Raw genomic sequence first — 53886 nt, forward strand, 5'->3', positions numbered from 1 at the left:
TCCGGAGCGACGCGATATGCTTTTTTCATATAACTGATTCTACAAAATTACGCTGATAATTTCATGGAATCAGTGTCTTAAATTTGGGGTACCTGGCAAACTTTCCTTTGTAAAAAACATGCTCTCTCTTTTTTCCTTCCGTTTTGAAGCCCAATTTTTTGTATAAATTTACCGCTCTTTTGTTGTAATCATAAACAGACAATTCTACCCGATGAAGTTTTAATTTGTTAAAAGAGTAATTGAGCAAAGTTGTGATTGCATCCCTGCCGTATCCTTTGTCCCAATAATTTTTATCCCCGATAAAAATACCGAGAACGGCGTTTTTGTCTTGCTTCTTAATATGATGCAAACCCACGCTGCCGACGTGTACTTTGTCTATCGTGTCTATTGCGAATATTTTGTCATTTTTTCTTTTTGGAAGATTCTTGATCCACTCTCTTTCTTCTTTTAATGTCAGGCTTTTCCTCGTTGTATATTTATTGACGCTTGTATCGGACATCCATACGAAAAATCTATGAGCATCACTCATTTTTATTGGCCTTAAAATAATTTTATCGCCGCTCAAAATCATAAAATATTAACTGTAGGCAAGTTAGTAATTCTTAATATTATTTTGTTATAATACAGCGATGAAAGCAACCATGAACAGCGAACAACACGGATTGTTTAAAATAACTCAAAATATTTTTTTAGTTAACGAGGAGGGAGGGCTTCTTTTGCTGCAGCATAACAGCGGCAAATGGCTTCTTGTCGGAGGACGACTAAATGTTTCAGAACGATGGGATAACGGGCTTAGAAGGGAAGTAAAGGAAGAAACGGGCATATCGGATTTTTCCATAGACGGCATATTGCAGGTTGATAATTGGGAGCACAAAGGGCTTCATCAATACGGCGTTTTCTTTGTCGGGAAAACAAAAAAAGAAAATAAAATCAGTCTTAGTGACGAACACATAAACTATAAATGGGTAAAAAACATGGAAGAAATAAAAGAGCTTGATTTTTGGTCAACGGAGTTGAAGGAAAGAATACTCGGCGGATTTAAAAAAATACAAAACTTGCCAGGTCGTTTTTTGTAAATATATTTATCTTTGTATGCTCAGATCGGAACGCATTGCCAAAAAAATAAACGAAAAAATTGAGAGCTGGTTAAAAGACCAAGCTAAATTAGTCGTGGCTGTTGACGGTTACGCCGGATCGGGCAAGACCACGGTCGCCGACTTCATTGCCAAAGAGAATCCGGACGCGCTGGCGGTCCATCTGGACGATTTCATCAATCATTGGAAAGACAGAAAGAAAATGATCGAACAAACTGAAGATAAATCGCGAGTTTTTGAATATGACTGGTTTCGCTATGGCGATTTGGAAAAGCTAGTCAGTGAGTTTAAAAACAAAAGCAAAGGCTCAGTCAAATTAAAAACTTACGACTATGACAAAAATGACTTCGGTCCACTGAAAACATTTGATCTGTCAAAGAAAATTTTAGTAATAGACGGTATCTTTCTTTTCCACCCCGGGCACAAAATAAGCAAGGAGTGGGACAAAAGAATTTACCTTGATGTTGATTTTGCCAAAGCGGATAAGAAACGGATCGCCCGAGAAAAGAAAAAATGGGGCAGTGCTTATATTCCGGAAAGTCACCCCGATAATTGGACTAGGTATTACAAAGAAGCTTACCGAAGATACGCGGAAGAATGCAGGCCTAAAAACAACGCCGATCTGGTCTTTAAAGTTTAATTTTGGCAATTTTCCTCTATAATGGCTAAACGAACTTCATCCCAAGCGCGGAGTCACTAAAAAAGCTAGTATTTGTGTTGGTTGTTTTTTTATACCTATCGTGGAGTTAGAACTTTTTTAAAGGAAATAGTGAGTTGAAGTGTAGGAATAAAATCTGTTACAAAATTAAAAACAAGTAAATGGAAAAAATTCACAAGACTGAAGAGGAATGGAAAAAAATACTTACTCCGGAGCAGTATAAAATACTACGACAGGGCGAAACCGAACCTGCTTTTACTTGTCCAGTACAGGAGTTGAAAATTGATGGTTCGTATAACTGTGTTGCTTGCGATTTAGCACTTTTTCGTTCTGAAGCCAAATTTGAATCCGGTACCGGATGACCAAGTTATTACAAACCGATTAATCTGGAAAATATTATTGAACGTCCTGATAATTCTTTTGGTATGCGCCGCACAGAAGTACTTTGTGGCAGATGCGAGTCTCATCTTGGCCATGTTTTTGATGATGGTCCCCCACCAACGGGAAAACGTTATTGCATAAATTCAGTGGCGCTAAAATTCAAACCAGATAGAGATGATGGAGAAAATTAATTTACAAAAAATTGAAAACGTAGCATTCGGAGGCGGATGCTTTTGGTGTACAGAAGCCGTGTTTTTGATGCTCAAAGGTGTTATTACTGTGACCTCCGGCTATGCTGGAGGCAAACTGCCTAATCCTACTTATGAGCAGGTTTCTACCGGGACTACGGGCCATGCAGAAGTAATTTTAGTTGAATATAATCCAGAAATGATATCTTTTGAAAAATTGCTGGAAGTGTTTTTTGACAGTCATGACCCAACAACTCTGAACCGCCAAGGCAACGACGTTGGGACCCAATATCGTTCAATTTTGCTTTACACAATGCCTGAACAACAACAATTGGCGGAAGGCTACATTAAAAAACTTGGAAATTCAAAGAAGTACAACAAACCAATAATCACTGAACTTGTTCCCTTGGAGAAATTTTACCCCGCGGAAGAGGAACACGAGAGATTTTATGCAAGACATCCCGAAGAAGGATATTCAACGGCTATAATCAAACCAAAAACTGAAAAGATAAAAGAGAAATATTCTAAACTAATAAAAACCCCAAAACATTAGTGAGTACCAGGATAGGGCAGTCGACAATTACTTTGCCCATATTTTGCATATTTTGCGCAGAATTGAGCATTATTGAGTAGATTTCGAGCAAACTTGCATAGATTTTGTAGATATCCGGGGATGTTTAGCAAAAATTAAATTCAAATAAATATTATGAGATTACAATTAGAAAAGTTTGGAAAAACACTGATATCGCGAGAGCTGGGCAGCGAAGCATATAGAGCCTTTCAGCCAACCTTGCGCGATTTTGCGCCAACCGAGGAATTGGAAATAGATTTCTCCGGTATCTTGACCATCTCGCCTTCTTGGGTTGATGAATTTTTAAGCCCGCTTTTAAATGTTCTCGGCGAGAGATTGGCGCTTCTTCCGAGTGACAATCTCTCCGTGCAGGCAACGCTCAAGATCCTTCAAGAGGCGAATAAAAAAGTATTTAAGATCAAGGGCAAATAGATCTTTTTGAAACAGCCGCCGCCCGTCCGCCAACCGGTGGACTCGCGCATAGCAAAAAAGTTTTCTCTGCTTTTCTGATTTTGCGCGCGCCGGATTTTTTCTTCTAAAAGGAAAAGAAAACTTTTTTGCTGGCTTCTGCTCTGACCGAGCAGGGCGGCAAGGCTGGCCTATATTTTTGCTCGGTCGCGGCGGAATTACCCCACACCCCCTTCCGCCTCGCCCTCGCTTGGGCTGGCGAATTTTTTTGCGGAGCTCCAGTGCGCGGGCAAGTTGGCGGAACTCACTAAATTAGTATATGACAATTTGGAATATAACACAATGGAATATTACCATATAGATAACTATGGTTAAAGCAATTTTATCAAAAGACCATAAATACACTGTTGAGCAGTTGAAAAAAGCTCGCCAAGAGGCCGGTTTAGATCAGGCGGAAGTAGCCAAACTGCTCGGGAAAACCCAATCTCATGTCTCAAAGGTAGAAGCCGGACAGAGGCGTATTGATATTGTTGCACTCAAGGAGTTTGCCTGGATTTATAAAAAGCCACTGGATTATTTTTTGAAATAACATGTCTGGCCTTTCTGATTACATAAAAAATAGATTCGGGGTTGATGAAGACATCTTCCTCGAAGCAATAAATATAAGCCCTAGTGCCAGGGGGTATATTATGGGTGCAATAAGTGAGTTATTTTTGGCTGAGTATTTAAAAAAGAAAGGTTTTGAGGTTCTTAGGATTAAAGAAAAACCGAAAGGCGGCAACAATGCAAAAAGTTCTGAAGCTCGAGGCGATTTTTACATTCGACCAATAAATTCCGAAGAAGATAAATGGTTGGTTATAGAGAGTAAAGGACTAAAAAGCAACTCAGAATTTCGGGGAGATAAATTGAATAGTCCGGACAAGCTATTTAGATTCCTTAAAGCTGTTGTGTCTTTAGCGAAAAACAAGTCAAAAACTTATGAGAATGGTTTGCGCTCGTATAAGCGAATAAAAGCGTTATGGGAAGCAAAAAACAAAAGAAAGTCATTTCCACAATTTAATTGGAATAAAGAATTTCCCGGTCCCATTGCGTGCGACTTGAGTAAAATTTGGAAATCTGAAGACGATTTGAAAAAATGGGTGTACGCTTTGCCAAAAGAACTATTTACTGAAACAGCCTATAGAAAAGTTGCGGGCGCGATAGCAATCCTTGAGACTCACCAACCGAGTACTAGAGTTGCGCCCATAACTGGTTTAAAACAAGCTGCTCCTCTTGTAAGTGACTTTAACATTATGGCCGTTGATCTCTTTTTAAGAACCGGAAAACATGAGTTTGTTTTTATGAATTCGTCGGAGATTAGTCATTCGCCGACTTCTCCCGAACACTTATACCAAAATTATGTTATTGATATTTTAGTCAAAGGGAGAAAAGAGGAGCTTCGGATAAATCGCCCTTGGTATACCGATATCGAGGCGTGCATCAAAACAACCAAACCACAATATCGGATTATTGATAAAAGCCAGCTTGATAACAGAGAAGTAGAGGAAATGTGAGTTATCCACATTGAGATAATACACCGCTGTGTAGTATAATTTACACAACGGTGTATTATTTTACTTAATTTTATGCAAAAGCAAATGCTTTTTCCAGAGTTGGAACAAATATCAAAAGACGACCTTAAAAAGGCCGAGAATCTTTTTAAGGTTTTTGGCGATATTCATAACCACATTTATGCTAACGATGGTCTCTCCTCTCAAGAAGCCTTTGCCGAAGTTCTAAAATTGCTTTTTATAAAAGTTGAAGATGAGCGAGGCGATGAAAAAAAATCAAAATTTTATATTTCGGAAGTTGAGAAAGATGAAATTAGTGATGGACGAGACGACACATTTCGTAAAAGGATTGTAGAGCTTTTTGATAAAGCAAAAAAGGACTACGACGATGTTTTTGATGAATCAGAAAAAATCAATCTCAAAACTGCGACCCTGGCATTTGTTGTTAGCAAACTTCAAAACCTCAATCTTTCTCGTTCGGAGAGAGATGTTAAAGGAACGGCCTTTCAAAAATTTGTTTATTCTCATCAGCGTGGAGAACGCGGCCAGTTTTTTACACCTGATCCAATAATCCGGCTCTGTGTAGAATTTTTATCTCCACAAAAAAATGAGAAGGTCCTCGATCCTGCGTGCGGTACCGGCGGTTTCTTAGTAGAGGCCATGAAGTATGTTTGGCAAAACAATTTCGCAAATATTAAGGACAGCGAACAAAGAAAAAAGAAAGAAATGGAATATGCCGAAAATCATCTTTTTGGTATAGAAATCAATCCTCTTGTCGCAAAGGTAGCAAAAATGCGAATGATTTTAGAAGACGATGGCTATTCTGGAATCGTCAATACTAATTCTCTTTCAAATATCCATGCTATACAGAAGGAATTTTCAAAATCCACGAAATTAAACAAGATTGAAGGTTCTTTTGATTTAATTTTGACTAATCCACCATTTGGTTCTCAAGGTAAAGTTACAAACGAAAATGTTTTGCGAGATTTTTCACTTGGATATAAATGGTCAAAGGATAGTCGTGGAAAACTCGTTGCTACCAATCAATTACAGAATGGGCAAGTGCCGGAGATACTGTTTATCGAGCGTTGTCTTGGGTTATTAAAAGACGGAGGAAAACTAGCGATAGTTCTTCCAAATGGCGATTTTGAAAATTCCAGCCTCGATTATGTCAGAGAGTTTATAAATTCTAAGGCTAAAATTTTAGCAGTTGTTGCTTTGCCACCCGAAACTTTTATACCCCATGGGACGGGCGTTAAGGCCTCGCTGTTGTTCTGTCAAAAACTTTCTCCGGTAGAACTGGAGGCGCAAAAGAAAAAGGACTATTCGATTTTCTTTGCCAAGATCACAAAAGTTGGTTATGAAGGAAATAAGAATGGCACAATTATTTATAAAAAGGATTCGCAAGGAAGGGTTGTGGAAAATCAGGATGGCGATCCTATCATTGATGAAGATATATCAGAAATAATCTCGGCATATTCTCAGTTTAGAGAGAGCAAAAAAATAAAAGCAAATAATAATATATTTACACTACAATATAGTGAGCTGAATAACCGATTTGATGTTGAGTACTACAATCCCGAATATCGTAAAATTCGAACTCTACTTTCGAAAGGAGGCGCTAAAAAACTTGGAGAGCTAGTTGAAGTAGTAACTAGAAAAAGCAAGAGACTCAAAACTCCGGAGGCGGTGATTCGCTATGTCGAATTATCTGATGCAAGTTCTATAAATGGCGAGCTTGTTTCTTATTCAGAGATGCAGGTGCACGAAGCTCCTAGTCGCGCTTCTTATGAAATTGAGGAAGGAGATATTATTACTGCAGTTGCCGGTAACTCTATCGGAACAAAAAACCATGCCACAGCAATTGTAAGGCGAGATTTTAGTGGAGCAATATGTACGAACGGTTTTAGAGTTTTGAAAGCAAACAGCATTAATCCATATTATCTTTTCGCAATTCTACGATCTGATATTTTTCTATCACAAATATTTAGATTACGGACTGGGGCGGCAATACCTTCGGTTTCTGATGAAGATTTAAAAAACATCCTAATTCCTATACCTCCAGAGACCGAACAGAAAAAAATAGAAAAAACAATCCGAGAAGGTTTAGAGTTGAGAGAGAAATCACGTCAGCTTTTAGACGGTATCTCTCTGGAGGCATATATTTTGAAGTAAATTTACATGACAAGATTTTTCACATGCAAAAAATTAAAAGAAAAATTAGAATTATCCTTTATAAACTTTTCGGTAATTTACTCTTTGAATTAAAAACAAGAAAAAGAAGAAAGATACATCAGAAAATTAAACGAGAGCATTCCAAGCTTGAATCAGCTTTTAGGAAGCTAGAACAGAATTTGCAGGGAATAAATTACCCGAACAACGATTTTAATAAAATAATGTCGATGGTGCTCTCAGATTTAGAGTTATTTGAGCACATTGTCCGACGATTTAGACATGATAGACAGATTTTGAGCTACATTTCCCGGGATGATCAATTTTTGCACTTTTTAGGCCCAAATAAGAGATCGTACCCGTCTCATCCATACGAGCGCGATAATAATGCGGCAATAAAAATTGATGTTCAATCACTGTTTATGTTTGGAATGATTATGATAAGTCGGAGCCTGTTACTGTTAAAAATGTATCTGCCAGATAGAGGCAGTAAAAATGGAGAAGGGATGTATCATAAAATTGGGAATTTTTATTTTGAACTTAGCCAATCTAATCGGTTGTCGAATTTGTCACAAAAATTTAAGGATAATTTTCTAACCAAAATTAAGTGGCTATATTCTGCCTTGAGGTTTTACAGAAATGAATTTATTGAGCATTTGGATAAGGGATATCAGCAAGGCATGAATTTTGGTGTTTATGGTAACGATTTTGCGCTTTCGTCATATAAATGGAACTATGGTGATAGCGATGACGAAAAAGTAGAAAAATTTAGGGCTAAACTTGAAAATGCAGGGGTTCAGATTTCTGGCAGAAGTAGTGGAGGTCGGAGTTTGATAAATAGATATTATATACAAAGAGTATTTGATAACATTGAATACGTGCCAGACAATTTATTAAAAGAAGCGCTAGACCTTATTGAAGAGGTGGGAGTTCATTCTCCACAACCGGAAAAAGTTATATCGGAAATAGAAGGATATATGGTGGGCGTATTAAATTTTATGTCCGATGAGTTGAAGAGTAGCGAATTGATCAAATATAAAAATAGCTCCGCAAAAAAATTCGCCAGCCCAAGCGAGGGCGAGGCGGAAGGGGGTGTGGGGTAATTCCGCCGCGACCGAGCAAAAATATAGGCCAGCCCTATTCTATATGGCCGATTTTGTGGTAAAATAAGTAAAAAGATTTTTAATTGCAGAGCTGCGGTTGTTTATAATGAAAAATATTTTTAAGTTAATTTTTTCTGTTGCTGTTTGCGAACTCGCCGGATTTATAGGTTCTCTTTTTACCATGCCGGCGATAATGTCGGGCTGGTACGCCGGACTGGCCAAACCGGAACTCGCGCCCCCGAATTGGATATTCGCTCCGGTCTGGACGGTCTTGTTTGCCTTGATGGGCGTGGCCGTATTTTTAGTGTGGAAAAAAGGACTTGGAAACAAGGGAGTAAAGACCGCGTTGATAATTTTTGACACGCAGCTTGTTCTGAATGTTATTTGGTCGGTGATTTTCTTCGGGCTCAAAAGTCCCGGCTGGGCATTTGTGGAAATTGTTTTCCTCTGGTTGGCTATTCTTGCCGCGATCATTGCGTTCGCGCGCGTCTCCAGGCCGGCCGCCTGGCTTCTGGTTCCATACATTATCTGGGTGACTTTCGCCGGATATCTCAACTACTCAATCTGGCAGTTAAACGCATCTGGTTCAGGACAAGTTGCCTGCACGCAGGAGGCCAAACTTTGTCCGGATGGATCATATGTCGGGCGAGTCGGACCTAAGTGCGAATTTGCTCCGTGTCCCGGAGGAAATAACGACCTTTGGAAAACGACTACGGACGAAAAGACCGGCACAACATTCCAGTATCCGGAGACTTTGCTCACCACATACATCCAGACCGTAGATTGGCCGCCGCAGGTTCAGGTGTTGAATGAGACATATACTTGCACCGAAGCCGGAGAAGAAACCGCCCGTGCTGGTAAAACCGAAAGGCGAATGGTTGATAACCGCGAATACTGCCGCACGAGCGTCGTGGAAGGCGCGGCCGGCAGTATCTACACGCAATATGCTTATGCGTTTCTGAAAGATAATAAAACCGTCATTTTCACTTTTACCACTCGCGCGACGCAATGCGGCAATTATGACGAAACTGAGCGAGAATCGTGCGAAGGTGAAAGAGAAACTTTTGATATTGATAGCGTCGTTGACCGCATGGCGCGAAGCGTTAAATTCTAAAAAATAAAATATGGAAAATTACAAACATACGCAAATTGGTTACCTGATGCTGGTTATCACGCTGGCCGTGTTGGCGCTTTTCGCGTGGCTTCAAATTACGGCCAGAGCAGAGCCGCCCTCATACAATTCCGGCGCGAATTTTGCCATAACCGCCATAATGGCGTTAATTCTGTTTATTCTCGCGTCGTTTTCGACGCTGACCGTCGCCATTGACGGGCAGCTTTTGAAAGTCCGTTTTGGCTGGGGTATTTTCCGCAAAAAGTTTCCTTTAACCGAGATCGCCGCGGTCAGGAAAGTAAAAAATCATTGGTATTATGGCTGGGGCGTCCGATTGCGGTTTTGGCCGCGTATGTGGATTTTTAATGTCTCCGGCTTTGACGCCATCGAACTTACCATGAAAAACGGAAAAATCTATCGCATCGGCACCGACGAGCCGGAAAAACTGGAAATGGCTATCCGGCAAGCGGCACATCTATAAATAGTTCCCACAAAAATTAGCCAACTTGGCGGTTTTTTGGTAAAATAAAAACATGAAAGGAAAGGACTGGTTAAAGTTGGCTATTGCTGTCGGTGTTTTTGGGCTTGCCGGCTATCTTGTTTACTCAAACCGGCGGCTTAGTCCGGATGATTTCGGACAAACGGCTTGCACGCAGGAGGTCAAGCTTTGCCCGGGCGGATCATACGTCGGACGCGGCGGGCCGGATTGCGAATTCGCGGCTTGTCCGGCAGCAAAATCATCTTCAAGCGAGGCGGCCGTCAAATCTAAAGAACCAAGCGCAATAAAGACCGTGGAGCAGATCGGAAAGAAAACCGAAAAACAAACAGCGCCCCAGACCCAAAGCAAGAATTATTCCTCGTCAATTTCTCAAGCGGCATCCTCATCGCTGGCGCCGAACCCAGAGCCGGTAAAAAATAATTCAGACAGGCTTGTGTTGCATAACATCGGCATAGAGCTTGAGCCGTATGCGGCCGGAAATCGCGCCGGCGATATTGTGTTTACGAAGTCAATCGGCGAACATTTTTACAAAAAGGCCTTTATGGAATTCGGGACAGAGTTGACCGGACCGGGCGGCACGGACATTATGCCGCATCCAACTTATATTCTGCCTCTAGGAACAAAATTATTTTCCCCGGTAAAAGGAGTCGTGGAAAACATCAGATACCAGCCGGATCACAACGATTATGAAGTAGTCATCGTACCCGACGGATACTCAAACTGGCGGTTAAGTTTTGACCATGTGACTAATTTAAAAGTCGCCAAAGGAGACAGGCTTGAGGTTAAAGGTGTCGTCGCCGAGGTGGCGCCAAGCTCTAGTTCGGCCGTTCCTGCCGGATTCGGGCTGGTGGAACTGCAGGTGTGGGGAGAAAGGTCTTTCTTTCAATCCGAAATGATGGCGACTTGCCCTTTTCTTCTTTTGGATGAAAGCGTAAGGCAATCCATTTATGACAAAATCACCCGGCTGGCCAACGACTGGGAAAATTATCTGGGCCAGGACGTTTACCGGCAGGAAAAGTGGGTTGCTCCCGGCTGTCTTTATGAAACGGCCGGCGCCTGACGGTAATAATTCAACTCTTAATACTCTTTTAATGCAAGTCCCGGTTATAATTCAGGGAAAAGTCGCGATGACAGCCTTTATCAAATAAAATTTTATTATTTTAATTATTTTAAATTATGAAAATGAAAATGAATCCGGTGGTGCATTTTGAAATGCCCTACGAAGACCGGGAACGCGTGGCGAAATTTTATCAAAAAGCGTTTGGTTGGGAAACGCAAATGATGGGGGAAGATATGGGTAATTACGTCCTGGCCATGACAACCGAAACCGACGAGAAGCGCATGGTTAAAAAACCGGGCGCCATAAACGGCGGATTTTACCCGAGGGCTTATGACCCCAAAGAGCGTTATTCCCCCCGCATTGTAATCGCCGTGGATGATATTATGGAAGCGATAAAAAATGTGAAAAAAGAGGGAGGAATGGTGGAGGATGAGCCGATGGACATCCCCGGCGTCGGCCGTTTTGTTATCTTCGCGGACACGGAAGGTAATTACGTGGGAATGATCCAATCGGTTAACATGTAAAGACGTGAAAATAATCCCGCCGCGGCGGAGTTGTTTTGCTAAAACATGAATAAAAAACTTTTTATTTTAATTTTCGTTGCGGTTGCCATCGCCGGTTATTTGGGCTACTCAATTTTAACCTCCAATAAAAACCAGGAAACCATCGCGGTTAAGCTGTATTATTACAACCCCGCGCTGGATAAAGACGCGGCTGGGAATATTATGTGCGGCAGAAACGGTTTGGCGGCGGTTCGGCGAGATATCCCCAAAAATAAAATGCCGATTCAAGACACGATCCGGCTTTTGCTTAAAGGAGAGCTTACCGCGGAAGAACACGCTCAGGGAATAGGCACCGAATATCCGCTGGAAGGTTTTTCTTTGAAAGAAGCTTTTCTGAAGGACGGAATTTTGACACTTGAATTTGAAGACAGTAAAAACAAAACCGTCGGCGGATCGTGCCGCGTCGGTATTTTGTGGTTCCAGATTGAAGCGACGGCGAAGCAATTTCCGGAAGCGCGCGAAGTCCGTTTCCTGCCGGAAGAAATTTTCCAGCCTTAAAAAGTTAATAGTTTTTTAATTGCGGATATTTAAAGATAATTAAATAAAATATAAAATGAAAAAATTTTTGATTATAATTTTTGTTTTGATTTTGGCGGGAGCGGGTTTTTACTTTTTAAAAGACAAAATTGGCGGAGGAAACATCGGCGGCAAAGAAGCTTTTTGTACTCCGGAACAGAGAAATGTTGACGCTTGCGCTAAGATTTACAAACCGGTTTGCGCCACGGTCAACATCCAGTGCATTAAAGCTCCATGCGAGCCGATAAAGCAAACTTTCGGTAACTCCTGCGAGGCTTGCCGCAATTCTCTGGTTAATTCATACATTGAGGGCGAGTGTGAGGGGAATTAGACATCGCCTAAAAACGTGGACAAATTGGGAAATAAGTTGCTATAATTTAATAAATCGAATGTGCGCTACAAAATTGAGCGCGTTTACATTATTAATTAATCTATAAATAAATTATCATGAAAAATATTTTAGTGGGCGTCATAATCATTGCCGCCGTGGCGGCGGGCGTGTATTTTTACAATCAGAGGAATCAAAATCAAGAAGGCGTGTTTCCTACGGAAAATCCCTTCAGTTCATCCGCTATTTCAACGTCCCCGATTTCTGGTAAAGGCGAGGTTGTCTTCGTTGTGGCGGATAAATCCGTTGACCTTCAAGGCGTAAGCGAGGTGGAACTTACTGCCAGCCGCATGGAACTGTACAGCGCCGGAAGCGGCTGGGTTGCGGTTTCAGGCCAGGCAAAAACCTATAACCTGCTCCAACTTAAATCATCGGACCAGCTTTCACTGGCGGGGAGGGCTGATATTGACTCCGGAACCTACAACCAAGTCAGGTTAACTATTGATAAAGTCGTGGTGCAAACCAAGAATGGGGCAAGACTGACCGCCAATGTTCCTTCCAATACTTTTGCCGTAGCTAACACCGTCGTTGTAAACAGCGGAGAAACAGCCACGGTCAAATTGGATTTCAACGTTGCTGAATCTCTGCACACCACGGTCAGCAATGAGTATGTGTTCGCGCCGGTGGTTGAGGTTGAAGCGAGAAGCAATGCCGATGTCGCGGTTGGCTCCAACAATATCGTGTCAATTAGCGGCGGTTCAGTTTCCAGCGACATAAAAGCCGGCATGGATCTTAACGGAGAAGTTAAAATAAATTTCAAACTTGACGCGGGCGCGGTAATTAAACTGGAAGGCGGGGTGCTTGAGCTCAACCTGTAGTTTTAACTGAAGAACAAAATCGTAAAAAGTTTCAAACATTGACAAGACCTAGTTTATTCGCTAGGCTTGTTGAAGTTTTTTTAATGTACTTTTATTTATAAAAACTCTAAAAAGGAGGTGGTTATGACACAATAAGGAAGTTGTTTTTTATTATTACTTTATTACTTTATTTTTGTTTTTAACTTTTGGAGGTTAAAAATGAAGAGGGGTGTTTTTGGAATTATTAGTATTGTTTGTATTTTTTCTGCTTTATGGATGTTTGCTGGATGCGCTTCATCTCCAACACATTCATCCGTGTCTGTTGCCAAGACTGATTTGGCCGGGTATAGGGACTGGACAACCACTGTTTCCAGAGTCGTAATGGATAAATCCAGCCCGTTTTACGGATTCCAGAGAGTACTCGTAAACGACATCGCGCTTCCTGTTTACAAAAGCGGGGGAAGTTACCCCGAAGGAAGCGTTTTAATTCTTGAATTTAACGAACCAATGGCGGAAGGTAACGATACCGCGATGGGAAAAACAAACTGGCTGGCGGTGATGACTCGCGATTCGGCGGCAACGCAGACAGGCGGCTGGATATTTTCGGCCGTTGACGGGAAAACAATGACCGTTAAGGCCGATGTTGACCCTGTGGCAGGTTGTTATAACTGTCATACTGCCCGAAAGGATAATAATTATATTTTTTCACGGTACAGCTATTAAGTTTAATTTTAAAACGTTTATTGTGTTAGACATGAGGCAATCGTCTTTAGTTCAGACGGTTGCCTCTTTTTTATTTCGGAAGGTTGTATATAATGAAGCATGAGTCAAAAGGCGAACGGTTAACTTATCAGGTAAAATTTATTTTAAAAACATGAAAGGATTTCACACAAACATAGAAAAAGACACTTTGGATAACAATAATTATCGCAAGGTGCTTTACACTTCTAAGCATAGCCAGCTGGTGCTAATGAGCCTTAAGCCAACGGAAGAGATAGGGATGGAGGTTCATCCGGACAACGACCAGTTTTTCCGCTTTGAAAAAGGTGTGGGCAAGTGCGTTATAGACGGACATGAATACGAGGTGAAAGACGGCTCGGCCATAGTTGTGCCAGCTGGAGCGCGGCACAATGTTATAAATGTTTCCGATTCGCAGGAATTAAAACTTTATACCATCTATTCTCCTGCCCACCACAGGGATGGCGTGGTAAGGGTGACGAAATCTGAAGCCGAAGCCGATAGTCCGGAATTTGACGGCAAAACAACGGAGTAAAAAAGCCAAGCAAAAACCGACCTGCTAGGTTGAAGAAGTTAAAACCTGGCAGGTCGGTTTTTCAGTTTGAAATATTTTTTCATTTATGCGAAAATAATGCCTATGAAAAAGAATCCAAATGGAAACTTAAACGAACGCCCGGTCGTTTTTTTTATTTTTGGAGCGACGGGGGACTTGGCCGCCAAGAAAATAATTCCAGCGCTGTTTAATCTTTATGGGAAGAAAGCGCTGCCGAAAAATTTTAAAATCGTCGGCTTCGCGCGCAAAGATTACAACGGCGGAAAATTCGCCGAGTACTCGGCGGAGATAGTGAAAAAGCGCTTCGGCGAAAATGTTCCGGAGAAAGAGCTTAAAAGTTTCCGCAAGTTGTTTGAGTATCATCAAGGCCAGCTTCCGGACATGGCGGCTTACGCCAGCCTGGCGGAGAAAGTAAAAAAGATGGATGGAAAAAGCGGCGATACTTGCGACAAAATTTTCTATCTTTCCATCGCGCCGGAATTTTACGGAACCGTTTTGGAAAACATCGCCGCGTCCGGACTTGATTCTTCCAAAACCAGAGGCGGCGGCCGCGCGAGGATAATAATAGAAAAACCTTTCGGCGACAATCTTAAGTCGGCCCAAAAAATTGAAGCTTTAATCGGGAGGCTCTTCAACGAAGATCAGATTTACCGCATTGACCATTATTTGGGCAAAGAAATGCTGCAAAACATCCTGGCTTTCCGTTTCGCCAATAATTTACTGGAAAGTTCCTGGAGCAATAAAACCATAGAGAGCATCAACATCAGTCTGCTGGAAGAGTTGGGCGTGGAGCACCGCGGCGCGTTTTACGACGCGGTGGGGGCGTTCCGCGACGTCGGGCAAAACCACTTGCTGCAGGCGCTGGCGCTGATAACAATGGAACGGCCGAAGAAATACGACGCCGATTCCATTATAAAAAACCGGGCCGAGTTGTTGGAGCAACTGATTCCGCCGTCGGGAAAGGCGGTAACCTCATCCGCTTTCCGCGCCCAGTACAAAGGCTACGGCAAAATTGAAGGGGTGAAGCCGAGTTCGCGGACGGAAACATATTTTAAAGTGAAAGCCGCCCTTTCTTCTCCGAGGTGGAAAGGCGTGCCGATAATTCTGGAGGGAGGGAAGAGAATGGGCGAAAGGCTCAAAGAGATAGTCGTTTCCTTCAAACCGGCGTCGCCGCTTTCCGGCCTTGGCTCGTCTCGCGGCCTGCCTCGCAAGGCGGGCGAAGCGGCGGGCGGAATCGCTTGCCAAAGCGAGCTTGTCTTCCGGTGGGAGCCGGAGGAAAGGATAAAAATAAAATTCTGCTCCAAAAAGCCTGGCGCCAAAGCGGAAGTGGAGGGCAGGGAATTTGATTTCTTCTACCGCGATTCTTCAGAAAGGGTGCAGTACGTTGAGGAGTATGAGAAGCTGATTTCCGATTGTTTGGCCGGGGACAGGACGCATTTTATAAGCGCCAGAGAAATATACGCGATGTGGAAGTTTGCCGACGCGGTGGTCAGAGGCTGGGAGAAGAATCTGGCGCCGCTCCATTCTTACGAGCCGGGCAGTAAAAATTTTTCCTGACTAAAAATTAATAAAAAAGCCCCGCGCCGAGATCGCCTCGGTCGCGGGAAAAGCTTAGTTTTTTATTTTCTGACTCTTATTTTCAAAACAACTTTCAGTGAAGGAATTTTGTAATCATGTTCTTCGTTGAAAGGCTCTTTGTTAACGTAAAATCTTACTCGGGCCTTTCCTTTCTTAATGCCTTCAATAAAAAAGCAGGCCACGCCTTTTTCATCAGTGAAAACAATTCTCTCCGAACTTTTATCGCCGGAATCGTTTAAAAAAACTACTTTTTTCCGGTTGCCCTTTTTTATTTTCCCCGTCACTGGTATATTAACCAATCCTTCTCCTTCTTGGCATTTAACTGTTATCAGCACAGTAGCCGTTTCTCCGACATTTATCTCAATATTATTGATAAGAATGTCCAGAGATGAAACTTCACTGCATCTTTGTTGCGGAGGGGTAGGTTCCGGGCTTGGCTTAGGAGTCGGGGTTGGTGTTATTGCCGGTGTGGGAGTAGGGGGTGGCTTGGTCGGAGAAGGGGATGGACTCGGTGTCGGCGTTGCTGCGTGAGTCGGCGTCGGTGAGGGTTGTGGAGTTGGGGTCAAAGTCAATGTTGGGGTTGGCGACGGTGTCGGTATCGGCGGAGGTGGGACGTTGCCCAAGTCATCCGTCCAGACTCTTAATATTTCTTCCGGCGTCAGGACTTTGTCGTAAACCCTGACATTGTCAATTTTACCGTCAAATGGAAAATTATTTTTTCCGAATACATTCCCAATAGTCAGTTTATCACCGGTTGACCTTATCGTTTCCGACGGTTCTGCTTGGACTGAAACTACAAATGGTTGAATATCTTTCGTCCCCTTGTAAAAAATTATATTGTCTGTTCCCGGCAAGGCGGCGCCATTGTAAGTCAGGGCAACGAAAACCCACTCGTTGGGGTTTTCAAAATTACCGCTCTGCCGGTCCGTTTCATGTCCGTTGTAATGAAACACGAAATCTTTGTATTTGAAAGCTATATTCCACCCTTCGTCACCGGAGCCTTTATAAACAGGAAAGGATCCGTTGCCATCGTTTTGATCGGTCAGGTGCCAAAACGTGACCGTCATTTGTTTCAACCCGTCCGCCAACGCGCTTGATTCCGCTTCACATCTTCCACCGGTTCCGGCCATTTCGGTGGAGGCGGTGTTATCAAAACAGCGATCTCCGGGTTGTCCGGATATACCTTCACCGTCAGGTGAACGCAGGTCGGCATTGTTGCCATTCGCGTCCTTCATTGTAAAGTTTCCCTTTTGCGAGCCGGCATTGTGGATGGTGGAGCCCCCATCCTCATTAAAAGTTAGGTGAACCAGGGCTGGCGGTAAATCGTCCGGCAAAACAAACTTGATATAAGACATAGACAATAAAGCAAAAACAATAACCCCTATCCAAACAAAATCAAACCTTAATATCTTCACGTTCTTCCTCCTTCTTTTTCCTTTTTTGTCAAAAATAAGTGTCTTTATTTTTATTGAAAAGTGCTCAGTTTTATCTAATTATTTTTACCATTTTTGTTGTTTGTTGTCAATTTTTGCCACGGTCAGTTCCAGAATTAATTGCAACACCTGATTAGAAGTTAAACTAATTAGGCCATGAAGAAAAAATACAAAGGCGGCAAGCCCCGCAATGGCTCCGGTAAATACAATGCCGATGTAGCCCACCGAAAGGCGCTGGCAAGAATTGCCAATGGAGGCAATATTCCTAAAACCGCCAAGTGCAAGCGTTTGAAATCATATATCGAGGCCAAGCTCAAAGACGAGCGGTGGTCGCCCGAGCAAGTGAGTATTCGCCTGCCTCATGAATTTCCGAAAGATGAGTCGATCTGTAGGGTACCCCTTTCTTAGGACACCTTCTCCATATGTTTGATTGTATCAATTTTATTGGCGGCGGCAAACTGAACCGGCGCCATTTTTAACGCAACTGGGAATAAAAGGATTCCTGATAACCGTTCTCCCAAGGACAGCCCGGTTTGGAACGAGAGATTAAGGAACCGACATTTTCCAGAATGGTTCTGAAACCCTTTTCGAAAAATTGCGGAGGGTACAGGATTTGAACCTGTGAGGGGATTTCTCCCCAACCGCATTTCGAGTGCGGCGCGTTAGACCACTCTGCCAACCCTCCAAGTCTATTTTTAGCACAAAATAAGGGCATTTACAATTGAGCCGTTTTAGGTTAAATTTATATTGTTTAAGGGCGGTTAGCTCAGTTGGTTAGAGCGTTACATTGACATTGTAAAGGTCAGAGGTTCGACTCCTCTACCGCCCACAAGCTCGTTTCGAGCTTACGGCCCTATCGTCTAACGGTTAGGACATCGGCTTTTCAAGCCGGTAATCGGGGTTCGATTCCCCGTAGGGTCAAAAAAATAGGAAGAAAAATGCGGAGCATTTTGCGACCATATTTTTGTAGATACTATGGGGAATCGAAAGCCGGAGTTCCGCTTTGCGGAACGAGGCGGGGTCGCGAAAATTTGCGAAGCAAATTATTTGTGACCGATTCCCCGTAGGGTCAAAAACATGGACAACATATATCTCGTACAAAGAACATTCCAATATGATTATATATATTTTGATGCCGTTTTTTTAATAATCTGGATTGCTGTTTTGATTTATAAAAAAGAACATAGGGCGTTGCTGTTTGCTGTTGCTGTATCACCGTTGATTTATTTTATAGACGCTTATGTTTGGTGGAACAGTAAAATAGGGGATACTTATGTAAGGGAATATTGGATTAATGGCGTGCAAGTTCCTCACCCAGTTGGAAATTATTTTGTTACTAAATTCGGGGCAGATTTTATGATGACAATTTCCTATTCTTTATTTACATTCGCTTGGATTTGGATATTTTTTAAATATTTTAGAAGTAATAAGACTATAATTCCCATTAAGTACGCGATTCTGTGGTTGTCTTTCTGGATATTTACTCCGGCATTATCAATTATGGCAAAAATAAATGATTCCACCGTTTACGCCGTTAGGCATATGCAATCGCAATATTTTATTTGGATTCTAGCCACCATTATATCCTATTTTGTTTTAGCGTTTGTTTATAAAAAAGAAAAAGTAATAGTTTTAAAACTATTTTGCGCGGGTTTTGTCGCTGTTATTATTATGGAATTTCCTCTTTTCGTTTTTAATATAAGACAGATGGGCTTTAAAATATTAATCTTTGACGGTTTTTTTATGATAAATCAAGCTATCCCGGCGCTTTATATATTCTATGATAAGGTTTTAATGAAGCGGTTCAACTTTCCAAAAAATATTTTTCCTATATAATTTTCTTATGCCAAAAATCGTTCACAACATAGAAGGCTGTATCGGGTGCGGTTCTTGCGCGGCGGTTTGCCCGAAATTTTGGGACATGGATTACGAAAAAGCCAAAGCTGTTTTAAAGGGCGGCAAAATAAATGACGCTGGTAATGAGTCCGAACTGGAAATAACTGATAACGAAGAAGATATTAAATGCAACCAAGAGGCGGCGGATGTTTGCCCGACGCAAGTAATTAAAATTATAAAATAAGAATGACATACGATTTAATTATCATCGGCGGTGCGACCACCGGCCTGACGGCCGGCATTTACGCCGCGAGGAAAAAGTTGAATGCCCTAATTGTCACCGAAGAAGTCGGCGGCCAGACGTTGCTGACGGACAACATAGAAAATTATCCCGGGTTTGAATCCGTCTCCGGACACGAACTGATAAATAAAATAAAAAATCAGGTTAAGAAATACGGTTTGCCGATAATGGAAGGCAAAGAGGTTGAGTCGGTTGAAAAAAGCGGAGATTTATTTGCCGTAAAAATAAAGGGCGGGGAAGCACTATCCGCTAAAACAATCATTATCGCCACGGGGAAAAATCCCCGGCGCCTCAATGTGCCGGGCGAAAATGAATTTGAGAATAAGGGTGTAGTTTATTGCTCCACCTGCGACGCTCCGCTTTTCGGCGGCAAGGACGTAGTGGTGGCGGGCGGAGGAAACTCCGGCCTCAATTCTGCTTTTGACTTGCTGAAGTACGCCAACAAAATTTACGTTATGGAAAGCTCGGACAAGTTTCTGGGCGACGAGTTCCTGCAGGAAAAATTAAGACAAAGCGACAAGGTGGAATTTATAACCAACGCCGACATCAAAGAAATAAAAGGCGGCGGTTTTATGGAAAAGGTAGTTTATTTTGATAAAAAAGAAAATAAAGAAAAAGAGCTGACGGCGCAGGGAATTTTCGTAAATATCGGCTGGATTCCTGCGACTAATTTTATAAAAGGTTTTGTTGAATTAAATAATTGGGGTGAAGTAGTTATTGATCCCAAAACCAATCAAACTTCAGTAAAAGGTGTTTTTGCCGCCGGCGACGCGACGGACGTAAAATACAAACAGTGCGTCATCGCCGCCGGAGAAGCCGCAAAAGCGGCCTTGTCGGCGTACGAGTATCTGAAAAACATCAAAAACTAAAAATAAAAACAACCGTTTGTGGAGTTGACAATTTATATGTTTTAATGCTAATTTTTATTTGATTCTATTGTTCTTTAATAGTTTTATAAGAGTTAAAAACGTTAACTAAAAATTCATTTGAGGAAAGAAAGGAGAATGCTTTGTGAACGATAAATTATCTTTGTGTCACAGAATTGCCAAAAAATTATTTATCTACATCAACAATCACAATGGAGAAAAAAAAGATAGAGTTCTAAGGGACGAGCAAATGGCTGTTTTTGGAGAAATGGCAGAATTTTTTAACCGCGGAGAGCATGAAGGTTATATCAAGCTTCCTACGGGAGTTGGTAAAACTGTTTTATTCATTGAGTTTCTTAAGGCAACGGGATTAAAGTCCATAATAGTAGTGCCAACCAATGTAATAACGGATCAAACAAAGAATCGGATAGAAGAATTTGCAGATAGTCTCGATTACGGAATTATAAACGCTTATGAAAAGGATTATGGCAAAACAATATCTATCACCACTTACAAGTCGCTTATACTCCAAGTAAGTAGCGGAAAAATAAGTCCTAAAGATTATGAATGCGTCATTCTGGATGAAGCGCATAAAGCTCTTGGAAAAAAAGTGACAGAGATAATCAAACTTTTTCCTGAAGCCGTTAAAATTGGCTTTACCGCTACTCCACGTTATTCTGACGACAAGCATTTAGCTCACTTATTAACTAATGAAATAACGAGCATGTCAGTTCGTTCAGCGATTGAGGGTGGCTTGTTGTCAGGTTGTTCTGTTGTTTTTGCAATGACAGAAGTCAATATCTCACAGGTAAGCGTGCAAAATGGAAACTATTGCGAAGGAGAACTTGTAAAAGCCATAAATATTGAAAGCAGGAACTTTGGCGCTGTCGATATTTATAAGAAAATGTTTTCAGGCAAGAGTTCTATTGTGTATTGCGCAAGCATAAAACATGCTGAACAGGTTGCTTCATTATTTCAGAGTAATGAAATACCAGCCAGGGCGATAAGTTCTAAAAACAATAACAAAGAAAGGGAAAGCATGCTGAGAGATTTTTCTTCGGGAAAGATCAAGGTCTTATGTAATGCCGACCTCTTGATTCATGGTTTTGATGAGAAAAAGGCAAGTGTTTGCATAAATCTTTGTCCTACTCTTTCGCTTGTTGTTGCGGAACAGAGAGCTGGGCGAGTCTTGAGACTGGATAATGAGAATCCGGATAAAGAGGCTTTTGTTGTTGATTTCTTGGATGTTACCAGAGCAAGCGCTTACCAACCAATCAGCTTTGCCGAGATATTAAACGGAGCAGATGTCAGGGGGCGAACCAACAGTCGCGACAATCGCCATAATAATCAGTTTGTTGGCGGCAACGGCCATGATTTTAGCATTGGTAAAATAAAAGTAATCGCCAATGCTGAAATAATAATGAGAGTTATAAACGAGAGAAGGTTGCTAAGAAAGGCGACTAACAATTGGCTCAACTACGCTCAGTTTAAAGACTCGATAACCCGCGCTTTCGCTGAAATGATGGGCAGCAATTGGTCGGTCGAAATAATGGGTGGCTTTATCGAAAAAATTAAAGAAGCCGAACCAGGCTGGTTTAGTGAAAGCAAAGAAGGCGAAAGTCTTAATTATTTTTGCGATCCTGCGCTTGTAAATTCCCTAAAAGCAGAATTTAAAAAAATAACTTCAGTGTGGATTAACCAAATCGACTTGGCGGAAAGATTAAAAATCAGTGAAATTGCTTTATTGGAGTTCGCACGTGTTATTAATGGTAATCTCGAAGAGGGTATTATCATTGATAAGATTGTAAACATTGACGGTAGGGAAGAAAAGATTCATTACATCCCGAGAAACATTCTCATGAAAAGGGTAAATGGAGTTAGGTTGGTGTATTTTTCGCCTAAGATGGTAAATTTGCTTGAGATAGAATTAAGAAAGAGCTCAGGTTCAGGACAAAGTAAACACGACGACAGTTCTTACCTAACAGAAGAAGAGTTAATAAATTTTCTTCTTACTAGTTTTGGTATGAGTGGTGACACAGAGGCCCAAGTCAAAATAAAGTCTTTTATTAGAAATTTTTTAAAAAAAGACCGCATTAGAGTAAAAAATCCTTTTTGGTTCCGCAATAAGGTTGTTATCAGGGAATCTTATTCACCGGAATTCATTGAATTAATTAAGGGAGAAGTTAAAAATAAAGTTTACAATGACGAAAACGCAACCGGCGTTCACCAAAAGAATATCTTACTTTATATGTGCAGAGAAAGGGGTATAAGTGTTCCTAGCTTCACTTTTACCATTACAGGACCGGACAATAGTCCTACTCATAGTTGTTTGTGTTTTCTGAATGACGGCGGGAAAGTTATTAAAACAACCGGAACAGCCAAAACAAAAGCAGAGTCGAAAAAAATAGCAATAACAGAAATGTGTTCGTTATTGCGGTCTTAAATGAAATTTTGTTTGATTTGAAATGTTAACAAAAAAAAGGGGGGCAAAAGAACATTGCCCTCCTTAATTTTTTGAATAAGCTTGTTTATTTATTCCTTCTCAAAAAAGCCGGAATCATGTCCCAAGAGTCGTTGTCCTTGTCTTTATCTTCCTTTTTTGGCGTGAACATTTCTTTTTCTTCTTTGGGTTTGTCACGGAAATCTTTGAAGATTTTCGGTTCTTTGTTTTCGGTTGCCGGAGCGGTTTCCGTCTGGAAAGAAAACGGCTTCTTGATATTATTGGTTTTCGGCTCGGTGGGGAAGCCGGTGGCGATGACCGTTACCTTAACTTCGCCTTTCTTCAGCCTCTCGTCGTTTATCGTTCCGAAGATTACCTTGGCGTCGGGGTCTATTGATTCGGTGATGACGCCGGCAGCGTTTTGAATTTCCACCATCGTGAGGTCTGGTCCGCCGGAGATGGCAAAGAGCACGCCCTTGGCTCCGTCTATTGTGATGTCCAACAAGGGGGAGTTTATAGCCATTCTGGCGGCTTCTTCGGCCCTTTTTTCCCCCTGGCCGGTGCCTATGCCCATCAAAGCCGAGCCGGCGTTTTGCATTACGGTTCTGACGTCGGCGAAGTCAACGTTGATGATGCCGGGCATCGTGATAAGGTCGGAAATTCCTTCCACGGCCTGTTTGAGGACGTCGTCGCACATCTGGAAAGCGGAAAGAAAAGTCGTGTCCTTGCCGACGATGCTCAAAAGCCGGTCGTTGGGTATGGCGATCATGGCGTCAACGGAGTCCTTCAGATTTTCCACTCCCAATTCCGCCAGCCTTGTTCTCTGCATTCCTTCAAAACCGAAAGGTTTGGTAACAACGCCGATGGTGAGTATCCCTTGCTCTTTGGCGATTTTGGCCACGACCGGTCCGGCGCCCGTTCCCGTGGCTCCGCCGAGCCCGCAGGCCACGAATACCATGTCGGCGCCTTTGATTGTTTCCTGCAGAGCTTCTTTTGTTTCTTCCGCGGCGCGTTTGCCGAGTTCGGGGTTCATGCCGCCGCCCAGTCCGCGGGTGACGTTTTTGCCGATATGGATTTTTTTGGAGGCCAGGCTGTGGTGGAGCTTCTGGGCGTCGGTGTCAACGGTGATGAAGTCAATGTTTCTGACTTTGGAGCGCACCATATGATTGACGGAATTAGTGCCGGAGTTGCCGACGCCTATCACTTTTATTCTGGCGAAAGATTCTATTTCCGGGTTGATTTTGGACATGTTGCTTTACAGTCTATGCTCTTACGTAAAAAAGGTCAACACCCTGTGAAATGATTTTAAATTGAAAATTTAAAATCAAATTTCGGCATTAAAGCCAAAATTTATTTCACGGGGCTAAGGGAGAAGACCATGCAGCCATTTTTTTACGGTGCCGAATATTTTTTTGGCCGGTTCGCCTTCCTTTTCCCCGTCCGCGTCAAAAACATTTTCGCCCGCGCCGCAGACGCAAAGTCCGAGCGCTACGGACCAGCCAGGGTCGTTAAGCAGCTGGTCGCGCAGGTTGTTGGTGGGGGCGGTGATGTTTAAAGAATTGGCGGAATAAGGAAGCAACGAGCCAACTTTTGCCGGTAGACGAAGAGATGCCCTGGCTATATCCTGAAGATTAAACAGATTGGAACCGCTTCCGGTCATTATGATTCCGGCAGGAAGAACTTGGTGGCGGTTTATTTTTTTAAGATGGCTTTCTATCATTTCAAAAATGTCGTTCAGCCGGGCTTCTATTATGTCGGCCAGTTTTTTCTTCAGCCCGGGGGAGTCGGAGCCGTAGTTCATTTTCATTTTTTCCGCTTCGTCCAGCGGCACCTGCAGTCCGAGGGCGATGTCGTTGGTTATGTGCGAAGAACCGATGGGGAAGACCTCCAACGATATCGGCAGGCCGTCCTCAAAGACGACCACGGAAACGGTGCTGGCGCCGATGTTTACCAGAACGCAGCCGGTTTCTTTCTGCTGTCTTGTCAGCACCGAGCAACTGGTGGCCAGGGGCGAAGCGATTATGTCGTCTATTACCAGCCCGGCCGCCTCCACTGTTTTTTCCAGGTTGGAAAAATGCAGATTGAGGCAGGTGACGAAAAGCGTTTCCACCTCAAGTTTAGTGCCTTTCATTTCGGTCGGGCGGCCGTGGACCAGGGCGTTGTCAACTTTAAACTGCAAAGGAATGGAGTGGATTATTTTTTTGTTGGCGACGTTGGCGAGATTGGATTCGCTTTGGGCGACGAGGCGTTTGATGTCGTGCTCGGTTATTTCGCCGTCGGCGGTGGAAGTGCGGATTGTTCCCTTGGCCCGGGCGGAGCCGAGGCTTATCCCGCCCACGGAAACCACGGCGCTTCTTATGGAGGAGCCGGAAATTTTTTCCAGATTTTTGATGGTGGAAGAAATCGTCCGCGAAGCGCTCTCTAGATTGGTGATGTAGCCCTTGCGCACCCCTTCCGACTCTTTCTGCGCCGCCGCGACAATATGCAAAGAACCGTCCTTTTTTTGTTCGACGGAGATGGCTCTTACGCTTGAGCTTCCGATATCAAGACCGGTGATTATTTTTCTGGCCATGTCAAATTTGCCATTATCCTTTGATTATACAATATTATAAACCATCGCTTCCCGAATAGGAATTGTGAATAATAGCTTATTTTACGACATTTGCATGGAATGTCCGGCTTATTTGCTCAAAGATTATTTTCAACCTAATATTTTTAATTGTTTTAACTCCTCCTTTTTCAGGTGAAGCTGTCGCTATTCCTTTTTGTCGCTATTCCTTTTTGTTGCAGCTCTGATTCATAAATTGGAACTATAAAGTCTGCGGCTGCTTTTAGTTTTGAAGAAGATTGTCTGCCTCTTTTTTCTGGCGGGTATCCTTTGATAAACTCAATTACCCCAGCCTGCTTGCCTTTATGTTTAATTCTTTGGATTGATGGAATGCTGTCCGCATCCCCAGAAATTATCAGTGCGACATCATATATATCAGCAAGAGTAACCATGTCAACCGCCAAGGAAGTATCAATACCTTTCTCGTATAAATTTTTATTTAGTATGTCTACTTTTAAATGACCACAAGCAATAATATCTATAAAATCAGTTCCAGAGCTAACACCAAAATGAAAATCACGCAACCCATCAACATATTTTTTCTTTTGGTTATACCACGTGCTAATCTCGCTGAAACAAAGACGCCATGCTTCGCTAGCTAATTCTATTGGCGATGCTTCTGTTGAAGATAAATTGCTCCCCGCCAATGCCAAATATTTACGCTGCAGATCTTTGTCAGATTTAAACCAGTCCAAAAGCTGATTCTTAGATTCTGGTTCATCCAGTTTCCAAATATCAATTGAACCGACCGCGTACCAAAGCACCCTAATCAAACGAGCTTGTCCATAACCTCCGCCCATTACAGAGGAGCTCCAGGAATCTATAGCCTGTTTTAAAATATAGTTTAAAAAAGTTCCGTACTCTTTAACACGCAAATTAAGATACTTTAGAGAGCCTGTAAGGTTTGAACCGTCAACGAATATAATAAACCTAGTCATTGAATTATATCAAATAAATAACAGCCTTAATATTAAATGGCAACTTTATAATTTTTTAAATTATGTTCCCAAATCCTGATAACTTTCCAACCTAATTTTTTATAATAATTGTTTACTTCCTTGTCTCTTTGTTTATTTCTTTCAATTTTTAGCAACCAGTAATTTTTTCTTGTTAACGGCAAACGACAATGTTTTCTGCAGCCATGCCAGGAACATTCATCACTTCGTCGTTAAACTTTCGGATTATGCCGTCCTCGTTTCTAAAACCGCCCTTCTCGGCTTGCAAGCCAAGTTAATTTAAAAAGATCTTCTCCGGTTGTATGAAATTCAAATAATGCATCCGCACCTTCTTTTTCAACACTAATCATATTTTCGTCTTTTAAACAATCAACTGTAATCAATCCGTTTTTATCACAAATGTCGATTATTTCTTGGAGTGTATAATCTTTATCTTTCGTAAAAATATCCATAACTACAAATAGCAAACAAACATCATTATTTTGTCGTGCTTTTTCAAATTGCATACAGCACAAAGTAATCTGATATTTTTTTCTGTCAAACTTGTTCCCCCTTTTGCGTATGGCAAATCGTGGTCATAGTGTAGGTTTTCTGCTGAACCACATATAACGCATTTTCCTCTATCTCTTTCCCAAACTTTCACCTTTACCGATGTTGGTATAAGTCGGTTAAACGGTAAATCCTCAACACGATTAAAAATTTTGGTCAAAACCGGTTTCAAATAAAACTTGAAAACGTTTCTTTTACCGTCCGACACTTGCTTAACATCAATCAATTGAAAAAATCCTTTTATTGACCAAACGCCAACGTCAATTTTTTCATAAACTTTCACAAGTTCTGGGTCTTTTTTTAAACCGCTTTTGAAATCCATTGCCGCTTTGTAAAATTTTCCATTCTCTGTCCAAGTTCCATTTGGCGTTTCAAGTGGTTGGTCTTTTTCTTTTGGGTCAATTCCACCTTCGGCTCTGGCATCGTGCCCTTCGTAAATTAAATTTCCGTTTTCATCAAATCCATCATTATAAACCGCATCTTTCCTTTGCGACATCAACAAAATTGAATGTTTTCTTTTACCATCGGAAAAAACCATGCCGCGTTGCAGCGGCATTTTTTCCATTGCCACCATTTCGTGATATGAAATTATTTTATCGCTGTCTTGCATATTTATATTTTGATTAAATCGCCGTAATTTTTTTCTTCTTCGCCGAAAAAATCCCTGTAAGTTTTTACAGCGTTTTTATCTATTTCAGAAAACCCGACGCATTTCATTCCCAAGTTTTCAAGCCCGAGACGACCTCCGCCAATCCCGGCGCAAAAATCCATAAATTTAATTTTGTCACTAATCATACTTTGTATTATATAAGAAATGACACAATATAAAATATTTTCATCTAGCAATTGCGGGTAATTGTTTCAATCGGCAGACATTATTTTCTCCCAGTTTTTGGGGTGGAGTCCTCTCATCAGCGCCGCCTCGCTGTCGTCCATTTCTTCGCCGTGCTTGAAGCCCTTGAGATGCAGGAGAGAATGGATAAAAAGATAGTCGCCGTAATTTTTGCGGCGGTAGTTTTCGTTTATTAAAATTTCTCCGGAATTTTCAGAGAGAGGGAAGGAGAGGACATTGGCGGAATAATCTTTATGCCGGTAAATTTTGTTGAGTTTTGTCATTTCCTCCGGCGCGGCAAAGGCAAAACTCAAATCATAGTCTTTCCCCAAGACCTGATTTTTAAGTTTTAGCCAGCTTTGCTTCATGGTTTTAGAAAAGGCACAAGAAACAAATTTTGAAAATCCTGGGCGGGGGCGGCCGGCCGAGTCTGCGAGCCTGCCTGCCGGCAGGCAGGGCTGGGGCTAGAGGATTTTCCAAAATTTGGTTTCTGAAGCCTTTACTCTATAATACCTAGTTTCCTCAAGAGCTCGCCTTTTTTCTTTGAGGCTTCTCTTTTGAGCGCGTCTTCTTTTTTCTTCAGCTCCGATTTCGGCCTGTTTCTGAAGCGCATGCTTTTTATCCGGCTGATGTTGCCGGACTGCTTCACCCTCTGGCTGAATCTTCTAAGAAGGCTCAACGCTGTTTCGTTTTCTTTTCTTTTTACTTCAAGCATTTTTTATTTTTTTCCTCCTATTTTTTTCTTGATAATTTCCACGACCTTTTCAATGGGGACTGATTCCTGCGAACTCGTCGCCATGTCCCGTACAATAATGGAATTCTCCAGGCTTTCCTTTTGCCCCAATATAAGAACATGCGGCACATTCATCCTTGACGCAAGGGAGAGCTGGCTGTTCAGGTTATCTTTGCTTACGGATTGGGCGATGTAGATGCCGGCGGTTCTGAACATTTCTATCACCTTGAGGCTCTTCTGTTTGGCCGAGTGGCTCAACTGGATGAAGAAAACTTTGGGCACCCTCTTGTATTTTGGGGCGATCTTGTTTTCTTTCATCAGCGCCACGACCCTGTCCGCTCCGATGGCTCCACCCACGCCGGCGATATCTCTCCGACCGATTATCTTCGCCAGGCCGTCGTATCTTCCTCCGGAGGCGATGGTCAGTGGGTTGGCTCCCTCTTCTTTCGGCGCTTCTGGTATTATCTCAAAAACCGTTCGGGAATAATAATCCAGGCCGCGCACAAGATGAGTATCCAGAATGTAATTTATGCCGTTGGTGTCCAGAAATTCCAGGACTTCTTTAAAATGCTGCTTGCACGGAGCGCACAGCGAGTCCACGGTTTGCGGGGCGCCTTTTTTTATTTCCACGCATTTCGGTTCCTTGCAATCCAGCAGGCGCAGAGGGTTTTCTTTCAACCTTCTTTTGCAGTCTTTGCATAAGTTGGCGGCGTGCTTGCGGTAATAATTAACCAGTTTTTTGCGGTATTCGCCGCGGCACTCCTTGTCGCCTATGGAGTTTATAAGCACCGTCGTCTGGGGCAGACCGAGCTCTTTTAACGTGAGCGTGAGTATCTGGATTATCACGGCTTCGCCCACCGGCTTTGGTTCGCCTATCATTTCCAGATTAAACTGCTGGAATTCGCGGAAGCGGCCTTTTTGCGGGCTTTCGTGGCGGAAGAACGAACCCTTGCACCAGAGCATCACCGGCTGGGGCAATGTTTGCATGCCGTGTTCCAGATAAGATCTCATTATGCCGGCGGTCGCTTCCGGCCTCATCACCAGTTTTTCGCCCCCGTCGGTTTTAATATAGTACATCTGCTTTTCCACAATGTCGGAAGTGGTTCCCAGTGTGGCGGTAAAAAGGTCAACGTTTTCCAGAATGGGGGTTTGAATAGGCTTGAAGCCATAATAAGAGGCAATCTCTTCGCCTTTGTCAAAAATGTTCTGGTAAAGCACATAGTCTTCCGCCAGAATATCGTGCATCCCTTTCGGGCTTTGGATATTTTGTTTATTGTCAGACATATTAATTAGCTTGTAGGCATTAGCTTGTAGGAGTTGTTTTTAGGGTTTTAGCCTAAAAAGCTAATTCCTAAGGCCTAATTCCTGCTTTAATACCCCGGAAACAAGCCTATCTTATTAAGCGGCCAGAGGCGGACAAACGATCTGCCGATAATGAATTTCTCCGCCACGGGACCCCAGTATCTGGAATCGGAACTCTTGTCGGAATTGTCGCCGGTGACGAAATATTCTTTGTCTTTGATTTGGATTTCCTTACCGTCTATCATGGTTGCCGTTTCGTTGGGCAACGCGGCTATTCTTTTGATGAAAAACTTGGACGGGTCGTTAGGGTAGCGGAAGACTATGACCTCGTTCTTCTTCGGGTCTCGCAGGTGATAGGTAAACTCATCCACGATGAGATAATCGCCGTCGTTGTAAGTCGGCTCCATGGAGGCGCCGCTGACCAGAAACGGCTGGGCGACCCACAGCCTTATCGGCAAAACTATCGCCGCCACTATGAAGATGAATTTTAAAAAATCAAAAATAGATTCCTTCCGGTTTTTAACCGCGTCTTTGGAAGTAGTCTGTTCAAAAGAATTTTCGTTCATTATTGGCTAATAATACCTTATAATTTTGTTTATTGCAAGAATGTTATTAAAGTGATAATATCAAGGCGTGGTAAAAATATTCCGCTATAATTTAATATTCAGACCTGAACCAGAAGGAGGTTTTACTGTAACCGTCCCAAGCTTGCCGGGTTGTGTTTCTTATGGAGGAAATATTAAAGAAGCAAAAGAAATGGCGCGTGATGCTATAAGAGGGTATCTTTATAGTCTTGAGAAACACAAGGAATCAATTCCTTCCGATATTGATAATTTTGTTACTACTATAGACATAGAATCCAAAAAACAGCCGTCTAAAAAGTTGACTTATGTCTAAACTGCCGGTCTTAACTTCCAAGAAGTTGATTAAAATAATTGAGAAACTCGGTTTTCAGTTAGACCATAAAACCGGCAGTCATTTTATTTTTTACAATCAGGAAAATAAAAAACGAGTTACTGTTCCTTATCATTCCAAAGACTTACCCAAGGGAACAATTTTAAGTATTTTAAAACAAGCTGGAATAACAAAAGACGACGTAGAAAAAATTTCTTAGTGTCAAACTATTTAAAATAATCCCGTGCTGCCGAAACCGCCTTCGCCTCTTTTGCTTTCGTTGAGATTTTCCGCTTCCTCAATTTCCGGCCGTTCCACTTTCTGAATAAGCATCTGGGCTATTTTTTGCCCTTTTTTTATTTCAAAATCTTTTTGGCTAAGATTAACAAGAACGATAACTATTTCACCCCGATAGCCGGAATCTATCACTCCGGCCATTGTTTTAATACCGTCTTTGGCGGCCAGCCCGCTTTTATCCCAGACAAGGGCGGCATAGCCTTCCGGCATTTCCATTTTTACTCCCGTTCTTACATTTTTTCTTTCCCCGGCTTTAATAAGCGCTTCTTCCGTCGAAAAAACATCCATCCCCGCGTCGCCCGGATGGGCGTAAGAGGGAATTACCGCCTCCGCCGAAATTCTCTGGAATTTAATTAGCATTATGTTTAAATTTTTAAACCAAAAGCGGTATCATTTTTTTTACGATGTTTTTGTTTATTTCTTCCACCGCGAGGGGTTTGCCATTTTTGGAGCAATTTATTTTTATCCAATTATTGCTTTTCTTTATGAGTCCTACGGCGTTTTTCTTGGCGTTGGAGAGATGTTTAATGTCGTTTTCGTGAATGTCTTTTTTTCCTTTTAGGTAAACTTTCTTTTTTTGGGCGGTTTTTTCTTTAAGAAGTTTTTGGGATATTTCCAGCGGCATATCAAGATAGATTATCGCCGCCGGACGGGGAATTTTAAATATGCCGTATTCCAGTTCTTCCAGCCAGGCTAAAAATTCTCTTCTTTTATTCGGGTCGGAAATTTTTCCGCCCTGGTGTATCTGATTGGAGCTGGCGTATCTGTCGGCAATGACGATAAAGCCTTCCGACAGCCATTTTTCTATTTTTTCTTTTGTTTCAAAACGGTCTCCGGCGTAAAGAACGGAGGCCAAATAGGGGCTGACTTCGGACGAGCCGCCAAATTCGCCGGACAAATATCTTCCGACCAGTTGGCCGAAAAAGTTGTTCTCGTACTGGGGAAAGTCAACCGTCTTAATCTTAAATCCGGCCTTTCGCATATTTTCCGCCAGCAGTTTCGTTTGCGTCGCTTTGCCGCTGCCGTCGGTGCCGTCTATCACGAAAAATTTACCTCGTTTCATTTAAGAAGATTTTTAGTACTTGCTTCAGTTGGATCGCTTTGATTCATATAAAGAGAACTTTTTCTTTTATTATAGGGAACTTCGGACGGAGAAGTCATAGAATGAACGGCAATCTGACAAATATTCATGTTTGGATAAATAGCTACGGCCAGATTAGATTGGTTGCTTATCTCCAAGGTAATGGTTCCTTCAAATCCGGGGTCAATAAAACCGGCAGTATGCACCAAAATGCCCATTCTGGCCAGAGAGCTTTTGCCTTCCACTCTTAAAACCAAATTGTCAGGCACTTTTACGAACTCCTTAGTGCTGGCCAATATGAAATTATGAGGGTGCAACACAAAAGGTTCACCATCCTTGAGCTTGTAATGTTTTGTGAAGTTTTTCGGTAGACCTTTTTTGATGTCCAAGAGGCTTTGTTTTTCAACATTAAAAACCTTAAAGATATTACTTAGTTTAAGATCTATTGAGGCGGGTCCTATTTGATTTGGTTTAAGTTTTGGCGTAAACTGCAACCCCTTTTCTTTTATGGCCTTTTTTATGTCTCGGTCTGATAAAATCATGAATATTTTTTTATATTTAATAGAATACTAAAATATTAAAACATCTTTTTCAAGTTTTTTAAAACGGTGGTATTATTAATAAACAATGAAAATCTGGCCGAAATATTTTTCCGACCTTTTGGTAAAAGGCGACCCGCGTTCAAGCATCGGAGTGATAACTCTTTGGACAAGCAAGGAACTGATTTCCAACAGTCTTAAGAATTTTCAAAGCAAAGTTTCTTTGATTGGACAGCTTTATTCCAAGGAGGGCATAAATTGGGTTTTGAGAAATATTTTTTTAAATCCGCGCGTAACTAAGATCATACTGTGCGGTCAGGACAAATCCGGCTCGGGAGAGGCTCTGTTGAAGTTTGTAAAAAACGGAATAGATGACGACGGCTTTGTCATAGGCGCTGAAAACGCGAAAATTCACAAAGAAATAGACCTGAATTATTTGGAAAAATTTCGCCAAAAAGTTGAAATTATAGACGCCAGAAATAAAAATCCGACTGACTTGATAATAAAGGAAATCAAAAGATCGAAAAAAATCTCCAAGCCGTGGATTGAGCCTAAGGAATTCGCCGAACCGGAGCGGCGCTCGCCGGAAACAATGCCGTCGGAAAAATGCGACTTTAAAATACAGGCGGAAAAAGTCGGAGACGCCTGGCTTGAAATATTGGACGCGATAATGAAATTCGGCCATGTTAAAAAGTCCCAGCATTCGTCGGACCAAAGGGAGGTTGTAAATCTTATCGCGACAATAACCGGAGAAGACATAAAAAATATTGATTGGAAACCTTACTTCCGATTCTCAAAAAAAGATTTTGAGAATTATCTGCCGCAGGTTGTCACCAAAAACAAGATTCCAAACATAGAGTACACTTACGGCCAAAGGTTGAGAGACCACGATGGCATAGACCAGATACAGTCTATAATGGAAGACCTTAAAAGAACTCCTTACTCCAGAAGGGCGGTAGCGGTGACCTGGAAAGTCGCCGCGGATCATAACAACCCGCACGCTCCCTGTCTGGATTTGATACAATGCCTGGTTCAGGACAATAAACTTTTTTTCACGGCTTTTATCCGTTCCAACGATATGTTCAGAGCATGGCCGATGAACGCGCTGGCTTTTTTGCGTTTACAAAAAATTATCGCCGATGGTTGCGGCTTTGAAATGGGGCCGTTTACGACCATATCCGGCTCGGCTCATATTTATTCCGACTGCTGGAACGATGCCATAAAAATTGTCAAAAAATACGCCAAAGGTCCAATGTGTAAATTTGATCCCAGGGGCAATTACGTCATTAATGTTTCTAAAGGTAAAATTTTGGCCAAGCATCTTTCTCCACTAGGAGACGTATTGGAAGAATTTTCCGGCTCAACGGCCAGAGAAGTTTTTGACGTTATTTCCATGATGCACGGAGTGTCTTTTATTGAGCATGCTTTTGACCTGGGAGCGGAATTGCAGAAAGCGGAAATCGCTTTAAAACAAAAAATAAATTATGTTCAAGACAGACCGTTAAACTTTCCCGTTTAGCTTACTATCGACATCGAACGTCAATATTTTGGAAAATTAAGGCGGAATGCTAATATTGTTTTATGTATTACATCGTTGGTTTGGGTAATCCGGGGGAGGAATACGAGCAGACGCGGCACAACGCCGGGCGGATGACTCTCCTGGATTTTATAAAAAAAGAGGGGATTGATGAACCCGAGTTTGATAAAAAATTAAAAGCCTTGGTTTTTGAAGGAAAAATTGGCAAAGAAAAAATTATGATTATCTTACCGGAAACTTTTATGAATAAATCCGGAGAGAGCATAAGGCCATTGACGCCTTCGGCCAAAAAAACAGAAAACCTTGTCGTTCTTCATGACGATATTGATTTGCCGCTCGGCAAGTTCAAAATTTCTTTCGGCAAAAGTTCGGCCGGACACAAGGGGGTGGAGTCGGTCATCAAAGCCGTAAAGACGAAAGATTTTGTAAGAATAAGAATCGGCGTTTCGGTAGCGACGCCATCGGGGAAAATCAAAAAACCGTCCGGAGATAAATTTTTGGACTACATCGTGGGCAAATTCAAACCGGCGGAATTGTCGATAATCAAAAAAGTCTCCAAAGAGATAAGTTTAGCTTTGGAAACTATTGTTAAAGAAGGGAGAGAGAAAGCGATGAGCGAGTTTAATTAGGCCTGTTTCTCCTGATAAATCAGCGCCAGTTTTCTGTCTTTGGGTTCAAAGGTGGAGATTTGGAAGTTGTAGGATTTGCCCAGTTCCAGTTTATGCTTCATTTCCGCTTCTGATTTAAAACCGGAAATGTGCACCAGGCCGGCCACGCCTTCCTCAATGCTGGCCAGCGCGCCGTGTTTGTTGAATTTGATGACGACGCCTTTGACGACGTCTCCTTTTTTGTATTTTTCTTTGGCTTCCTGCCACGGGTCAAGTTTGAGGGCCTTAAGCGAGAGGGAGAACTTGCCGTCGTTTATGTTGATGATCTGGGCTTTGACTTTCTGCCCGACTTTGAACATGGCTGAAGGATTTTCCACCAAAGACCAGTCCAGTTCGGAAATGTGGGCCAATCCTTCCAGATTGTCGGCAATTTTTATGAATATGCCAAAGTCAACGACGCCGGTGACGTCGCCGTCTATGATGTCGCCGACTTTGTATTTGGAAACGACCTCCTTTATTTCTTCGGCGTTGCCGCTTTTCTCCGAGAAAATGAGCTTGTTTTCTTTTTGGTCGCTGGCCAGTATGACCACTTTGATTTTTTCTCCCACGAGTTTTTTGAGTTCCACTTCTATCTTGTCTTTGTCACCGTCCTCAATGCGCGGATAATGGTTGGATTTGAGCTGGGAGGTCGGCAAAAATCCCTGGATGCCGTTCCATTCCAAAACAAGGCCACCTTTGTTGGCGTCGGTCACTGCCAGTGTCAGAGGCGCTTTGCTTTTTTGCATTTCTTCGGCTTCGCGCCAGACGATTTTTTGCTTGGCTTCTTTCAGAGACAGGGAAAAATAACCCTTTTCGTTTTCCGTTTCCGTGATTTTGACGGTTATTTTGTCGCCCGGGTTCAGCGCTCGGATGATGTCTTTGGCGCGGTTATATTCTCTCCCGTAAATTATGCCCGTGCCTATGGGGGAAAGGTCGATGTAAACGGCGGACGAATCCTGGCTTAAAACGATGCCTTCAATAAGGTCGTCCACTTTTGGCATCGCCAACGGAACGCTCTTGAACAGAGCTTCCATCGCGCTTTGCTTCGTCGCCACCGCCGGCTGCTTCTCCTTTTGCGCTGTTGTCATAATGGCTTAGTATATAAAAGAAATAATTTTTTGCAAGCAGTTTTTCAGTTTTTAAAAAATTGAGAGAAATGCAGGCCCAGATAATAAGGCCACAGAATGATGGCGTAGATAAGTTTCGGGAAAGAAAGGTTGAGGTAGCCGATTGTAAAAAGCCAGGCCGCGAACCAAAATCCCGTTGAAAAACCGTTATTAATTATTCTTATTTTTTCCATAAATTTGTAATTATATTAATTTTTTTAATAGAAAAGCGCTCCCTGGTTATTACAACGACGACGTAAACAATAAAAATAAACAAAAAAATTATCAGCCAGCCAATTGTGGGAAAAATGATTAAGGAGAGAATGTTATATAACATTAGTAAGTAATATTAAGAGTTAAGTAGACCTAAAATTTACCAAACGGAGAGGGAGGGATTCGAACCCTCGGACCCCTTTTGAGGGTCAACAACTTAGCAGGTTGCTGCTTTCAACCACTCAGCCACCTCTCCATGTAATATTTATTTTTCAAACTTTCAATCGGGTCAATCCCGCCTTAAGCGGGACTGCTTTCAACCCTGCCTGCCGGCAGGCAGGCGCTCACACACCTCTCCAAAATACAAGATAAAAATAGCACTGTTTGTTTTGAATTACAATAACTTATATAATTTTATTTAATCGTTGGGATTGTTGTTTTGGCGGTTGGCGGTTTTTTGCTGCTTAAAACACTCAATAATAAAGAGGTCGAAACGCGAATTCTGACTAATGAAATCGCGCTGGCTCTTCTGAAAGACGACCTGTTTGAAGAATGCCGCCCGGAAAGGGTGGAGGGCAAGTATGGTTCATGCTCAGTAAATATTTCGCAAGATGATAATCAAGGGACCGTTACGGTGACCTATGACGGTCTTTATGATGATTCGGTAAAGGCGTCGCGTGTTCAAGCTTATGTTACGTATGAAGACGGGAAATGGGTCAAAGGTGCTATTACTAAAACTCAACAATGCTGGCCCGGGCGAGAACATCAGGATTTTTCCGCGGAGCTTTGCATTTAATAGTTGTCTTAAGCAGATTCACCCCCTCGCCACAACTACGGCCAGGACTTTTTTGGCGCCGGATTCTTTGAGGACTTTTTTGGCTTCCTTTAGGGTGGCGCCGGTGGTGCAGATATCGTCCACCAAAATTATTTCTTTGCCTTTTATCAGCTCGGCGTTTTTGACGGCAAAACTTCCTTTGACGTTGTTCAGCCTTTTTTCTCTGTCTTTGACATTAACCTGGGAATCGGTATGAACGGTTTTATAAAGCGCGTTGGTTAAAACATTGCTTGAAAGGCGGCGGGCGATGAGTTCCGCCTGATTGAAGCCGCGTTGGCGCGATCTTCGGCCGGAAAGGGGAACGGGGATAACGATGACGTCGTCGCTTTTAAGCTTGCTTTGTACTTTTTGCCAAACCCGTTCTTTGAGCAATTCGGCCAAGGGTTCGGCCAGTTGGCTGACGCCTTTATATTTCAACATCCAGACAGCTTTCTTTAGCACCCCGTCCTGGTAATTGGCGGCGGCGAAGACGCCGTTGTCTTCCGGCAGGTCGGCGCGGTCGGTTTTGGTCAGGCACTTCGGGCAGAAAATTTCGTTTTCCTTGCCGCAGCCGAGGCACTTTTGCGGGAAGAGAAAATTTAAAATAATTTTAAGCATTTTAACATTGCCGTTTCAATGATATAATATCAAATTATGGACATTTCGCTCAAAGATTTGTCGTTTAAGAAACTGCTGGGCGGCTTGCAGGCGGCTTTGAAGGACAAACAAAGCGTGCTTGGCGTGGACATCGGCGGCTCGTCGGTGAAGGTGGTGCAGTTGAGAAAAGAGAAGGAGAGAGCGATTCTGGAAACTTACGGCGAAGTGGCGCTCGGCCCTTACGGCGGACTAAAAATCGGACAGAACATCAAACTGCCGGAAGACAAAATCGCCGAGGCGGTGCGGGACGTGGTCAAAGAGTCCAACGCCAAGGCCACCGCGGCCAAAGTGGCCATTCCGCTGCGCTCCAGCTTCGTCAAAATAATCACCCTGCCGGTCGCCGACGACAGCAACATTTCCGAAATAATCGCAATGGAGGCCAGGCGCCACATTCCCATTCCGGTTTCCGAAGTGGCGCTGGACTGGTGGGCGATACCCAAAACCTCGGACAATAAAAATCAGGCCAAACCGACCAACTCCACCGAGGTGCTGCTGGTGGCCATCCACAACGACGTTATCAACGATTACAAAAACATCATCAAGAAAGCCGGACTGGAAGCCGCTTCCTATGAGATAGAGGCGTTCAGCGTGGTGCGCTCCGCCATCAGCCGCGGCAGTCCGACCATCGCCGTCGTGGACTTCGGTTCCGCTTCCACCAAAATGGCCGTGGTGGATTACGGTATCATCAAATCATCGCACTTGATAAACAAAGGCTCGCACGACATCACTTTGGCCATGGCCCAGTCTTTGGGCGTGGATTTCGCCAAAGCGGAGGAGATGAAAAAGGAGATAGGCCTTTCCGACTTGCCGGAACATCAGGAAATAGTGGACGTGATGAAGCCGATACTGGATTATATTTTCCATGAGATCGGCGTTTTCCTCAAAGATTTTCAGGCCAGGCACAACCGCTCGGTGAGCAAAATCATCTTTACCGGCGGCGGTTCTTTGTTGAAAGGATTGAGCGGCCACGGGGTGAAAAGGCTGACAGTGGAAGTGGAGGCGGCGGATCCGTTCGGCAAAACCGAACATCCGGTATTTTTGGACAAAATCCTGAAAGAGATCGGGCCGAACTTTTCCGTGGCTACTGGTTTAGCGCTGGGGGAATTATAGCTTCGCCGAGAACTTGGAAGCGAAACTTCCAATTGGAAGTTTCGCTTCCAAGTTTCTTCCAAGTTTAAATTTCCAATTAAAAAATCATTTCACAGGGTAAATGTGGATAGCCCCTTTTTGCTTTAAAAATTTGACAGGTTAAAATATTGATATGGAAGACAAAATGTCTTTTATTCCGAAGAAGACCATCGGCCAGCCGGAACGCAGGCGCGCCGGCAGTCTTGGCTCCTTCATTTTGCTCTCCGTATTTTTATCTTTAATCTCCGGCGCGTCCTGGGGCGCTTTGCTTATGTACAAGCAGGCGCTCGGCGACAATATTGAACAACTTGGCTCGTCGTTGAAGCGGCAGAGGGAATCTTTTGAAACGGAGACTTTAAGCGAGGTGGTGACTTTCTCCAAAAAAATAGAACTGGTCCGGAATCTGGCTGGCAAGCACGTGGCCGTTTCCGGCGTTTTTGATTTTCTGCAGGATTTTACCGTAAGGGAAATAACCTACGGCGATATGAGCCTGACCTTGTCGCCCGACGGCGGCCCGGCCTTGTCTTTGACCGGCGCGGCCAGCGGTTATCCGGCTTTGGCGGTCCAATCAGGCGTGTTTGAGAAGAACAGTTTCGTTAAAAGCTCCTCCTTTTCCAACCTGGCGGCCGATCCTCGCGGCGGGATAAAATTCAACCTTAAGCTCAACCTCAAACCGGAGGTTATAAAATACAACCCTTAATCAAATGTTTAAGATTATTGTTTCAATATTTTTCGTGGCCGCGGCGGTGATAATCTTTTTTACCAAAACGAAAACCGAGTTCGCCGAGGTGAAGCTGTTGCGCGCCAAAGAAGCTTCCTACAGCGGCGCCATGGAATCGTCCAAGAAAATAAAGCAGTCGGTGGATAAAATTTTGGGCGATTACAATCAGATTTCCGAAAACGAGCGAGAGAGAGTGGACAAGGCTATCCCATCCAAACCGGAGACGATGAAGCTGGCGGTTGATCTGGACGGCCTGGCGGCCAGAAGCGGCCTGACTTTGAAAAGCGTGGAGGTAAAGGACATGTCTGTTTCGGATTCCGGCGAAAATCAGGCCGCTGACCAGACGGGCTCCGTGCCGCGGGGCGCCGAGACTGTGTCTTTTACCGCCAAGCTTAGCGGTTCCTATGAGGCTTTTTATAGTTTCCTTAGAGATTTGGAAAAAAGTTTGCGCCTTACCGATTTAAAAAACGTCAAAGTCACCAGTTCTTCCGCGGGGGCTTTGGAGTTTTTGATTGAGGCGGACACATATCGGCAGGCGCCGGAGAGGGCAATTTAAGCAAAAACATGAACAAAAGTTTTAAAATAATCGCTTTAATAATAATAATCTTTGGGGCTGGTGTAGCCTATTACTCCATGAAGAAGCCGCAGGGCCCGCCTTCAACGCTTACCGGCGTCGCCGGAGGCGGCGGCTTTGGCGGTCAATTTGGCGCGTCCGCGGCGCAGGACCCGCAAATCGCCGAGATTGTCGGGGTTTTAAACACGGTCAATGGAATCTCTCTGGACGCCGATTTTTTAAACGACCCGGTTTTCTCCGGCCTGATTGATTTTTCTACCTCTCTGCCGCCGGAAAACCTCGGCAAGAGCAATCCTTTCGCCCAATAGTCGGCGGGAGGACTTTTCGGCATTGATTCTTATATATTTTAAAAATGCGTTTTACTGATTTTTTAGTCAAAAAAGGAACGATCGGCTCCGAAAAACTGGCAGGTCTTTTAACCAAATCTTCGGAAGAGGGAATTTCCATTGAGAAACTGCTGGAGGCCGAGGGTGTGCCGGAGGAAGAAATTTTGGCCGCCAAGGCGGAGCTTTCCGGTCTGCCCGTCCGCCGCATCCAGAAAGGCGACGTGCCTTACGAAATGCTTCGCAAGATTCCGGAGGAAGCCGCCCGTCATTATCGGTTTGTGCCGCTGGGGATGAAGGATGATTCTTTGGATGTGGGCATAGTGGACCCGTCCGACATTGAGGCTAGGGAGGCTTTGCAGTTCATCATTTCCAAAATGGACGTACCGCTTAAACTTTTTCTCATTACGGAAGAGGATTTTGAGCTGGTGGTGGACGGCTACAAAGGTCTGGGCGGGGAAGTATCCAAGGCTTTGGGCGATCTGGAGATGGAGCTGGCCAGCGCCGGTTCGTCTTCGGAAGACGTTTCCAAGGCGATGATGAGCGCCGAGTCCAAGATAGTGGAAGAGGCGCCTATTACCAAAATAGTCGCCGTTATTTTAAGGCACGCGATAGAAGGCAACGCTTCCGACATCCACATAGAGGCGACTAAAGACAAGCTCAAGGTGCGCTTCCGTGTGGATGGCAGCCTTTATACCAGCATTGTCCTCCCGTTGAGCGTCCATGAGGCCGTCGTTTCCAGGATAAAAATATTATGCGATATGAAGATAGACGAGAAGAGGAAACCGCAGGACGGGCGTTTTGACGCCCGCATAGAGGGTAGGGAAATTGACTTCCGCGTTTCCACCTTCCCGTCTTTTTTCGGGGAAAAAGTGGTTATCCGTATTTTAGACAAAGAAAAAGGAGTTAAAACTCTTAAGGAGCTCGGCTTTTCCGATCCGCAGATGAAGATTGTCAAAGATATGATAGACAAACCGTACGGACTGATATTGCTTACCGGTCCGACAGGTTCCGGAAAAACCACAACTTTGTACGCCATGTTGGAGGATCTGGACAGAGAGACGAACAACGTGGTCAGCCTTGAAGATCCGGTAGAGTACAACATTGAGAGCATGAGCCAGTCGCAGGTGCGGCCGGAAATAGGGTACGACTTCGCCAGCGGCTTGCGTTCCATTTTGCGCCAGGACCCGGACATCATCATGGTCGGCGAGATAAGAGACAAGGAGACGGCTGGTTTGGCCATCCATGCCGCGCTTACCGGCCACCTGGTTTTCTCCACTTTGCACACCAACTCCGCCGCCGGCGTGGTGCCGAGACTGATTGATATGGGCGTGGACCCCTTTCTTATCGCGCCGACGCTTTTGATGGCCATCGGCCAGCGGCTGGTCCGAAGTTTGTGCTCCGATTCCCGCAACGAGGTGGCTTTGGACAGAGCGATGAAGGAGATGATAAACCACGAGATAAAAAACATGCCGGAAGAAGCAAGAGGCAAGTTCAAACTGCCGGAAAAAATCTACGAAGGGGCGATAAGCCCGACCTGCCCGAGAGGAACCAAAGGCAGAATCGGAGTTTTTGAGGTGCTTTATAAAACTCCGGAGCTGGAAAGCATAATTTTAAATAATCCGGTGGAGCCGGAAATAATGAAAGAAGCTCGCCGGCAGGGAATGCTCACCATGAAAGAAGACGGCCTTATGAAAATGTTAAACGGCGCGATAAGCTTTGAGGAGTTTATAAAATTATAAAGTTATAAACAGCGGCCGTTTCCCACATTCTGCCATCGGTGATATTATTAACAACAGAGTTTTGAACATTATGGAAAAACGCAAAATTTTGATAATAGACGACGACGAATTCCTGCTGGAAATGTATGCCGCCAAATTTAAAGAAGAAGATTTTGAAGTGGAGATAGCCCGCAGCGCCAAGGACGCTTTGGCGAAAATCAAAAACGGCCTGGATCCGGGGCTGATTTTGCTGGACGTGGTTATGCCCGGCATGGACGGGTTTGAATTTATGGAAAATTTGCGCAAGGAAAAACTGGCCGCCAAAAGCAAAATAATAGTTCTGTCCAATCTGGGGCAGAAAAACCAAACCGACAAAGCGATGGAGCTGGGCGCGGTTGACTTCGTGGTCAAGGCCTACTTCACCCCGTCGGAAGTGGTCAAAAAAGTTAATTCGCTCACGGGCGCCGCGATTAAGCAAAATAAAAATCAATGAAAGATTACAAAAAAGAATTAAAAGAGCTCATACTCGTCTGTATCAAAGAAGGCGCTTCCGATCTGCACTTAAGCGCCGGCCGGCACCCCACCATCCGCGTGGCCGGTTCGCTTCTGCCGCTGGTCAATATGCCGATTCTGACTCCGGAGGACACGCAGGGGCTGGTTTTCGCCATGCTGGGCGATGAGGACAAAAAAATACTGCTGGAGAAAAAGGAATGGGACTTTTCCTACGCTTATGAAGACAAGGTCCGTTTCCGGGTCAACGCCTTTTACCAGAGGGGGTTTATAGGAGCGGCTTTGAGGCTCATTTCGAATAGAATAATGAACCTGCAGGAGCTCAATTTGCCGGAAGTGCTTTACGATTTCGCCAAAAAAGAACAGGGTTTTTTCCTTGTGGTGGGGCCTATCGGCCACGGCAAATCAACCACCCTGGCGGCTATGGTAGACAGCATCAACCACACCGGCGCCGAGCACATTCTCACCGTGGAAGACCCGATGGAATATCTTTACGTCCAAGATAAGTCCATCATAGACCAGCGGGAAGTGAGAAACGACACTCCCGACTTCCATACCGCGTTGCGTTCAATGTTCCGCCAGGACATCAATGTGGCCCTGATAGGAGAGATGCGCGACACGGAAACCATCTCCACGGCCGTCACTGCCGCCGAAACCGGACATTTGATTTTGTCTTCGCTTCACACCAACAACGCCGCCCAGACGGTGGACAGAATCATAGACTCTTTCCCCGCCAACCAGCAGAACCAGATAAGAGTCCAGCTGGCCAGCGTGCTCCTTGGCATATTTTCCCAGCGGCTTCTGCCAAGAATTTCCGGCGGCAGAATCCCCGCTTACGAGCTTCTGGTGGGCACTTCGGCCGTCAGAACTTTAATCCGGGAAGGCCGGACCCACGAAATAGATATGGTGATAGAAACCGGCTACGAGCAGGGAATGGTCAGCTTGAATCGCTCGCTGGCCGAGTTGGTGCGCCGGGGCGAGATAGCCATGAAGGACGCGCTGTCTCACTCGCTTAACCCAAGAGGCCTGGAGTCGTTCGTTGATTAAATTGATTAAATAAAATGCTTTACCAATACACAGCCGTAAACATGGAAGGCCAATCCAGCTCTGGAAGCATAGAAGCTTCCAGTATGGAAGTGGCCATAAACTCCCTGCAAAACAGGGGACTCATCATCACCTTTATCAAGCCGACCAAAGAGAAAGGAGGATTATTTGGCGGACTTTCGGCCAGTTTCGGGTTCTTCAATCGCGTCAAACCTAGAGACATCGTTATTTTATCCCGCCAGTTGTCCACCCTTTTTGAGGCCAAAATATCAGTGCTGGATTCGCTCAGGTTGATGTCCGGACAGACTAAGAACCTGCGGCTTAAAAGCGTCCTGACGGAAATCGTGGAGGACATCAAAGGCGGCTCGCCGCTTTCCGCCTCCATGGGCAAGCACCCCGACGTGTTTTCCCCGTTTTACGCTAACATGGTCAAGTCCGGCGAGGAGTCCGGCAAGCTGGAAGAAATATTCCGCGCCCTGGCCGATCATTTGGAACGCTCCTACGAGCTCGCCAGTAAAACGAAAAACGCCCTCATTTATCCCGCGTTCGTCGTCATTACTTTTTTCATAGTTATGATTCTGATGCTCACTTTCGTCATACCCAAACTGACGGCGGTGCTGATAGACAGCGGCCAGCAGATACCCATTTACACCAGAATACTCATCGGAGTCAGCGATTTCTTCAAGCAGTTTGGCGTGTTCATAATGATAGGGCTTATGGGCGGGGCGGCGTTTATGTGGCGCTATTCCAAAACTCCAAAGGGTAAAATGGCCATTTCCAGCCTTCAGACGACAATACCTTTCGTCGGCGGGCTTTACACCAAGTTTTACGTTTCCAGAATGACGGACAATATGGAAACGCTTCTTTCCGCCGGCGTGCCGGCCATCCGATCGCTCGAGATATCGGCCGACGTAGTGGGCAACGAGGTATACAAGAAAATTCTTACCGACGCTTCGCTGGAAGTAAAAGGAGGCAAGTCCATCTCGGACTCATTTTCCCGCTACGAAGAAATACCGATGATGGTGACGCAGATGGTCAAAATCGGGGAAGAAACGGGCAAACTGGACTTTATGCTCAAAACCTTGAGTAAATTCTACAAAAAGGAAGTGGACACCACCGTGGATACGCTGGTCAGCCTGATAGAGCCGGTGATGATAGTGTTTCTAGGCGGCGCCGTCGGCATCCTGCTTATTTCCATTCTCGGGCCGATTTATAATATGACAGCGGCGTTTTGACCCTGTGAAATCCCGCAAAGCGGGAATTCCGCAAAAGGCGGAATTATTTCACAGGGTAAACTTATCCACACCCGCTTAATTGCTTGTTTTTGGCAATTTATTGTAAAATAACAGCAAATTAATATATTTTGGTCGATTTGATTTTTAATCAAACAAATATTAGTTTATCAATTTTAATTTATAAAAAACATTATGATTAACAAAAAGAAAGGTTTTACCCTCATTGAATTGCTGGTCGTCATCGCCATCATCGGCATTCTTTCCTCCGTTGTTTTGGCTTCGTTAAACAGCGCGAGAACGAAATCAAGGGACGCCAAGAGAATTTCTGACCTGAAACAAGTTCAGTTAGCATTGGAATATTATTTTGATGCTAACAGAACATATCCAACGACAGCCGCCCTTAGCAATACTGCTGGTACTTTTGGCACAGCTTTAAGCGCTGCACTGGTTACAACCGGCTATCTCCCAACAATTCCAGACGATCCAATTTCAGCCACTTACGAATATTATTATCAGCCTGCTACGTTTAGCGGCGGAACATACACTGCTTGCAGCTCAGGTTGTACGTCTTATGTTCTTGGAGCGAGGCTTGAAGATGTAAATAATCCGGTGCTTACTTCTGATACTGATGTTACGGTTGGTACGGTTTTCTATGGCAACGCAGCGTCTTGTATTGCGAGCGGTGGAACAGAACAATGTTTCTCTGTCACTAATTAGTTTGGTTTTATTTATTTTTAAATTTATTTTTAAAAACAATAATCAACACAAAACCCTCCGGCAAATGCCGGAGGGTTTTGTGTTACCCCCATAAACCCCCAGCTTTAGCTGGGGTGTGCGTTTAAAGACGAAGTCCTTGTAATAAAATCACCTTAAGTCGATATTAACAACCTAAGGTGATTTTTGCGTATGAACAAGCGATTGTATCAGCTGACCCACTCAACATGGATCTGCGATTATCACGTTGTCTGGTGTTCCAAATACCGTGGAAAAGTGTTGGAACCACCTTTTATTAAACAAGAGCTGAAAAGAATGTTCAAGTACATAGCCAAATGGAAAGGACTTGTAATCCAGCAGTGGCACATCGGAGACGAACACATCCATCTGTTTGTATCCATTCCGCCCAAATATTCCGTCGCCTACATAACCCAGGTAATGAAAGGAAAAACCTCAATGTGGCTGAAGAAAAAGACCAAGAAATTCCCGAAAGGAACGCTGTGGGCAAGAGGCTATTATGTTTCCACCATCGGCATTAACGAACACCAGATAAGAAACTACATCAAAAACCAGCAACACCACCAAGTGGAAATGCCCACGCTGTTTTAATCCGCCGAAGGCGGAAAGAAAGAAACCCCTAGTTTTAACTAGGGGTTTTCATTGTGACAAACTCTTAATCTTGATTACGGTTTCAAGTCATAACAAGCATCGGTGGTCGCCGTTGAACTTCCACAGTAGTCAACCCCGCCGCCATCAAAATCTGATCCTGTTCCTCCAGTACAAACCGTTCCGCCACCTTCATTGTCAATATCAGAATCAAAGATGGCGTTGCCGGTGTCTTCCAAAGTGGCGCCAATATGATAGCTGTCGCACGGTGCGCCGCTTACATCACTGGAAATACCAGTGTACTGGTAAATGTAATTGCCGGAATTAAGCGGGTCCGCCGGGGTTGCCGGCATATAATTGCCGGTTACCAAAGCCGCGAGGTCGGCCGGATACTCCTGGTTGTTGTCGTTATAGTACATATCAAGAGCTGTCCTTATTTGCTTTAAGTCGGCTATTCTTTTGACATCTCTGGCTTTTACTCTGGCCGAGTTGAGGCTGGCCAAAACCACGCTGGAGAGTATGCCGATAATGGCAATGACAACCAAGAGCTCTATTAAAGTAAAACCCTTTTTAAACTGTTTTTTCATAAAATTATTTTTAATAATTGCGACCTTTAGTAAAATTTTTCAAAAAATTTTATGCTTTCAGTATAACAATGGCGTAAAAATCATCAATTTCCTTATCCACATCATCCCCTCATCGACGCCCCTCATCGACGTCGGACGGATGATAGCTTAGCTACTCAATAATTAAACCACCCATTTTATTTAATGAGTCAACAGACCACTCTTTTATAAATCTTTCGTAGTCCGACTCGTCTTTAAATTGATTTTTGATAATTTCAATTCCTGATATTATCTCATCGACGTCCGACGTCGATGAAGGGGTAAGGTAGTGTCTTAAACTTGACCATTTGTAGCTTAGGATTTTTTTCTTTTCCAATTCCCAGTTTTTTAATTTATTTTCTCTCCAATCCTTACTACTCAGAAAATCCAAAGGGTTTAAGTGTATGTAAACTGACAAATGCAAAAGATATTCATTTGAATCAATATGCTTTGCTTTGAAACTGCCTTCAAACAAAGAACCCCTCCTTTCATTTTTTGTGTTTATATACTTTGCTATTGATGTATTGCATCTTCTTATAAAATCACTTACTCCGTTTTCTTTAATTTCTTTTATTAAAAGATGATAATGATTGGGCATTATTGCGTAGCATAATATTTCTGAAAGTCTTTCCCCTGATTTTGATATTTCAATCGCTTTTTCAAGCGTGGCTGTTCGGTAATTTCTAAGATAATCGAAAGCCTGACTGGATTTTGTTGAGTTGGCTAATAAAAATGTTTGGGCTAATTTGTTTGCATTGTCTTTGTCGCTAAATTCCGGCATGCCCAAAATAACCCTGCTATATACATGATAGTATTCTCCAATAGTAAGCTTTTCTTCTCTAATCATAGGTATAACTATACCATTATACCCTCATCGACGTCGGACGTCGATGAGGGGTTTTGAATATAGATGCTAACATATTAATAATGCCTGTATCTTTGAATTTATATCTTTATTTCCTTATTTTCCTCTTCGGCGCCGTTGTCGGCAGTTTTTTGAATGTTGTTATTTTGCGTTACAACACCGGGCAGTCTTTTTTTTCCGGCCGGTCAAAGTGTTTTTCCTGCGGCAAAAAATTGCGCTGGTATGAGCTTGTTCCGGTTTCCAGCTTTATTTGGCAAAAAGGAAGATGTTCAGACTGCGGGAGCAAAATATCGTTTCAGTATCCGCTGGTGGAGATTTTGACAGGGCTGATCTTTGTTTTAATTACGAATTACGAATTAAGAATCATGAATCAAGGTGATTTGTTATTAACTCCTAATTCTTTATTCCCAATTTTTAATTCCATTTATCTCTTTGCGATTTTTTCTTTGCTGATTATTATCGCCGTTTACGATTATCGCCACCAGATAATACCGGATTTGTTCGTCTGGATTTTCAACGGCTTGGCGTTTTTGAGTTTGTTTAGTATTTGGAATTTAGAAAATTGGAATTTGTTTCGGATTTCTGATTTCGGATTTCGGATTTTTGACTGGAGAGGCTTCTTAGCCGGTTTTATATTATTCGCCTTTTTTGCCTTGCTCTGGGGTGTGTCCAAAGGTAAATGGACGGGTTTCGGCGACGCCAAGCTGGCCCTCGGCCTTGGCTGGTTTTTGGGCGTGGAAAAAGGCATAACCGCCATCCTGCTTTCCTATTGGATCGGCGCGGCTGTGAGTATCTTCCTTTTGTGGCTTGCCAAAAGGAAGTATAATATGAAGAGCGCCATAGCGTTCGGGCCGTTTATGATACTGGGCGCCGCAATAGTGTTTTTCCTGGGAGACAAAATAACAAACTTTTTCTTTAGCAATATAATTTTTTGATGAAAATGAAAAAGTCGCAAAAAGAAAAAACGAAAAAAGTGATTCAATTTTCCGTAGTGGCCATTTTTGTTTTAAGCGGGCTTGTTTATTTTTTCCCCAGAAGCGCCGATACGGCCAAAAAAATCGTTCTGACTCTTGATTTCGGCGACAGCCAAAAATCTTACCAGACATTTTTAAAGGAGGAAAATCGGGCGTGGAGCCTGCTCCAGCAAGTGGCGGCAATTTCCGGGACGAATTTAGAAGCCGGAGAAAATTTTTCCGTCAAAAGAATTGACGGCAAGCAAAACGGCGATGGTAATAAAAATTGGTCTTTCTACGTTAACGGGAAAAAAGAAAAAAGGTCTCCCTATGAAGTGATGGTAAAGGCTCCGGCCAAAGTAACTTTTAAGTTTGAATAAAGCAAAGCGTTACCAGACTTATCCACTTAAAATATTGGATTAAATAGTCTGCGGGTGTAAAATTCAGTCAATGATTTCTGTCAAAAAGGTTAAGAATCAGCAGGGGTTTAACCTTATGGAGCTTTTGGTGATAGTTTCCATAATCGCCATGGTTAACATGGTTATTTTTGCTGGTTACCCCAAGTTTAACCGCCGGATAGCTCTCAAAAAAACGACGGCCGAGATAGCTTTGGCGGTAAGGCAGGCGCAGTCAAACTCCTTAGCTGTCAAAAAATTCGATAAAAGCGTTTCAAATCCATTTCCGGACTATGGAATACATTTTGAAAAAGATAAAAATAATTTTACTATTTTTGCCGACACCAACAACAGCAGAACTTATGGAGGAGCATCCGCCGATTGCTCCGACACCGAATGTGTTGAATTTTTTAGCATAAATAATTCTACCCAGGTTGGTACAGTGGAACTGTGTCAAAAATCTTCAAGTTGCGCTTCTTATCAAAAAGTTGATATTGTCTACCCAAGAGGCAGAACAGCGGTAATCGCTTACGTCCGCGGCGTAGACGATTCCGGCGGGGTTTACGAATGCTCCTCCTGCTCATACGCCCGGATAAGAGTTGATTCGCTGGGCAACCTTGTGCCTCCGAAATATCTTTATGTCTGGTTTAACGGGCAGATAAGCATCAAGGATAATTAAGCTCAAATGTTAAAGTTCAAATGTCAAAACCAGAAAGGTAAAATAATTCTGTCAAAAATGACAAGAGGTTTCACTCTCATAGAAACTATTGTTGCTATAGCGCTTCTTTCCGCCGCGGTGGCCGGACCGCTGACCATGGCGATAAAAAGCATCAGCAACGCTTCCGTGTCGCAAGACCAACTGACGGCCTTTTATCTGGCGCAGGAGGCTATAGAATACGTGAGAAAGGTGCGGGACGATAACGTATTGAGCGGAAATTCCGGAAGCGATTGGCTGGATGGGTTGGATGAGTGCGTTTTAGTTGACATGCCGCTTTGTAATTCCGGAATCACTACTTTTGATTATACTGGAACGGCTCAAGAGTGTAAAATTCCTCCTGGCGTGACAAGTGTTGAAATTACGGCTTACGGAGCAGCCCCCGGGGGATTAGGGGGTATGGCTAAGGGGACAATTTCCGTTACCTCAAACGATATTTTACATGTATACGTAGGCGGTTCCAGTGGTTACAATGGTGGAGGTAATGGAGGGAGTGGTGTACCAACCCCCGCTCATGGAGGTAATGGTGGTGGTGCTTCTGACGTCAGACTTAATGGAACCAACTTTTCTGATAGAGTACTTGTTGCTGGCGGTGGAGGAGGAGGGGGGGCTTATGGTTCTAAACCAGGTCGTGGAGGGTCTGGTGGCGGAGGTGATGGAGACAATGCTGGTTGCGTGGGTTTTGGAGGAATGGGTGGAACGTTGTTATCGGGTGGAGTAGGAGGTAAAGGTAGTCAAAATGGTACACCTGGTGTACCAGGCAACGGCGGCAACGGCGGCAACGGCGGTAATGGGTGGTATGATGGTGGTGGTGGTGGTGGTGGTGGTGGTGGGTATTACGGCGGCGGTGGTGGCGGGTCAGGGACTTACGACGGCTCTTGTTGGCCATATTCTGGTGGCGGCGGTGGTGGCGGTGGAAGTAGCTATGTTCCGTCTGGAGGCACAACTCAAAGCGGCGTGGAAACGGGAAATGGCCAAGTAATTATCGATGCGGGAGGCAGCGGCGGCGGCGGCGGGAAAAAAACAAACAAGGTTGGTTGTTACATAGACGCGCGCGATGGTAAGGTAGACCAATGTCCGGAAACCGGTTGCCCCGTTTTGAACAAAGTCGGCGACGGTTATGGTTATTCCGGCTCCAACGGCACAATTTATACCAGAACCGTCAAAATTGACGGCACCTTAAACGGCGGCAACGAGGCCAGAGTTAACGTGGAAGTAAAATGGAACGGCCGGTTCGGGCAAAAATCAATGCTTTTGCAGGATAATATTTTTAATTGGAGGTGATTATGAATCAAGAATTACGAATCAAGAATAGTGAATTAAAAACAAACGGAAAATCTTATTTGACAGGGGGTTTTACTCTCATAGAAATAATCGTGGCCGTGGGGGTGTTTGCCATCGTGATGACGGTTTCTCTGGCGGCGTTTTTGAATTTGATTGACATGCAATGGAAGACGGAATCTTTTCGCAAAGTCAACGGCAATCTTAACTACGCCATGGAGGCGATAACCAGGGACATCAGGGCCGGAAACGGCTACTCTTCCTGCGGAGCGGGTTGCTTTTCTTTCACTGATTCCACAGGGGCGGTCGTTATTTATAAGCTGGAAACCGGAAGCGCCGGGGGTTACATATCAAGAACGGTCAATTCCAGTCAGTCAATGATGACAGCCGATGACGTCAACATCACCGGACTTTCTTTTGACGTTTCCGGAACCGGCGCCAACGACAGCGAACAGCCGCTGGTCGTCATTCGCATAAACGGCGAGTCCGGATTAAAAGAAAAACTGAAATCAAAGCTGAACATCCAGGCGACGGTGGCGCAGAGGAAGCTGGATTCGGGAAGTTAACCCTGTCAAATAATTTTAAATTTCTGGAGATATGTTCTATTACACTTACATTTTAAAATCACTGAAAGACAGAAAGATGTATACTGGTTTTACCAGAAATTTAAAATTAAGATTTGAGCAGCACAATCAAGGACTATCACAGTCAACAAAATCAAGAAAACCGTTTAAACTTATATACTATGAAGCGTGTTTAGACAAAAAAGACGCCATGAAACGAGAAAAATATTTTAAAACTCACTTTGGAAAAATGTTTCTCAAAAATCGGCTCAAATCTTATTTGACAGGGGGTTTTACCCTGCTTATGTCTCTTCTCGTTATCAGCATCATTCTTTCCATCGGGCTGGGAGTTTCGGACGTGATAATAAGGGAGACAAAAATTTCCGGTTTGGGCCGCGAGTCGCAGGTGGCATTCTCCGCCGCCGATGCCGGAGTGGAGTGCGCCTTTTTCTGGGAAATAAAACACCCGGGGCTAACCCAAAGCGCTTTTAATTCCGCGAACAGCGTGTCTTGCGCCGGCAATACTGTCAATAATAATTTTTCCACCAATATCAGCAACTTCACTCTTAACCTTGGCAACAGTTCGTGCGTGAGCGTGAAAGTGGACAAGGCCTCATCGCCGACCCAGACGATAATAGAATCAAGAGGCTATAACACCGACTGCGGCGCCGTTTCGCCATTTAAAGTGGAGAGGGCGATAAGATTGACGTTGAATAAAGTTCAGCCACCAGTCACTTTAACTTTTAATTACACTGGCGACTATCAAACATTCGTTGTGCCTACGGGAGTTAACAATATTAAAATTACCGCTTACGGAGCGGAGGGTAGAGGAGCTTTGACAACTTGTTCAGGTAATTCTAAAAGTATTGGCGGCGGTTTTGGTGGAGTGGCACAAGCTGCTTTTACGGTTACGCCCAACGAAAAGCTTTATGTTTATGTTGGCGGGAGCGGAGACAATTCTTCTTTTAATGGCGGTGCTGCAAATGGCACAGGAAACCCTAGTGGGGGTGGGGCATCCGATGTAAGAAGAATTACGGGAAATAATAAAAGCGCCTTAGAGAGCAGGATTATTGTTGCGGGAGGAGGCGGAGGAAGCACAGGGTATTGCGCAGGTAGTGACGATATTGTTATTTTAAGAGCGGGCGGAGCGGGGGGTGGATTATACGGATTAAGCGGAGAAGGGTATGGCGGCGGAGGAGCAAGTCAGATATCTGGAGGCTCCGGAGGGTGCTTCCAAGATGGATTTGGAAAATGTATAGGTAATATTGGATATTCGGGCACTTTTGGTCTGGGGGGAGGAGGTGGAATTATGGGGGGTGGAGGTGGAGGAGGAGGATATTATGGAGGCGGCGGCGGATCGGGGGAAGCTGTTGGTAACTGGAACAGGGGCGGCGGCGGAGGCGGTTCCAGTTACATTGACGGTTCAGCAACAGATCCATCTACTCAAACCGGAGTCAATTCCGGAAACGGCAAGGTGATTATAGAGTACGGGTATTAAATCTCTTTCATTTCTCGTCGAAACCGGACTTCGATGAGCTGCTTATGCAAAAGACACATGATCCAAAAACCCGCATAGAAAAATTGCGCGAACTGATAAATCATCATCGGTATCTTTATCATGTTCTGGATCGGCAGGAAATTTCGGAGGCGGCGCTGGATTCGCTCAAGCATGAACTGGCGGAATTGGAAAAACAATGTCCGCAATACATTACGCCCGATTCGCCGACGCAAAGAGTGGGCGGCCAGCCGCTGGATAAATTCACCAAGATAACCCACAAAGTCCGGCAGTGGTCTTTTGACGATATTTTTACCGAGCAGGAGGCGGTGGATTTTGACGAGCGTATAAAAAGAATGTTGGCCAAGGAACTTGGACATCCGATGTCCAAGTGGACACTGGATGTCCAAGTTCCCCTTCCTCTTGAATACGTTTGCGAACTGAAAATTGACGGATTTAAAATTATTCTGACTTACGAAAAAGGGATTCTGAAAACCGCCGCCACCAGAGGCGACGGAGTGATCGGAGAAGACGTCACTCAAAACATCAAGACGGTGGAAAGTGTGCCTTTAAAGCTGGAAAAAGAAGTTGATGTGGTGGTGGAAGGAGAAATCTGGATGAGCAAGAAGGAGTTTGAAAGGCTGAATAAAGAGCAGGAAAAAGCCGGTTTGCCGCTCTTCGCCAATCCACGCAACGCTGCCGCCGGCTCCATCCGCCAATTGGACCCGAAAATCGCCGCTTCCAGAAAACTGGACAGCTTCGTCTATGATTTGGCCTGGGCGGATTTTCCGCTGCCGGAAACGCAGGCGGAAGAATTGGAAACTTTGAAAAATCTCGGCTTTAAAGTCAACAAAAATCACCGCCTATGC

65 protein-coding genes, 4 tRNA genes and 1 pseudogene (1 of these 70 only partly in view) are annotated in these 53886 nt (G+C 43.8%); 48 read left to right on the plus strand and 22 right to left on the minus strand.

Going from position 1 to position 53886, the window contains the following annotated elements; translation table 11 throughout:
* Nucleotides 1-61 precede the first annotated feature (61 nt).
* Entirely contained in the window at nucleotides 62-529 is a 468-nt protein-coding gene (locus HUT38_01195; protein ID NUQ57093.1) for a GNAT family N-acetyltransferase, read from the minus strand.
* Nucleotides 530-641: 112 nt separating this feature from the next.
* On the opposite strand from HUT38_01195, the gene HUT38_01200 reads away from it, so the two are divergent.
* The 19 genes and pseudogenes from HUT38_01200 (at nucleotide 642) to zwf (ending at nucleotide 15907) form a co-directional block, all read left to right on the plus strand.
* A complete protein-coding gene (locus HUT38_01200) occupies nucleotides 642-1076 on the plus strand; it encodes an NUDIX hydrolase (protein ID NUQ57094.1) in 435 nt (144 codons plus the stop codon).
* Nucleotides 1077-1092: 16 nt separating this feature from the next.
* A complete protein-coding gene (locus tag HUT38_01205) occupies nucleotides 1093-1734 on the plus strand; it encodes a hypothetical protein (GenBank protein NUQ57095.1) in 642 nt (213 codons plus the stop codon).
* Nucleotides 1735-1913: 179 nt separating this feature from the next.
* Nucleotides 1914-2324 (plus strand): annotated as a pseudogene (gene msrB, locus HUT38_01210) (peptide-methionine (R)-S-oxide reductase MsrB).
* A complete protein-coding gene (msrA, locus tag HUT38_01215; GenBank protein NUQ57096.1) occupies nucleotides 2311-2874 on the plus strand; it encodes a peptide-methionine (S)-S-oxide reductase MsrA in 564 nt (187 codons plus the stop codon). Before msrB ends, msrA begins: the two are co-directional and overlap by 14 nt.
* Before the next feature lie 153 nt (nucleotides 2875-3027).
* A complete protein-coding gene (locus HUT38_01220; protein NUQ57097.1) occupies nucleotides 3028-3324 on the plus strand; it encodes a hypothetical protein in 297 nt (98 codons plus the stop codon).
* Nucleotides 3325-3667: 343 nt separating this feature from the next.
* Nucleotides 3668-3889, plus strand: a complete 222-nt coding sequence (locus HUT38_01225; GenBank protein ID NUQ57098.1) for a helix-turn-helix transcriptional regulator — start codon at nucleotides 3668-3670, stop codon at nucleotides 3887-3889.
* 1 nt (nucleotide 3890) lies between these two features.
* Entirely contained in the window at nucleotides 3891-4853 is a 963-nt protein-coding gene (locus tag HUT38_01230; GenBank protein ID NUQ57099.1) for a hypothetical protein, read from the plus strand.
* An 84-nt stretch (nucleotides 4854-4937) separates the two neighbouring features.
* Nucleotides 4938-7025, plus strand: coding sequence for an N-6 DNA methylase (locus tag HUT38_01235; GenBank protein ID NUQ57100.1), 2088 nt, complete (start codon nucleotides 4938-4940; stop codon nucleotides 7023-7025).
* Between the two features lie 23 nt (nucleotides 7026-7048).
* A complete protein-coding gene (locus HUT38_01240) occupies nucleotides 7049-8125 on the plus strand; it encodes a hypothetical protein (protein NUQ57101.1) in 1077 nt (358 codons plus the stop codon).
* A 106-nt stretch (nucleotides 8126-8231) separates the two neighbouring features.
* Nucleotides 8232-9239: a tryptophan-rich sensory protein gene (locus HUT38_01245; protein NUQ57102.1), complete on the plus strand. Its 1008-nt coding sequence runs from the start codon at nucleotides 8232-8234 to the stop codon at nucleotides 9237-9239.
* Between the two features lie 10 nt (nucleotides 9240-9249).
* A complete protein-coding gene (locus tag HUT38_01250) occupies nucleotides 9250-9717 on the plus strand; it encodes a hypothetical protein (protein ID NUQ57103.1) in 468 nt (155 codons plus the stop codon).
* Nucleotides 9718-9769: 52 nt separating this feature from the next.
* The gene (locus tag HUT38_01255) at nucleotides 9770-10795 is read left to right on the plus strand and encodes a hypothetical protein (protein ID NUQ57104.1); all 1026 of its coding nucleotides are present in this window, start codon (nucleotides 9770-9772) and stop codon (nucleotides 10793-10795) included.
* A gap of 128 nt (nucleotides 10796-10923) precedes the next feature.
* Nucleotides 10924-11319: a VOC family protein gene (locus HUT38_01260; GenBank protein NUQ57105.1), complete on the plus strand. Its 396-nt coding sequence runs from the start codon at nucleotides 10924-10926 to the stop codon at nucleotides 11317-11319.
* 45 nt (nucleotides 11320-11364) lie between these two features.
* A complete protein-coding gene (locus HUT38_01265) occupies nucleotides 11365-11856 on the plus strand; it encodes a GerMN domain-containing protein (protein NUQ57106.1) in 492 nt (163 codons plus the stop codon).
* Nucleotides 11857-11911: 55 nt separating this feature from the next.
* On the plus strand, nucleotides 11912-12205 hold the full coding sequence (locus HUT38_01270) for a hypothetical protein (protein NUQ57107.1): 294 nt from the start codon (nucleotides 11912-11914) through the stop codon (nucleotides 12203-12205).
* A 116-nt stretch (nucleotides 12206-12321) separates the two neighbouring features.
* The gene (locus HUT38_01275; protein NUQ57108.1) at nucleotides 12322-13080 is read left to right on the plus strand and encodes a DUF4382 domain-containing protein; all 759 of its coding nucleotides are present in this window, start codon (nucleotides 12322-12324) and stop codon (nucleotides 13078-13080) included.
* 198 nt (nucleotides 13081-13278) lie between these two features.
* Nucleotides 13279-13782: a cytochrome P460 family protein gene (locus HUT38_01280; protein ID NUQ57109.1), complete on the plus strand. Its 504-nt coding sequence runs from the start codon at nucleotides 13279-13281 to the stop codon at nucleotides 13780-13782.
* Between the two features lie 151 nt (nucleotides 13783-13933).
* Nucleotides 13934-14332: a cupin domain-containing protein gene (locus HUT38_01285; protein ID NUQ57110.1), complete on the plus strand. Its 399-nt coding sequence runs from the start codon at nucleotides 13934-13936 to the stop codon at nucleotides 14330-14332.
* A 102-nt stretch (nucleotides 14333-14434) separates the two neighbouring features.
* Complete coding sequence (gene zwf / locus HUT38_01290) at nucleotides 14435-15907, plus strand: glucose-6-phosphate dehydrogenase (protein NUQ57111.1); 1473 nt, start codon at nucleotides 14435-14437, stop codon at nucleotides 15905-15907.
* 62 nt (nucleotides 15908-15969) lie between these two features.
* On the opposite strand, the gene HUT38_01295 is transcribed toward zwf, so the two are convergent.
* Nucleotides 15970-17163, minus strand: coding sequence for a LamG domain-containing protein (locus HUT38_01295; GenBank protein ID NUQ57112.1), 1194 nt, complete (start codon nucleotides 17161-17163; stop codon nucleotides 15970-15972).
* A 354-nt stretch (nucleotides 17164-17517) separates the two neighbouring features.
* Between HUT38_01295 and HUT38_01300 the strand changes: the two genes are divergently transcribed.
* Nucleotides 17518-17769 (plus strand): hypothetical protein, encoded by a 252-nt coding sequence (locus HUT38_01300; GenBank protein NUQ57113.1) that lies wholly within the window; start codon nucleotides 17518-17520, stop codon nucleotides 17767-17769.
* A gap of 190 nt (nucleotides 17770-17959) precedes the next feature.
* Here the strand turns inward: HUT38_01300 and HUT38_01305 are convergent.
* Nucleotides 17960-18046: transfer RNA gene (locus HUT38_01305), tRNA-Ser, on the minus strand.
* A 70-nt stretch (nucleotides 18047-18116) separates the two neighbouring features.
* Here HUT38_01305 and HUT38_01310 point away from each other — a divergent pair.
* The 6 genes from HUT38_01310 to HUT38_01335 all read left to right on the plus strand — a co-directional run bounded on the left by HUT38_01310 (nucleotide 18117) and on the right by HUT38_01335 (nucleotide 22807).
* Nucleotides 18117-18190, plus strand: a tRNA-Val gene (locus HUT38_01310).
* Nucleotides 18191-18210: 20 nt separating this feature from the next.
* Nucleotides 18211-18282, plus strand: a tRNA-Glu gene (locus tag HUT38_01315).
* 156 nt (nucleotides 18283-18438) lie between these two features.
* Nucleotides 18439-19197 (plus strand): hypothetical protein, encoded by a 759-nt coding sequence (locus tag HUT38_01320; GenBank protein NUQ57114.1) that lies wholly within the window; start codon nucleotides 18439-18441, stop codon nucleotides 19195-19197.
* 7 nt (nucleotides 19198-19204) lie between these two features.
* Entirely contained in the window at nucleotides 19205-19441 is a 237-nt protein-coding gene (locus tag HUT38_01325) for a ferredoxin (protein NUQ57115.1), read from the plus strand.
* Nucleotides 19442-19443: 2 nt separating this feature from the next.
* Complete coding sequence (locus HUT38_01330; GenBank protein NUQ57116.1) at nucleotides 19444-20367, plus strand: FAD-dependent oxidoreductase; 924 nt, start codon at nucleotides 19444-19446, stop codon at nucleotides 20365-20367.
* 142 nt (nucleotides 20368-20509) lie between these two features.
* Nucleotides 20510-22807, plus strand: a complete 2298-nt coding sequence (locus HUT38_01335) for a DEAD/DEAH box helicase family protein (protein NUQ57117.1) — start codon at nucleotides 20510-20512, stop codon at nucleotides 22805-22807.
* Between the two features lie 85 nt (nucleotides 22808-22892).
* Here the strand turns inward: HUT38_01335 and ftsZ are convergent, their stop codons facing one another.
* The 10 genes from ftsZ to lepB form a co-directional block, all read right to left on the minus strand.
* Nucleotides 22893-24053: a cell division protein FtsZ gene (ftsZ, locus tag HUT38_01340; GenBank protein ID NUQ57118.1), complete on the minus strand. Its 1161-nt coding sequence runs from the start codon at nucleotides 24051-24053 to the stop codon at nucleotides 22893-22895.
* A 114-nt stretch (nucleotides 24054-24167) separates the two neighbouring features.
* The gene (ftsA, locus tag HUT38_01345) at nucleotides 24168-25376 is read right to left on the minus strand and encodes a cell division protein FtsA (protein NUQ57119.1); all 1209 of its coding nucleotides are present in this window, start codon (nucleotides 25374-25376) and stop codon (nucleotides 24168-24170) included.
* 167 nt (nucleotides 25377-25543) lie between these two features.
* On the minus strand, nucleotides 25544-26350 hold the full coding sequence (locus tag HUT38_01350) for an NYN domain-containing protein (GenBank protein NUQ57120.1): 807 nt from the start codon (nucleotides 26348-26350) through the stop codon (nucleotides 25544-25546).
* Nucleotides 26351-26610: 260 nt separating this feature from the next.
* Nucleotides 26611-26820, minus strand: a complete 210-nt coding sequence (locus HUT38_01355) for a hypothetical protein (GenBank protein ID NUQ57121.1) — start codon at nucleotides 26818-26820, stop codon at nucleotides 26611-26613.
* A 2-nt stretch (nucleotides 26821-26822) separates the two neighbouring features.
* A complete protein-coding gene (locus HUT38_01360) occupies nucleotides 26823-27527 on the minus strand; it encodes an HNH endonuclease (protein NUQ57122.1) in 705 nt (234 codons plus the stop codon).
* A gap of 2 nt (nucleotides 27528-27529) precedes the next feature.
* Entirely contained in the window at nucleotides 27530-27697 is a 168-nt protein-coding gene (locus tag HUT38_01365; GenBank protein ID NUQ57123.1) for a DNA cytosine methyltransferase, read from the minus strand.
* Nucleotides 27698-27778: 81 nt separating this feature from the next.
* The gene (locus HUT38_01370) at nucleotides 27779-28117 is read right to left on the minus strand and encodes an rRNA maturation RNAse YbeY (protein NUQ57124.1); all 339 of its coding nucleotides are present in this window, start codon (nucleotides 28115-28117) and stop codon (nucleotides 27779-27781) included.
* Nucleotides 28118-28248: 131 nt separating this feature from the next.
* Nucleotides 28249-28464: a hypothetical protein gene (locus tag HUT38_01375; GenBank protein ID NUQ57125.1), complete on the minus strand. Its 216-nt coding sequence runs from the start codon at nucleotides 28462-28464 to the stop codon at nucleotides 28249-28251.
* 3 nt (nucleotides 28465-28467) lie between these two features.
* The gene (locus HUT38_01380; protein ID NUQ57126.1) at nucleotides 28468-29766 is read right to left on the minus strand and encodes a histidine--tRNA ligase; all 1299 of its coding nucleotides are present in this window, start codon (nucleotides 29764-29766) and stop codon (nucleotides 28468-28470) included.
* Nucleotides 29767-29852: 86 nt separating this feature from the next.
* The gene (lepB, locus tag HUT38_01385) at nucleotides 29853-30350 is read right to left on the minus strand and encodes a signal peptidase I (protein NUQ57127.1); all 498 of its coding nucleotides are present in this window, start codon (nucleotides 30348-30350) and stop codon (nucleotides 29853-29855) included.
* 67 nt (nucleotides 30351-30417) lie between these two features.
* On the opposite strand from lepB, the gene HUT38_01390 reads away from it, so the two are divergent.
* Both HUT38_01390 and HUT38_01395 read left to right on the plus strand, forming a co-directional pair.
* Complete coding sequence (locus HUT38_01390; protein ID NUQ57128.1) at nucleotides 30418-30681, plus strand: type II toxin-antitoxin system HicB family antitoxin; 264 nt, start codon at nucleotides 30418-30420, stop codon at nucleotides 30679-30681.
* Nucleotides 30674-30898, plus strand: a complete 225-nt coding sequence (locus HUT38_01395) for a type II toxin-antitoxin system HicA family toxin (GenBank protein ID NUQ57129.1) — start codon at nucleotides 30674-30676, stop codon at nucleotides 30896-30898. The genes HUT38_01390 and HUT38_01395 overlap by 8 nt, the downstream gene beginning before the upstream one ends.
* Nucleotides 30899-30909: 11 nt before the next feature.
* Here the strand turns inward: HUT38_01395 and dut are convergent, their stop codons facing one another.
* Genes dut through HUT38_01410 form a run of 3 tightly spaced genes read right to left on the minus strand, consistent with a single transcriptional unit; the run spans nucleotide 30910 to nucleotide 32598 of the window.
* Nucleotides 30910-31335 (minus strand): dUTP diphosphatase, encoded by a 426-nt coding sequence (gene dut / locus HUT38_01400; GenBank protein NUQ57130.1) that lies wholly within the window; start codon nucleotides 31333-31335, stop codon nucleotides 30910-30912.
* Between the two features lie 13 nt (nucleotides 31336-31348).
* A complete protein-coding gene (locus HUT38_01405; GenBank protein ID NUQ57131.1) occupies nucleotides 31349-32038 on the minus strand; it encodes a thymidylate kinase in 690 nt (229 codons plus the stop codon).
* Nucleotides 32035-32598: a dCTP deaminase gene (locus HUT38_01410; GenBank protein NUQ57132.1), complete on the minus strand. Its 564-nt coding sequence runs from the start codon at nucleotides 32596-32598 to the stop codon at nucleotides 32035-32037. Before HUT38_01410 ends, HUT38_01405 begins: the two co-directional genes overlap by 4 nt.
* An 85-nt stretch (nucleotides 32599-32683) precedes the next feature.
* Between HUT38_01410 and HUT38_01415 the strand changes: the two genes are divergently transcribed.
* Nucleotides 32684-34114, plus strand: coding sequence for a hypothetical protein (locus HUT38_01415; protein NUQ57133.1), 1431 nt, complete (start codon nucleotides 32684-32686; stop codon nucleotides 34112-34114).
* A 62-nt stretch (nucleotides 34115-34176) separates the two neighbouring features.
* Nucleotides 34177-34761, plus strand: coding sequence for an aminoacyl-tRNA hydrolase (locus HUT38_01420; protein NUQ57134.1), 585 nt, complete (start codon nucleotides 34177-34179; stop codon nucleotides 34759-34761).
* On the opposite strand, the gene HUT38_01425 is transcribed toward HUT38_01420, so the two are convergent.
* The 3 genes from HUT38_01425 to HUT38_01435 all read right to left on the minus strand — a co-directional run bounded on the left by HUT38_01425 (nucleotide 34758) and on the right by HUT38_01435 (nucleotide 36354).
* Nucleotides 34758-35867, minus strand: coding sequence for a S1 RNA-binding domain-containing protein (locus HUT38_01425; GenBank protein ID NUQ57135.1), 1110 nt, complete (start codon nucleotides 35865-35867; stop codon nucleotides 34758-34760). The two genes, HUT38_01420 and HUT38_01425, sit on opposite strands and share 4 nt — an antisense overlap.
* 44 nt (nucleotides 35868-35911) lie before the next feature.
* Nucleotides 35912-36079, minus strand: a complete 168-nt coding sequence (locus HUT38_01430; GenBank protein NUQ57136.1) for a hypothetical protein — start codon at nucleotides 36077-36079, stop codon at nucleotides 35912-35914.
* 187 nt (nucleotides 36080-36266) lie between these two features.
* Nucleotides 36267-36354, minus strand: a tRNA-Ser gene (locus tag HUT38_01435).
* 183 nt (nucleotides 36355-36537) lie between these two features.
* On the opposite strand from HUT38_01435, the gene HUT38_01440 reads away from it, so the two are divergent.
* Nucleotides 36538-36894 (plus strand): hypothetical protein, encoded by a 357-nt coding sequence (locus tag HUT38_01440; protein NUQ57137.1) that lies wholly within the window; start codon nucleotides 36538-36540, stop codon nucleotides 36892-36894.
* Nucleotides 36895-36912: 18 nt separating this feature from the next.
* Here HUT38_01440 and HUT38_01445 read toward each other — a convergent pair whose 3' ends face one another.
* Entirely contained in the window at nucleotides 36913-37530 is a 618-nt protein-coding gene (locus HUT38_01445; GenBank protein ID NUQ57138.1) for a ComF family protein, read from the minus strand.
* Between the two features lie 36 nt (nucleotides 37531-37566).
* Here HUT38_01445 and pilM point away from each other — a divergent pair, with 36 nt between their 5' ends.
* From pilM to tnpA, 10 genes are all read left to right on the plus strand, one after another.
* Nucleotides 37567-38679: a type IV pilus assembly protein PilM gene (gene pilM, locus HUT38_01450; protein NUQ57139.1), complete on the plus strand. Its 1113-nt coding sequence runs from the start codon at nucleotides 37567-37569 to the stop codon at nucleotides 38677-38679.
* A 151-nt stretch (nucleotides 38680-38830) separates the two neighbouring features.
* Entirely contained in the window at nucleotides 38831-39397 is a 567-nt protein-coding gene (locus HUT38_01455) for a hypothetical protein (GenBank protein NUQ57140.1), read from the plus strand.
* A gap of 4 nt (nucleotides 39398-39401) precedes the next feature.
* On the plus strand, nucleotides 39402-39974 hold the full coding sequence (locus tag HUT38_01460) for a hypothetical protein (GenBank protein ID NUQ57141.1): 573 nt from the start codon (nucleotides 39402-39404) through the stop codon (nucleotides 39972-39974).
* A gap of 8 nt (nucleotides 39975-39982) precedes the next feature.
* Nucleotides 39983-40300: a hypothetical protein gene (locus HUT38_01465; protein NUQ57142.1), complete on the plus strand. Its 318-nt coding sequence runs from the start codon at nucleotides 39983-39985 to the stop codon at nucleotides 40298-40300.
* Nucleotides 40301-40344: 44 nt separating this feature from the next.
* Complete coding sequence (locus HUT38_01470; GenBank protein ID NUQ57143.1) at nucleotides 40345-42057, plus strand: type II/IV secretion system protein; 1713 nt, start codon at nucleotides 40345-40347, stop codon at nucleotides 42055-42057.
* A gap of 70 nt (nucleotides 42058-42127) precedes the next feature.
* Nucleotides 42128-42529: a response regulator gene (locus HUT38_01475; GenBank protein NUQ57144.1), complete on the plus strand. Its 402-nt coding sequence runs from the start codon at nucleotides 42128-42130 to the stop codon at nucleotides 42527-42529.
* Nucleotides 42526-43593, plus strand: a complete 1068-nt coding sequence (locus HUT38_01480) for a PilT/PilU family type 4a pilus ATPase (protein ID NUQ57145.1) — start codon at nucleotides 42526-42528, stop codon at nucleotides 43591-43593. The genes HUT38_01475 and HUT38_01480 overlap by 4 nt, the downstream gene beginning before the upstream one ends.
* Before the next feature lie 14 nt (nucleotides 43594-43607).
* Nucleotides 43608-44825: a type II secretion system F family protein gene (locus HUT38_01485; protein NUQ57146.1), complete on the plus strand. Its 1218-nt coding sequence runs from the start codon at nucleotides 43608-43610 to the stop codon at nucleotides 44823-44825.
* Between the two features lie 192 nt (nucleotides 44826-45017).
* Nucleotides 45018-45542, plus strand: a complete 525-nt coding sequence (locus tag HUT38_01490) for a prepilin-type N-terminal cleavage/methylation domain-containing protein (protein ID NUQ57147.1) — start codon at nucleotides 45018-45020, stop codon at nucleotides 45540-45542.
* A gap of 189 nt (nucleotides 45543-45731) precedes the next feature.
* A complete protein-coding gene (tnpA, locus tag HUT38_01495) occupies nucleotides 45732-46148 on the plus strand; it encodes an IS200/IS605 family transposase (protein NUQ57148.1) in 417 nt (138 codons plus the stop codon).
* 74 nt (nucleotides 46149-46222) lie between these two features.
* On the opposite strand, the gene HUT38_01500 is transcribed toward tnpA, so the two are convergent.
* Together HUT38_01500 and HUT38_01505 are read right to left on the minus strand one after the other, a co-directional pair.
* Entirely contained in the window at nucleotides 46223-46732 is a 510-nt protein-coding gene (locus tag HUT38_01500) for a type II secretion system protein (GenBank protein NUQ57149.1), read from the minus strand.
* 151 nt (nucleotides 46733-46883) lie between these two features.
* The gene (locus HUT38_01505; GenBank protein ID NUQ57150.1) at nucleotides 46884-47597 is read right to left on the minus strand and encodes a transposase; all 714 of its coding nucleotides are present in this window, start codon (nucleotides 47595-47597) and stop codon (nucleotides 46884-46886) included.
* Between the two features lie 80 nt (nucleotides 47598-47677).
* On the opposite strand from HUT38_01505, the gene HUT38_01510 reads away from it, so the two are divergent.
* The 7 genes from HUT38_01510 to ligA form a co-directional block, all read left to right on the plus strand.
* On the plus strand, nucleotides 47678-48550 hold the full coding sequence (locus HUT38_01510) for a prepilin peptidase (protein ID NUQ57151.1): 873 nt from the start codon (nucleotides 47678-47680) through the stop codon (nucleotides 48548-48550).
* A gap of 5 nt (nucleotides 48551-48555) precedes the next feature.
* Complete coding sequence (locus tag HUT38_01515) at nucleotides 48556-48948, plus strand: hypothetical protein (GenBank protein NUQ57152.1); 393 nt, start codon at nucleotides 48556-48558, stop codon at nucleotides 48946-48948.
* Nucleotides 48949-49018: 70 nt separating this feature from the next.
* Nucleotides 49019-49642, plus strand: coding sequence for a prepilin-type N-terminal cleavage/methylation domain-containing protein (locus tag HUT38_01520; protein ID NUQ57153.1), 624 nt, complete (start codon nucleotides 49019-49021; stop codon nucleotides 49640-49642).
* A 6-nt stretch (nucleotides 49643-49648) separates the two neighbouring features.
* Entirely contained in the window at nucleotides 49649-50962 is a 1314-nt protein-coding gene (locus tag HUT38_01525; protein ID NUQ57154.1) for a type II secretion system protein, read from the plus strand.
* A gap of 2 nt (nucleotides 50963-50964) precedes the next feature.
* Nucleotides 50965-51525, plus strand: coding sequence for a type II secretion system protein (locus HUT38_01530; GenBank protein NUQ57155.1), 561 nt, complete (start codon nucleotides 50965-50967; stop codon nucleotides 51523-51525).
* 31 nt (nucleotides 51526-51556) lie between these two features.
* Nucleotides 51557-53020, plus strand: a complete 1464-nt coding sequence (locus HUT38_01535) for a GIY-YIG nuclease family protein (protein ID NUQ57156.1) — start codon at nucleotides 51557-51559, stop codon at nucleotides 53018-53020.
* Nucleotides 53021-53064: 44 nt separating this feature from the next.
* On the plus strand, nucleotides 53065-53886 hold the 5' end (the start) of the coding sequence (gene ligA / locus HUT38_01540; protein NUQ57157.1) for an NAD-dependent DNA ligase LigA. Its footprint extends 1236 nt past the window's final position; 822 of the gene's 2058 nt are visible here — the first part of the coding sequence; the start codon lies at nucleotides 53065-53067; the stop codon falls past the right edge of the window.

Origin of the sequence: Candidatus Paceibacter sp., from assembly GCA_013360865.1 — a bacterium.
In the GTDB taxonomy this organism is placed as follows: Bacteria; Patescibacteriota; Minisyncoccia; order UBA9983; family UBA9983; genus SURF-57.

What these genes read in the sequence shown, in the direction of transcription:
- HUT38_01195 (NUQ57093.1), bottom strand. Translation starts at nt 529, where the DNA reads ATGAGTGATGCTCATAGATTTTTCGTATGGATGTCCGATACAAGCGTC.
- HUT38_01200 (NUQ57094.1), top strand. Translation starts at nt 642, where the DNA reads ATGAACAGCGAACAACACGGATTGTTTAAAATAACTCAAAATATTTTT.
- HUT38_01205 (NUQ57095.1), top strand. Translation starts at nt 1,093, where the DNA reads ATGCTCAGATCGGAACGCATTGCCAAAAAAATAAACGAAAAAATTGAG.
- msrA (NUQ57096.1), top strand. Translation starts at nt 2,311, where the DNA reads ATGGAGAAAATTAATTTACAAAAAATTGAAAACGTAGCATTCGGAGGC.
- HUT38_01220 (NUQ57097.1), top strand. Translation starts at nt 3,028, where the DNA reads ATGAGATTACAATTAGAAAAGTTTGGAAAAACACTGATATCGCGAGAG.
- HUT38_01225 (NUQ57098.1), top strand. Translation starts at nt 3,668, where the DNA reads ATGGTTAAAGCAATTTTATCAAAAGACCATAAATACACTGTTGAGCAG.
- HUT38_01230 (NUQ57099.1), top strand. Translation starts at nt 3,891, where the DNA reads ATGTCTGGCCTTTCTGATTACATAAAAAATAGATTCGGGGTTGATGAA.
- HUT38_01235 (NUQ57100.1), top strand. Translation starts at nt 4,938, where the DNA reads ATGCTTTTTCCAGAGTTGGAACAAATATCAAAAGACGACCTTAAAAAG.
- HUT38_01240 (NUQ57101.1), top strand. Translation starts at nt 7,049, where the DNA reads ATGCAAAAAATTAAAAGAAAAATTAGAATTATCCTTTATAAACTTTTC.
- HUT38_01245 (NUQ57102.1), top strand. Translation starts at nt 8,232, where the DNA reads ATGAAAAATATTTTTAAGTTAATTTTTTCTGTTGCTGTTTGCGAACTC.
- HUT38_01250 (NUQ57103.1), top strand. Translation starts at nt 9,250, where the DNA reads ATGGAAAATTACAAACATACGCAAATTGGTTACCTGATGCTGGTTATC.
- HUT38_01255 (NUQ57104.1), top strand. Translation starts at nt 9,770, where the DNA reads ATGAAAGGAAAGGACTGGTTAAAGTTGGCTATTGCTGTCGGTGTTTTT.
- HUT38_01260 (NUQ57105.1), top strand. Translation starts at nt 10,924, where the DNA reads ATGAATCCGGTGGTGCATTTTGAAATGCCCTACGAAGACCGGGAACGC.
- HUT38_01265 (NUQ57106.1), top strand. Translation starts at nt 11,365, where the DNA reads ATGAATAAAAAACTTTTTATTTTAATTTTCGTTGCGGTTGCCATCGCC.
- HUT38_01270 (NUQ57107.1), top strand. Translation starts at nt 11,912, where the DNA reads ATGAAAAAATTTTTGATTATAATTTTTGTTTTGATTTTGGCGGGAGCG.
- HUT38_01275 (NUQ57108.1), top strand. Translation starts at nt 12,322, where the DNA reads ATGAAAAATATTTTAGTGGGCGTCATAATCATTGCCGCCGTGGCGGCG.
- HUT38_01280 (NUQ57109.1), top strand. Translation starts at nt 13,279, where the DNA reads ATGAAGAGGGGTGTTTTTGGAATTATTAGTATTGTTTGTATTTTTTCT.
- HUT38_01285 (NUQ57110.1), top strand. Translation starts at nt 13,934, where the DNA reads ATGAAAGGATTTCACACAAACATAGAAAAAGACACTTTGGATAACAAT.
- zwf (NUQ57111.1), top strand. Translation starts at nt 14,435, where the DNA reads ATGAAAAAGAATCCAAATGGAAACTTAAACGAACGCCCGGTCGTTTTT.
- HUT38_01295 (NUQ57112.1), bottom strand. Translation starts at nt 17,163, where the DNA reads ATGAAGGACGCGAATGGCAACAATGCCGACCTGCGTTCACCTGACGGT.
- HUT38_01300 (NUQ57113.1), top strand. Translation starts at nt 17,518, where the DNA reads ATGAAGAAAAAATACAAAGGCGGCAAGCCCCGCAATGGCTCCGGTAAA.
- HUT38_01320 (NUQ57114.1), top strand. Translation starts at nt 18,439, where the DNA reads ATGGACAACATATATCTCGTACAAAGAACATTCCAATATGATTATATA.
- HUT38_01325 (NUQ57115.1), top strand. Translation starts at nt 19,205, where the DNA reads ATGCCAAAAATCGTTCACAACATAGAAGGCTGTATCGGGTGCGGTTCT.
- HUT38_01330 (NUQ57116.1), top strand. Translation starts at nt 19,444, where the DNA reads ATGACATACGATTTAATTATCATCGGCGGTGCGACCACCGGCCTGACG.
- ftsZ (NUQ57118.1), bottom strand. Translation starts at nt 24,053, where the DNA reads ATGTCCAAAATCAACCCGGAAATAGAATCTTTCGCCAGAATAAAAGTG.
- ftsA (NUQ57119.1), bottom strand. Translation starts at nt 25,376, where the DNA reads ATGGCCAGAAAAATAATCACCGGTCTTGATATCGGAAGCTCAAGCGTA.
- HUT38_01350 (NUQ57120.1), bottom strand. Translation starts at nt 26,350, where the DNA reads ATGACTAGGTTTATTATATTCGTTGACGGTTCAAACCTTACAGGCTCT.
- HUT38_01355 (NUQ57121.1), bottom strand. Translation starts at nt 26,820, where the DNA reads ATGGATATTTTTACGAAAGATAAAGATTATACACTCCAAGAAATAATC.
- HUT38_01360 (NUQ57122.1), bottom strand. Translation starts at nt 27,527, where the DNA reads ATGCAAGACAGCGATAAAATAATTTCATATCACGAAATGGTGGCAATG.
- HUT38_01370 (NUQ57124.1), bottom strand. Translation starts at nt 28,117, where the DNA reads ATGAAGCAAAGCTGGCTAAAACTTAAAAATCAGGTCTTGGGGAAAGAC.
- HUT38_01375 (NUQ57125.1), bottom strand. Translation starts at nt 28,464, where the DNA reads ATGCTTGAAGTAAAAAGAAAAGAAAACGAAACAGCGTTGAGCCTTCTT.
- HUT38_01380 (NUQ57126.1), bottom strand. Translation starts at nt 29,766, where the DNA reads ATGTCTGACAATAAACAAAATATCCAAAGCCCGAAAGGGATGCACGAT.
- lepB (NUQ57127.1), bottom strand. Translation starts at nt 30,350, where the DNA reads ATGAACGAAAATTCTTTTGAACAGACTACTTCCAAAGACGCGGTTAAA.
- HUT38_01395 (NUQ57129.1), top strand. Translation starts at nt 30,674, where the DNA reads ATGTCTAAACTGCCGGTCTTAACTTCCAAGAAGTTGATTAAAATAATT.
- dut (NUQ57130.1), bottom strand. Translation starts at nt 31,335, where the DNA reads ATGCTAATTAAATTCCAGAGAATTTCGGCGGAGGCGGTAATTCCCTCT.
- HUT38_01405 (NUQ57131.1), bottom strand. Translation starts at nt 32,038, where the DNA reads ATGAAACGAGGTAAATTTTTCGTGATAGACGGCACCGACGGCAGCGGC.
- HUT38_01410 (NUQ57132.1), bottom strand. Translation starts at nt 32,598, where the DNA reads ATGATTTTATCAGACCGAGACATAAAAAAGGCCATAAAAGAAAAGGGG.
- HUT38_01415 (NUQ57133.1), top strand. Translation starts at nt 32,684, where the DNA reads ATGAAAATCTGGCCGAAATATTTTTCCGACCTTTTGGTAAAAGGCGAC.
- HUT38_01420 (NUQ57134.1), top strand. Translation starts at nt 34,177, where the DNA reads ATGTATTACATCGTTGGTTTGGGTAATCCGGGGGAGGAATACGAGCAG.
- HUT38_01425 (NUQ57135.1), bottom strand. Translation starts at nt 35,867, where the DNA reads ATGACAACAGCGCAAAAGGAGAAGCAGCCGGCGGTGGCGACGAAGCAA.
- HUT38_01430 (NUQ57136.1), bottom strand. Translation starts at nt 36,079, where the DNA reads ATGGAAAAAATAAGAATAATTAATAACGGTTTTTCAACGGGATTTTGG.
- HUT38_01445 (NUQ57138.1), bottom strand. Translation starts at nt 37,530, where the DNA reads ATGCTTAAAATTATTTTAAATTTTCTCTTCCCGCAAAAGTGCCTCGGC.
- pilM (NUQ57139.1), top strand. Translation starts at nt 37,567, where the DNA reads ATGGACATTTCGCTCAAAGATTTGTCGTTTAAGAAACTGCTGGGCGGC.
- HUT38_01455 (NUQ57140.1), top strand. Translation starts at nt 38,831, where the DNA reads ATGGAAGACAAAATGTCTTTTATTCCGAAGAAGACCATCGGCCAGCCG.
- HUT38_01460 (NUQ57141.1), top strand. Translation starts at nt 39,402, where the DNA reads ATGTTTAAGATTATTGTTTCAATATTTTTCGTGGCCGCGGCGGTGATA.
- HUT38_01465 (NUQ57142.1), top strand. Translation starts at nt 39,983, where the DNA reads ATGAACAAAAGTTTTAAAATAATCGCTTTAATAATAATAATCTTTGGG.
- HUT38_01470 (NUQ57143.1), top strand. Translation starts at nt 40,345, where the DNA reads ATGCGTTTTACTGATTTTTTAGTCAAAAAAGGAACGATCGGCTCCGAA.
- HUT38_01475 (NUQ57144.1), top strand. Translation starts at nt 42,128, where the DNA reads ATGGAAAAACGCAAAATTTTGATAATAGACGACGACGAATTCCTGCTG.
- HUT38_01480 (NUQ57145.1), top strand. Translation starts at nt 42,526, where the DNA reads ATGAAAGATTACAAAAAAGAATTAAAAGAGCTCATACTCGTCTGTATC.
- HUT38_01485 (NUQ57146.1), top strand. Translation starts at nt 43,608, where the DNA reads ATGCTTTACCAATACACAGCCGTAAACATGGAAGGCCAATCCAGCTCT.
- HUT38_01490 (NUQ57147.1), top strand. Translation starts at nt 45,018, where the DNA reads ATGATTAACAAAAAGAAAGGTTTTACCCTCATTGAATTGCTGGTCGTC.
- tnpA (NUQ57148.1), top strand. Translation starts at nt 45,732, where the DNA reads ATGAACAAGCGATTGTATCAGCTGACCCACTCAACATGGATCTGCGAT.
- HUT38_01500 (NUQ57149.1), bottom strand. Translation starts at nt 46,732, where the DNA reads ATGAAAAAACAGTTTAAAAAGGGTTTTACTTTAATAGAGCTCTTGGTT.
- HUT38_01505 (NUQ57150.1), bottom strand. Translation starts at nt 47,597, where the DNA reads ATGATTAGAGAAGAAAAGCTTACTATTGGAGAATACTATCATGTATAT.
- HUT38_01510 (NUQ57151.1), top strand. Translation starts at nt 47,678, where the DNA reads ATGCCTGTATCTTTGAATTTATATCTTTATTTCCTTATTTTCCTCTTC.
- HUT38_01515 (NUQ57152.1), top strand. Translation starts at nt 48,556, where the DNA reads ATGAAAAAGTCGCAAAAAGAAAAAACGAAAAAAGTGATTCAATTTTCC.
- HUT38_01520 (NUQ57153.1), top strand. Translation starts at nt 49,019, where the DNA reads ATGATTTCTGTCAAAAAGGTTAAGAATCAGCAGGGGTTTAACCTTATG.
- HUT38_01525 (NUQ57154.1), top strand. Translation starts at nt 49,649, where the DNA reads ATGTTAAAGTTCAAATGTCAAAACCAGAAAGGTAAAATAATTCTGTCA.
- HUT38_01530 (NUQ57155.1), top strand. Translation starts at nt 50,965, where the DNA reads ATGAATCAAGAATTACGAATCAAGAATAGTGAATTAAAAACAAACGGA.
- HUT38_01535 (NUQ57156.1), top strand. Translation starts at nt 51,557, where the DNA reads ATGTTCTATTACACTTACATTTTAAAATCACTGAAAGACAGAAAGATG.